This window comes from Hymenobacter sp., assembly GCF_035709525.1.
GTDB lineage: Bacteria > Bacteroidota > Bacteroidia > Cytophagales > Hymenobacteraceae > Hymenobacter.
In genome coordinates this window covers 1-52,025 of the sequence record NZ_DASTEP010000010.1, presented here as the reverse complement: position 1 = coordinate 52,025, position 52,025 = coordinate 1, and the positions used below count along the sequence as shown (strand labels likewise).

The window sequence follows — 52,025 nt, the reverse complement described above, 5'->3', positions numbered from 1 at the left end:
TTTTTCTTCTTCACCGGCGGCGCGATGAAGGCCACCGCACTCTTCCCTAGGTCCTTCGACGTAGCCACCGCAATGCCGCGCTGGTCGGCTTTGTTCACGGCGCAGTAGTAGTGGTACACCACGCCTTTGTATTTCAGCACGAAGGACTTATGGGCAAACAGCTCATCGTAAGGCTCGGAGGGCTCTACCAGGTTGGCCCCCGCCCAGTCGGTCCAGTGGGTGAGGTCGTAGGAGCAGGCGAAGCGGTTCACGGCGCCCTTCACGCCGGGGTAGAAGGCCCCGAAGTAGAACATCACCCACAGCCCGTTATCCATCTTTTGTAAGTAAGCATCGCCCGTGATGCCGGTGTGGTGGTTGAGCACGGGGTTGCGCAGGTAGCGCGTCCAGTGCGTCATGTCGTCGCTTACGGCCATGCCAATGCGCTCGGCCCCGCGCTTGGCGTTGAGGCTGTCGCCGTTGGCGTTGTAGTACATCACGAAGGGATGGCCGGTGAGGCGGGCCTTATCCCAGGTCACCGAGCTTTTGTAAATGGTGTGGTTTTCCCACCAGCGCACGTCTTTGTCATCGGGGCGCAGCACGGGCCTAGGTAGGCGCTGCCAGGCGGGCAGGGTAGTGGGGTCTTTAGCTGTGGAGGCGAGGCTGATGGAAAGCAGGCCCTTCTCATACCCCCGCGAGTTGCCGCCGAAGTACGACAGCCAGTACTTGCCCTGGTAAGGCTGCCACTCGTAGCTGCCACCCCACTTGGGGTCTTGCAGGGCCACGTAACCGGCTTTCTGGTTGGTATCCCAGTCAGTTGAATCGGTGAAAGACAGGATTTTGCCCTTGGTCTGCCAGTTCAGCAAGTCCTTGCTCTGGGCCAGCCAGGTTTCGTAGCCGCGCCCGTCGAAGATGATGTAGGTCATCCACCACTGCCCATTTTTGCGGAACACGCTGGGGCAGTCCATCTTCTTCTTGTTGTCGTCCGTCACGAGCACCAGGCCGTACTTGTGGGGCGTCTTTACTTCCTCGTACACCCGCTGCATCTCAGCGGCGGGCACTTCTTTAGGTAGCGCTTTCTGCGCCCAGGCCGGCTGGCCAAGGCTACTGATTAGCAAGAGGAGAGGAAGTTTGATTTTCATGCAATTACAAGGTTGAATCAACCTCAAAATGGTAAGTGCCCGAGCCTGCCTTCACCCGCACCCGCCCCTCCGCAAAGCCCAGCACCTGTAGCTCCGGGTGCTGCGCCAGCGGCTGGCCGCCCTCCGTAAGGCGTGCCGAAGCGGCGGCCGGCAGGTACACGGTAGCCGTGGTATTGGCCGGAATGGTCACCGTCAACCTAAAGGACTTGCCCGCCTTTTTCCAGTCGCTCACAATCAGCCCGTAGGGCGAGCGGTGCGTGGCGCGGGCGCTGGTGACGTCGCCCACCGGCTCGGGCCGAATGTCGATTCTGTCGAAAGCCACCGACCCGGCCGCCGGCCGGATGCCCCCTAGGCCGCCGTACAGCCACTCCTGCAAGTGGCCCAGCATCAAGTGGTTGTTTGATACCGTGGGCAGGGCCGCCCACGACTCGGTGAGGGCCGTGGCGCCCTGGGCCAGTTGGTAGCCGTAGCCCGGCACGTCGCTGCGGCTATTCATAGCAAAAATGACGTCGGAGCGGCCGGCGTCTTCCAGCACGCGCAGCACGTAGCGGTAGCCAATGTCGCCGGCCGTCAGCGCGTTGCCGCGGCTGCGAATGTCCTGCACCAGGTTGTCGAGCACGGCCGCCTGGTCGGCGGGTGCTACCAGGCCCATGTACAGCGCCATGGCATTGGCCGCCTGGCTGCCAGTGGCGTACTGCTTGGTCTGGGGGTTGAAGAACTTCGCGTTGAAGGCCGTTTTGACGTCCGCGCCCAGCTTCTCGTAGGCCGTAGCGTCGGCGGCGTGGCCTAGCAAGCGGGCTATCTGGGCCAGGAGGGTGAGGTCATAGTAATAAGTAGCCGTGGCGGTTACGCCCATCGGCGTTTGCTGCGAGGTGCCCGGCGGCTTGGGCCCTAGGTCGTACCAATCGCCCAGCCCTTTGCTGTTGATGTGGTGGACTGCCTGCGTGCCGAGGTAGGCCACGTAGCGCTGCATCATGGGGTAGCTGCTGGCCAGCGTCTGCCGGTCGCCGTACCACTGGTAAAGGTACCAGGGCAGGATGATGCTGGCGCTGCCCCACTCCGGTGAGTCGCGGAAGATGTCGCCGCCCCATTCAAACTTCACGTACTCGGGTGCGATTTCGGGTACCAGGCCCTCGGCTAGCTGCGAGGCCTGCATGTCCTGAGTGGTCTTGCGGCCGAGGGTGGCAATGTCGTAGCGGTAGCGCACCGACGCGCCCATCAGGTGCGTTTCCTCTAGCCAGCCCAGCTTTTCGCGGTGCGGGCAGTCGGTAAATACGCTGGCCAGGTTGCTCTTAACAGACCAGTCAATCAGCGTGTGCGTGCGGTTGAGCAAGTCGTTGGAGCACGAAAACTCGCCCACCTGCGCCGCCGCATTGCGCGTGTGCAGGGCCGTGAGGCGCAGTATCTCGGGTTGGCTTTGGGCGTTGGGCTGGCCGGTGGGCACGCCGCCCGTCACCTGCGCGTAGCGGAAGCCGTAGTAGCTGAAGCGCGGCCGCCACGTCTCCACGCCGTTGCCCTTCAGCACGTAGGTAAAGTAGAAGCCTTTGCCGCTGTGCTTCTGCGTAATTGTCTTGTCGGCCGCCAGCAGCTCGGCCGGCGCGATGCGCACGGTGTCGCCGCGGTGGCCGCGCACCTGTAGCTCCACGATGCCCGAGGCGTTTTGGCCAAAGTCATACACCCACTTGCCGGGCTGCGGCTGGGTGGTACTTTGGGCGTTGAAAGCGTCAAAAACCCGCAGCGGCTCCTGCTGCTGCGCTACCAGCTCGGCCGGCCCATCGACGGTGATAACGGGCCGCCATATTTGCGCGTCGAAGCCGGCCGTGGCCCAGTTGGCCGGCTCCAGCGTGGCGTTGTAGTCCTCGCCCCCGTAGATGCTGCTGAAGGTGATGGGGCCGGCCGTGGTTTGCCACGATTGGTCGCTCACCACGTTTTCGTGCGAGCCATCGGCGTAGTCCAGCGCCAGCCGGCAAATCAGCTTCGGGTAGCCAAAGGCCGACTTGAGCTTGCGGTAGCGCTCCTTCACGGGCGGCACGTAGTAGAAGCCGTTGCCGAGCAGCACGCCCAGCGCGTTGGCCCCACTTTTCACCTGCTTCGTCACGTCAAACGCCACGTATTGCGCCTGTTTATCGTACTTCGTCCAGCCGGGGTCGAGGAAGTGGTCGCCCACTTTCTGGCCATTTAACACGGCCTCAAACTGCCCCAGCCCGCTGATGAATAGCGTAGCTTTAATGGGCTGTTTTTTAGCCGCAAATCGCTTGCGCAGCAGGGGTAGCACGTTGGTGCCGGTGTAGGCGTCTTTTTTGCCATCCACGGGCAGCACGTTTATGCGGTCGGCGGGTAGCTGCTCGTAGGCTATCCAGGCCGCGCCCTTCCAGTCGGTAGGGGAGAACAGGCCCGTCTGCCACTCGGCCGGGGTGCTCCAGGCCGATTCGCCGCCCTGGTTGTCCCAGGTTTTTACCTTCCAATAATACGTTTGAGCGGGCTGCAAAGCCCGGCCCGCGTAGCTCACCTGAATGGAAGCGCCCGACGAGACTTTGCCCGAATCCCAGACGTTGCCCCGGCTCTGGTCGAGGCTTTGGCGGCTGTCGGCCACCAGCACCTGGTAGGCGGTCTGGCGCACGTTGCGGCGGGCCGATTGCAGCTCCCAGCTCAGGGCGGGCGTGCTGGTTTGCACAGCCAGCGGGTGCGGCTGGTATTCGCAGCGCAACTGGCTTACTCGCAGGCTTTGCGCCGCGCTAGGCCGGGGCAGCAGCCCCAGGCAAAAAGCAGCTAAAAGCGCACGAAAAACCATCAGGAAAGGCCAGTGAGTGGGATGAGGGCTACAAAGATTCGCGTTGTGCCCCGCCGGCTTGTCCCGCCTTTTGGCATCTTCTTATAGCATATTAGCATAGCCGGCCGGTTTGGCCACGTTATTAATGCTAGTTTTGGCCAATCGCCTCCGGCCGCGCGCTTTGCGCGCCGGCGGCTGCCCCGGAACTCTCGTGGCCGCCGGATGGGCCTTGGTGCGCCGGGCTGCGCTGCCGCCCGGCTCGAAAAAGCCAAACCGGGAGCCCGCGTCGTTTCTTTGCGAGAAAAACCGCGCCGCCCGGCTCACCTCATCCGTCGGCTCTCTTTCCGTTCCCTTGAAAAACCTGTTCCCAACTGCCGCGCTGCTGGCCGCGCTCGGCCTCGCCGCCTGCGACTCCAAAACCGCCACCACCGGCGAAGCTCGCACCGCCCCCTCGGCCGAAGCCGCTGCGGCCCTCACTACCCCCGAAGCCGCGCCCACCTCCGGCGCGGCCGCCGTGGCCACCGACGAGGCCAATGCCGCCCCCGCGCCCGACCCCAGCACCATCCCGGCCGCCAAGGTCAACGACGTGGCCGCCATCCTGGCCCGCCCGCAGGTGCCCATTTTGTGCTACCACCAGATTCGCGACTGGACTGCCCGCGACTCGCGCAGCGCCAAGGATGACATCGTGCCCATCGCCACCTTCCGGGCCCAGATAAAGATGCTCGCCGACTCGGGCTACCACACCATCCTGCCCGACCAGCTCTACGCCTACCTCACCACCGGGGCCAAGCTGCCAAGCAAGCCCCTGATGCTCACCTTCGACGATACCGACCTCGACCAGTTCACCATCGCCCGCCCCGAGCTCGAAAAGTACGGCTTCAAGGGCGTGTACTTCGTGATGACGGTGAGCCTGGGCCGCCCGCACTACATGAGCAAAGACCAGGTGAAACAGCTTTCGGAAGAAGGCAACCAAATCGGCTCGCACACCTGGGACCACCACCGCGTCACCAAGTACACCGAGCAGGACTGGGTAACGCAGGTCGATAAATCGACCAAAACTCTGGAAGAGCTCACCGGCAAGAAAATCAAGTACTTTGCCTACCCCTACGGCCTCTGGAACCCCGCCGCCTTCCCCGAGCTCAAAAAGCGCGGCTTCGTGGCCGCCTTCTCGCTCTCCGAAAAGCGCGACCAGAACGACCCGCTCTTCACCGTGCGCCGCATGATTGCCAGTGGCTACTGGGGGCCGAATGCGCTGTATAAGAATATGGTGCTGAGCTTTTAAGGCTCACTTGCAAGCTGTAAATCGTTGGTCATGCTGAGCGCAGCGAAGCATCTCGCGTGGCGCAGTAACTTCTATCGTGGATGGTTAGTTACCCAAGCGAGATGCTTCGCTGCGCTCAGCATGACCAACGATTTATCACAATCTAGCAACTATTTATGGACGAATTCATGCAAGCCGCCATCGCCGAAGCCCGCCTGGGCCGGCAGCAGGGCGGCATCCCCATCGGCTCGGTGCTCGTGCGCGCCGGCCAGCTCGTGTCGCGCGGGCACAACAAGCGCGTGCAGGAGCTCGACCCCATCGCCCACGGCGAAATGGACGCCCTACGCAACGCCGGCCGCCAGCGCACCTACCGCGATACGGTGCTCTATACTACGCTGATGCCCTGTTACATGTGCGCCGGCACCATCGTGCAGTTCAAGATTCCGAAGGTAATAGTAGGCGAGGCCCGCACCTTCGGCGAATCGCGCGAGTTTCTGGAAAGCCACGGCGTGGAAGTCGTCATTCTGGACTCCGAAGAGTGCGTGCAGATGATGCAGGAGTTCATCGAGGCCGAGCCCACGCTCTGGAACGAGGACATTATGGAGCTGTAAAAGCAGGCGCTGGGTGGCTGTCTTAGCCACGTAGCGGCGTAGCAGCACCATGATAAGTGCAGTCGCCATCCTGCCGGATTGAAGCGTTTGTTGAAGCGCTTTAATCCGGCAGGATGGCGGCTGCACTTATTTTAAAGCTTTTGCTGACTGCGGATAGTGCGGGCAACTACCCACCAGACCCCGCGAAAATAACCGGCCCGCGCAACCGGCCGCCTCAGCCGGTGTCTATGGCTTTCAGCAATCCTCTTTTCCTTTCCAACCTGTCCGGCTTTTCATGCAAAAACATTTCCTCGCCCTGGCTGCCGCCGGCCTGCTGGCCACCCCGGCCCTGGCCCAAAACGCAACCCCAATCCCCGAAAAGCTCGATGCCGCCGCCCTGGCCAAAATAAAGGACGAAGGCCTGAACCGCTCGAAGGTGATGGAAACCGCCTTTTACCTCACCGACGTGTGCGGCCCGCGCCTGGCCGGCTCCGAGGGCCTGGCCCGTGCCAACGCCTGGACCAAAAAGCGCCTCACCGACTACGGCCTCGCCAATGCCAACGTGGAAGCCTGGGGCGACTTCGGCCGCGGCTGGGACATCGACAAAAGCTACGTGGCCATGACCGCGCCCTACTACCACGCTATGATAGGCGTGCCCAAGGCCTGGACGCCCAGCACCCCCGGCGCGCTGCGCAAGCAGGTGGTAGTAGTAAAAGCCACCACCGAAGCCGACCTCGACAAATACAAAGGCCAGCTGCGCGATAAAATCGTGCTGCTGCCCGTGGCCACGCCGCCCACGCCCAATTTCGAGCCCGACGCCAAGCGCCTCACCGCCGAGGACTTGCAGAAGCTGGCCGACGCGCCCGCCGCTACGCCCAACGCCGCCGCCAACCGCCCCGCCGACCCCGCGATGGCCGAGCGCATGGCTACCCTACGCGCCCAGCGCGAGCTGCGTACCAAGGTCAGCGCCATGTTATTAGCCGAGGGCGCGGCCGCCGTGCTCAGCCCCGGTCGGGGTACCGATGGCACGGTGTTCACCACCAACGGCGCGCCCTACGCCGCCGATGCCAAGCCGGTACTACCCGAACTGGAAATGAGCAGCGAAGACCAGCTGCGCCTCATTCGGCTGGCCGAGGCCGGCATTCCGGTGGAGATTGAAATGGAAACCAAAACTCGGTTCCAAACCCAGGATTTGAAAGGCTACAACGTGGTGGCCGAAATACCGGGCACCGACAAGAAGCTGAAAAGTGAGGTAGTGATGCTCGGCGGCCACCTCGACTCGTGGCACTCGGCCACCGGGGCCACCGACAACGCGGCCGGCGTGGCCGTGATGATGGAGGCCGTCCGCATCCTGAAAGCCAGCGGCCTGAAGCCGCGCCGCACCATCCGCATTGCGCTGTGGGGAGAGGAGGAGCAGGGCCTGCACGGCTCGCGCAACTACGTCAAAAACCACTTTGCCGACCCCGCCACCATGCTCCTCAAGCCCGACCACGAGAAGCTGAGCGCCTACTTCAACCTCGACAACGGGGCCGGCAAAATCCGCGGCATCTACGCCCAGGGCAACGAGGCGGTGAAGCCCATATTCACCGCCTGGCTCCAGCCGTTTGCCGAGATGGGTGCTACCACCGTCACCTCGCGCAACACCGGCAGCACCGACCACGTGGCCTTCGACGCGGTGGGCTTGCCCGGCTTCCAGTTCATTCAGGATGGGCTCGATTACTTTGCCCGCACCCACCACTCCAACCAGGACACCTACGACCGCCTCGTGGCCGACGACCTCAAACAGGCCTCGGTAGTAGTCGCCTCTTTCGTGTACAACGCCGCCATGCGCGACCAAAAGCTGCCCCGCAAGCCGCTGCCGGCCCCAGTGAAGCCGCAGTAACCGGCGTTGGTTTTAACAGAAAAGCGCCCCGCTGAGCCTGGCTCAGCGGGGCGCTTTTCGTTTGTCATTGCGCGCGCAGCGAAGCCGAAGCAATCGCATCTGTTCCGGCGCGCTATCCGGGTGCGATTGCTTCGCTGCGCGCGCAATGGCAAACAGTTTTGTGATAATAATAACTAGGTCAAGCGGTCAAGCAGCTACTACCGCCCCGCCCTGGGCCGAAGCGGCAGCCTGAAATCCGGCCGGCGTTCGGTGGCCCGCTGCTTAGCCGCCGCTTCCTGGGCGGCCTGCTGCTGCTGGGTGAGGTGAGAATAGGAAAATTCTGCTTTCGCTACATCAACCTGCACCGTGAGCTGGGCGGTGTGCTCGGTGTGGCTTTCGCGCAGGTAGTCGGCTACTATTTGGTGAAAGCGCTCGCCAAACTCCCAGAAGAAAAGTGTGCCCCCGTCGGGTTTTTCGCCCGAAAAGCTGAGGTAGCTGCCCGGCGTGCTCACGTCGAGGCGGCCGTGGTGGCAGCGCGCCTCACGCAGGCGCTGGTAAAGAAGCTGATTGAGCGCAAGCTGCGCGGCAGAAAAAGTGAGCATAATACAAATAGGACACGCCGAATAAACTAGCGGGGTAGCGTATGGGTAGCTAAACGGGACGATAACGCAACAACGCAAAATCTCGTCTGTACATTCCCCGCAATTGTACTTCGCCCTTATGCCCGCTCCCAGCATCGGCCAACCCCTGCGCCGCGTCGACGGCCGCCTCAAAGTAACCGGGCAGGCCCGCTACGCCGCCGAGCATGCCGTGCCGGGCTGCGTGCACGGCGTGCTGGTAGTCAGCGCTATTGCGGCCGGCCGCATTGCGCACCTCGATACCCAGGCCGCTGCTCGCGCGCCGGGCGTGCTGGCTATCGTGTCGCATTTGAACGCGCCCCGCGTGCCTGGCTACGAAAACCCCCAGCCCGACAAGCGGGTGGAGGGTCAGCAGCTGCGCGTGTTTTTCGACGATAAAATTCACTACAGCAACCAGCCCGTGGCGCTGGCCATCGCCACTACCCTCGAGCAAGCGCAGCACGCCGCCGCGCTCGTGCGCGTGCAGTACGCGCCGGCCGCCCCGCAAACGGACATTGAAAAGAACCTGTCCCGCAGCTACACGCCCAAGAAAAGCGAAAACTACTCCCGCGGCCAGCCCCAGGCCTATAAAACGGCCCCCGTGCAGGTAGCCCACGAGTACCAGACGCCCGTGCAGGTGCACAACCCGATGGAAATGCACGCCGCCATCGCCGAGTGGCACGGCAACCAGCTGACGGTCTGGAATAAAACCCAGGCCCCCACGCTGGCCCAGCAGGACTTGATGCAGCTCTGGAACCTGCCCAAAGAAGCCGTGCAGGTGCATTCGCCGTTCGTGGGCGGGGCGTTTGGGGGCGCCTCGCGCATCTGGCCGCCCGAGATGGCGGCCATTTTGGGGGCCAAGGTGGTAGGCCGCCCGGTGAAGGTGCTTAATGAGCGCGGGCACGAGTTTAACATGGTGGGCTACCGGCCGCGCGGGGTGCAGCGCGTGGCGCTGGGTGCTGCGGCCGATGGCACGCTGGTGGGCGTGTCGCACCAGGTTTTCGGGGCTACCTCGCGCTACGAAGAGTTTACCGAGCGCACGCTGCACCCCACCAAATCGGGCTACCGCTGCCCCAACGCCGAGCTCACCTACCAGCTCGTGCCCCTCGACCTGAGCACGCCCTGCTGGACGCGCGGCCCCGGCGAAACCACCGGCTCCTTCGCCCTGGAGTCGGCGATGGACGAGTTGGCGTATGCCTTGAAGATGGACCCACTGGCGCTGCGTATCAAGAATTTTGCCGAGGTAGACCCCAACGGTGACCGCCCCTGGAGCACCAACTACCTGCGCGAGTGCTACGAGCGCGGGGCCGCGAAATTTGGTTGGAATCAGCGCAAGCTCGCGCCCGCTGCCACCCGAGAGGGCGACTGGCTGGTGGGCCAGGGCATGGCCATGGGCATCTACAAAGCCGTGCGGGCCAAGGCCAGCGCCCGCGCCCGCCGCCTGCCCGATGGTACCTTAGTAGTGCAAAGCGCTACCGCCGACGTAGGCCCCGGCACCGCCACCGTGATGACCCAAATCGCCGCCGATGCCTTCGGCATTGCCCCCGAAAAGGTGCGCTTTGAGCTCGGCGACGCGGCCCTGCCACCCGCGCCCGGCCAGTTTGGCTCGCACACGGTGGCCTCGGTAGGGGCGGCGGTGCACGCAGCTTGTACCGCCCTGCGCCAGCAGCTGGCTGATAACCCCGCCGCACCCGCTGAGGTAGTGCGCGAAGCGCCCGAGGTGCCCGAGAAAGGGGAGAAGTCGGGTAAGTCGTTTGCCGCCCACTTCGTGGAGGTGCGCGTGCACGCCCACACCGGCGAGGTGCGCGTAGCCCGCGTAGTGTCGGCCATCGACGCGGGTCGCATCATCAACCCCAAAACCGCCCAAAGCCAGGTGTACGGCGCCATTACCTGGGGCCTCGGCCTGGCCCTGATGGAAGACGCCGTGCTCGACCACCGCTTCGGCCGCATCACCAACGCCGACCTGGCCAACTACCACGTGCCGGTGCAGGCCGATATTCCGCCCGCCATCGACGTGCTGTTCATCGATAAGCCCGACACCTACCTCGACCCGATGGGCGCCAAAGGCCTGGGCGAAATCGGCATCGTGGGCTTCTGCGCCGCCATTGCCAATGCCGTATATCACGCCACCGGCAAGCGCGTGCGCGAACTGCCGATTACGCCGGATAAGATGTTGTGAGCTAGTGATTAATGCTAGAATTAACGGCCAGATTTCCAGTGATTCCGGCAGCTTAGAAAAAAGTCTTTTACTTCCGACCCGCTGCCATCTATATAAACCTTGAATTGAGTACTGTCATTCCTTGTGACAGTTACAAAAGGAATTGTGAAATCGCCTGGTGGATGAGTTGTTAAATTAATGTGGGCAATGTCTTGGTAGTAAGCAAAGCTTGTTTGCTTATTACCTCTATGAAGCCAATAGTTTGCAATGCGTTTGGTTGTGTAAAAATTTCCAGCTCCTTTTATTCCCTGATGATTGGAATAAAGTTGATAAATTTTCTCATTGGCATCTAGCAAACCAAGCTTTCTTATTTGTTCAAGCTCTTTAGTTGATAGTTGGTCACCCCGATAAATCTTATTGCAAGAAGATATTACACAGGGAAGCAACACACAAGCTAGGCTGATAAAGTCGCGCAGTTTCATAGCCTTACCCCAGCTTCTCCTTAAACAGCCGCAGCGTGCGTTCCCAGGCCAGCTTGGCGGCCTCGGCATTGTAGCGGGCGGGCGATGTGTCGTTGTTGAAGGCGTGGTTTACACCTTCGTACACAAACAGCTCGTAGGGCGTGTGGGCGGCTTTCAAAGCCGCTTCGTAGGCCGGGATGCCGGCGTTGATGCGCTGGTCGAGGCCGCCGTAGTGCAGCATGACGTTGGCCTTGATTTGAGGCACCTCTTCGGCCTTGGGCTGCTGGCCGTAATAGGCCACGGCGGCGTTGAGGGCGGGGTCGTGCACTGCCAACTGGTTGGCCAGGCCGCCGCCCCAGCAGAAGCCCACGCAGCCGGTGCGGCCGTTGCAGTCGGGCCGGGCGCGCAGGTAGGTGAGGGCGGCGAGGTAGTTGTGCAGGTTTTTAACCGGGTCGAGCTGCCCGATGAGCGTGCGGCCCTGGTCTTCGTCGGCCGGCGTGCCGCCCACCACGCTCAGCGCATCCACGCCCAGCGCGAGGTAGCCGGCCTGCGCCACCCGTCGCGTCACGTCCTTGATGTGCGGCGTGAGGCCCCGGTTTTCGTGGATGACAACCACCGCGCCGCGCTTTTTCTTGCCTTTGGGGTGCACCAGGTAGCCGCTTACGGTGGCCCCGTCGCCGGGCCAGGTTACAGTTTCCTCGACCAGGTTTTCGGCCAGTGGTTGCACAGTGGTGGCGTGGGCGTAGCTGGGCTCCAGCACGCTCAGGGCGGTGGTGGCCAGCGCGGCGCTGCCGGCCAGCTTCAGTAGGCGGTCGAGGAAGTCCTTGCGCGAGAGCGGGCGGTGGGTGTACTCGTCGAAGAGATTGATAATGCGCTGGTCCATCGGGCGGGGTGAGGGTGGAGGATGCAAGGTAGGGTGCGAGGGGCGGCTCACCCGTGGGAACCTCACCCCCCGGCCCCCTCTCCAAAAAAGAGGGGGAGCCTGACGCCTAGCAACGTCCGACTGCGGTCGGCTCCCCCTCTTTTTTGGAGAGGGGGCCGGGGGGTGAGGTTCACGCGCGCAGCCGTTGGAAGTAAGCCGCCGACCGCCGCAGCCGGCTTCCGTACCAGCTGAACAATTCCCCATCGACCAACTGAATTTCCGCCGTCGGGCAAAGCATCTGAAACTCCGCCAAGTGCTTGTCCTGAAACGGATACGGCTCAGAAGACAAAAATATACGTTCCGGCGCAGCCGCGGCCAACTGCTCGGGCGTCACTTCCGGGTAGCGCCCGAGGTGGGCGAACACGTTGCGGAAGCCCGCCCGCCGCAGCATATCGTCAATAAAAGTGCCGCTGGCCGCCGCCATGTACGGCTTGCGCCAGATGAAATAAGCGACTGAAACCGGCGGCTCCGGCGCAGCCAGGGCAGCGAAGGAAGCAGCTATTTCGTCGGCTACTTGCTCCGCTTTTTCCTCGGCCCCTGTGATAAAACCAACCCGGCGAATCATATCCAGCGCTTGCGGCAAGTCGCTGATGTCGCTCAGCCACACCGGGTAGTGCGCCGCTAACTGCTCGATGCCGGTTTGGTAGTTTTCTTCCTTGTTACCAATGATTAAATCGGGCTTCAAGGCCGTTATTTTATCAAAATCAAAATTCTTCGTGCCGCCGATTACCGTAGCCGCTTGGCGGGCTTCGGGCGGGTGAATACAGAATTTGGTAACGCCCACTACCCGCTCGCCCAAACCTAAATCGAACAGCAATTCGGTTTGGGAAGGTACTAGTGACACAATGCGCTGCGGCGGAAACAAAATTGCCACGCGCCGCCCTAATTGGTCAATCACTGATTTTTCGGATTTTAGCGGATTACACGGATTTTGTAGGTGCCTGTTTTCGGTCATGATTTTTAAAGTAAGCAAAACGGCCGCTCTACTGAGCGGCCGTTACTTTGTAATTCAGCTTTTACAACGTGCAGCTTATCGGCTACAAAATCCGTGAAATCCGCTAAAATCCGTGCTAATCAGTGATTAGCTGAAGTACCGGAAATCGTGCCCGTCCTCGATGCGCAGCAGCGTTTCGTAAATCAAGTTAATTACGTTCTGCACGTCGTCCTTATGCACCGTCTCTACGGTAGTGTGCATGTACTTGAGAGGCAGCGAGATGAGTGCCGATGCCACGCCCGCGCCCGAGTAGGCAAAGGCGTCGGTGTCGGTGCCGGTGGCGCGGGTGGCGGCGGCGCGCTGGAACGGAATATCCGCCTCCTTGGCCGTGGTGAGGATGAGGTCGCGCAGGTTGTTCTGCACGGCGGGGCCGTAGGTGATAACCGGGCCTTTGCCGCAGCTGATGTCGCCGGCCGTTTTCTTTTCGTACATCGGCGACTGGCTGTCGTGGGTCACGTCGGTGATGATGGCCACGTCGGGGTTGATGCGGTGGGCTATCATTTCGGCCCCGCGCAGGCCGATTTCCTCCTGCACGGCGTTCACGATGTAAAGGCCGAAGGGTAGCGAGCGGTTGTTTTCCTTGAGCATGCGGGCTACCTCGGCCACCATGAAGCCGCCCACGCGGTTGTCGAGGGCGCGGCCCACGTAGTACTTGTCGTTGAGGACCGTAAACTCGTCCTCAAACGTGACGACCGAGCCCACGTGCACGCCCATTTCGGCTACCTCGTCGGCCGACGAGGCGCCGCAGTCCAGGAAAATGGTTTCGATGGTGGGCGCTTTGTCCTGCTCCACCTTGCGCACGTGGATGGCGGGCCAGCCGAAAACGGCCTTCACAATGCCCTTGTCGCCAAAGATATTGACCCGCTTACTGGGCGCTACCAGGGCATCGGAGCCGCCATTGCGGCGCAAATACAGGTAGCCTTCTTTGGTGATGTAATTCACGAAATACGAGATTTCGTCGGCGTGCGCCTCGATGACGACTTTGTACTTCGCCTCGGGGTTGATGACGCCCACCACGGTGCCGTAGGTGTCTACGAAGTAGCTGTCGATGTACGGTTTAATGTAGTCCAGCCACAGCTTTTGGCCTTCTTTTTCGAAGCCGGTAGGCGAGGGATTATTGAGGTATTTTTCGAGAAAAGCAAACGACTCGGGACGCATAGGGAACAGTAAGAAAGATTAGTTTATCAAGGGATGAAGCCGAGCGATAAACAAGGCAACGCATAAGCAGCAACTGCCGGCAATTAGTAAGAAACGGCTGACTTTAAGTGGTGCAGTATCAGGCATCAGATTGGTCCACTGGTCACTGCCCTCCACAATTAGCGAAAAGATGACCAAGACAACCGCCAGCAGCCTCAGCACCCAGCGGCCTGCTTCGAAGCGGAGAAGCAGACCAGCAGTTACGCCGATAATTCCCAAGGCTAGGAAAATGTTGTCTACTAGTTGCCAGCCGTCCATCGCTAGTTACAGCGGAATGTTGCCGTGCTTTTTGCGCGGCAGCGTATCTACCTTGTTTTCGAGCATCTTAAACGCACGAATCAGCTTCTGCCTGGTTTGCGAGGGCAGGATGACCTCATCGACAAAGCCGCGGTGGGCGGCGCGGTAGGGAGTGGCAAATTTCTGCTGGTACTCGTCTACCTTTTCTTGCAGCTTGGCTTCGGAGTCTTCGGCCTGGGCGATTTCGCGCTTGAAAATGATTTCGGCCGCGCCCTTGGCACCCATTACCGCGATTTCGGCGGTGGGCCAGGCGTAGTTGAGGTCGGCCCCGATGTGCTTGGAGTTCATCACGTCATACGCGCCGCCGTAGGCTTTGCGGGTGATGACGGTGATGCGCGGCACGGTGGCTTCGCAGAAGGCGTAGAGCAGCTTGGCGCCGTTGGTGATGATGCCGCGCCACTCCTGGTCGGTGCCGGGCAGGAAGCCGGGCACGTCTTCGAGCACGAGCAGCGGGATGTTGAATGAGTCGCAGAAGCGCACGAAGCGGGCGGCTTTGGTGCTGGCATTGATGTCGAGCACGCCCGCCAGCACGGCCGGCTGGTTGCCCACGATGCCGATGCTGCGGCCCGCGAGCCGCGCAAAGCCCACCACGATGTTCTCGGCAAAGTTCTGGTGCACCTCCATAAAGGAGTCAGCATCAATCAGACCCTCAATCACTTCGCGGATGTCGTAGGGCTGGTTGGCGTTGTCGGGAATAAGGGTGTCGAGCGCGGGGCGGCTTTCGTCGCCCTGCTGCTGGTAGGGCTGGGCGGGGGCGGTTTCCTCGCAGTTCTGGGGCATGTAGCTCAAGAGTTGCTTGAGCTGCTGAATGCACACGACCTCGTTGGCGGCGGTGAAGTGCGTGACGCCGCTCTTGGCCGAGTGGGTGCTGGCCCCGCCGAGCTCCTCGCTGGTCACGTTTTCGTGGGTCACGGTCTTCACCACGTTGGGGCCGGTCACGAACATATAGCTCGTGTTTTCGACCATCAAGATGAAGTCCGTGATGGCCGGCGAGTACACCGCGCCGCCCGCGCACGGCCCCATGATGGCCGACAGTTGCGGCACCACGCCCGAGGCCAACGTATTCTTATAGAAGATGTCGGCGTAGCCGCCGAGGCTCACCACGCCTTCCTGAATGCGGGCCCCGCCCGAGTCGTTGAGGCCAATAACGGGCGCGCCGTTTTTCGTGGCCAGGTCCATGATTTTGACGATTTTCTCGGCGTGCGTCTCGCTCAGCGAGCCGCCGAAGACCGTGAAATCCTGCGAGAAAACGTACACCAGGCGGCCGTGCACGGTGCCGTAGCCGGTCACTACGCCGTCGCCGAGGTAGTACTCTTTGTCGAGGCCAAAGTCTTTGGAGCGGTGCATCACAAACTTGCCGATTTCCTCAAACGAGCCCTCATCGAGCAGCAGGTCAAGGCGTTCGCGGGCGGTGAGCTTGCCCTTTTTGTGCTGGGCCTCGATGCGGGCCTGGCCGCCGCCGAGCAGGGCTTCCTGGTTTTTGGCGGCGAGTAGTTCGGTTTTGGAGGGGGTGGGCGTGGCGGCGTGGGAATCGGCCATGGGGGCAGGGCGGGGAGAGTAAGTAACGGGGGCTTAAAGCCCAAAGATAGGCCGCAGTAGCACCAAGCTCCAGCTCGGTGAAGCATTGGGCAGCACCCAAACGAAGCGGACGCTTCACCAAGCTGGAGCTTGGTGTTACTCCCAGCCCAAATCGGCGTTGATGGGCGGCGTGGGGTCGAGCGAGCGCCACAAGTACTTGCAGGCCAGCGTGCGGTAGGGCCGCCACGGCTCGGCCAAAACGAGCATCCGTTTGTGCAGCGCCCGGCCGGTTTCTTCCAGCCCGTAGAGCTTGCGCATGGCATTCTGAATGCCCAAATCGCCCTCGCTGAACACGTCGGGCTGGTCGAGGGCAAACATCTGGAGCATCTGGGCGGTCCAGCGGCCCACGCCTTTTATGGCGGTGAGGTGGGCCGTGAAGGCTTCCTCGTCGAGCTGGCTCAGGTGGTCGTAGTCGAGCAGGCCGCGCTCCTGGTAGTCGGCAATGGCCTTGAGGTAGCCGATTTTCTGGCGCGAAAGGCCGGCTTCGCGCAGCTCGTCTTCTTCGAGGCGCAGCACCTCGCGGGGCTCGGGGTAGCCATCGGGCCGGAACAGGGCGGTGAAGCGCCGCCAGATGGCGGCGGCCGCCTTGGTTGAAATCTGCTGGCTCACGATGGCGCGCAGCAAAGCCAGGTACAAATCTTCGTGGGCGGCGGGGCGCACCGGGGCGGTTATTTTGGCAATGGCCTGGGCCAGAATCGGGTCGGCCTGGGTGAGGTGGGCGAGGCCGGCGGCGTGCCAGTGGGGCTCGGTGGCGGGGGGTAAAATAGCGGGCATGGGGCGGTTTTAGTCGATGTCTTCGGCGTGCGTAGCTACTTCAACAACTTCGAGCACCGTGCCGGTTTCACTGAGGCGCAGGCCGGTGAGGCAGCGCCCGAATACGGCCCCCATATCGAGGTAAATGGCATTAGCCACCGCGTCGAAGCGCAGCTTGCCGTCGGTGGTGGGGGTGTGGCCCACCACTTGCAGCGGGCCGGTATTGAGCAGCGGGCTGCGCCGCCACAGCACCCCATCGGGGTTGTTGGGGTCGAAGGGGGCTAGCTCGTCGGCAAAGCCAGCGTGCGAAAAAACCACGTGCTCGTTGTCCCAAAACAGCGGCCGGCGGCTGAGCCAGGCGGCGTGCGGGGCCAGCCAGGTGCGGTGCCGCTGGTACTGGTGCAGGGTGCCCTGGCCACCCCAGCCGAGCCAGCTCTTATAGGGGCCGTCGGGACCGAGGTGCTCGGCCATGCCCCAGTCGTGGTTGCCTTGCAAAAAAACGGTTCGGTTGGGAAAATCCTGGCTGAGCTGGCGGCACAGCTCCACGGTTTCGGGCGAGTAGTTGCCGCGGTCCACGAGGTCGCCGAGCTGCACCAGCCGCTCGCCCGGCTGCCAGTGCGTGAGGAGCTCCTGAAACGTGTGCAGGCAGCCGTGGATGTCGGCGATGACGAAGAAATTCATAGCTGCCCTTTAAGTTAATACGTGACTTACTCGCGCGGGGCCGCTGGCCCGGCCACCCCCAGCCAGCGCACCAGTGGCCCAATGGTGAGCCCTTGCCCGATGATGGAAAACACGACAATTACGTAGGTAATGCCCACCAACAGCTCGCGGGGCGCTTCGGCCGGCAAGCTCAGCGCCATCGCTACCGAGAGCCCACCGCGCAGGCCGCCCCAGGTCAGCACCGGCACGCTGCGGTGCGAGGGCGTAAACAACCCGCTGCCCCGCAGCAGCCCCAGCGGCAGCGCCACGGCCAGCAGCCGCGCCAGCAGCACCACCGCCACGGCCGCCACGCCCGCCCCGATGATGCGCCCCGTAATGGGCAGCACCAGCGCTTCCAGCCCCACCAGCACGAAGAGCAGGGCGTTGAGCACCTCGTCAATCAATTCCCAAAACTTGTCTACGTAGTCTTGCGACAGCTCGGAGGTAGTGCCGCCCTGGCGGCTGAAATGGCCCACCAGCAGCCCAGCCACCACCATCGCCAGCGGTCCCGAGGTGTGCAGCTGCGCGGCCAGCGCCGTGCCGCCCGCCACTAGGGCCAGCGTCAGCAGCACTTCCACTTGGTAGTTATCAACGGAGCGCAGCAGCCACGCCGCGCCCAAACCAAAAACGGCCCCCAGGGCCACGCCGCCCACAGCCTCCTGGGCAAATACGGTGAGCGCGTGGCTTACCGTGACCTCCTTCGGGCCAAGCAAGGCTACTTCCAGCAGCACCACGAAGAGCACCACGCCCACGCCGTCATTGAAGAGCGACTCGCCCACTATCTTGGTTTCCAGGTCTTTGTCGATGTTGGCCTTGGTGAGGATACTGAGCACCGCCACCGGGTCGGTGGGCGAGATGAGTGCCCCAAACAGCAGGCAGTACACCAGCGGCGTAGGCAGCCCCAGCCACGGTAGTAGCACGTACATTGCCCCGCCCACCAGCGCTACGCTCAAGGGCGTGCCGATGAGGGCCAGAATGCCCACCGACCAGCGCAGCTTACCTAGCCGCCGGGTATCGACGTGGATGGAGCCGGCGAAGAGCAGAAACCCCAGCATCACCTGCATCACGAGGGCGCTGAAATCGATGCTGCCCACCACGCGGGCCAATGCCAGCACCGGGGCCACGCCCAGCCGGGCCAGGCCCACCAGCGCCAGCGAGGTCAGTAGCCCCAGCACCATCAGACCGATGGCGGGCGGCATTTTCAGGAAGCGGTGATTGAGGTAAGCAAAGGCGGCGGCCAGGACGAGGAGTAGCGCAAGGGCATTGTATAAGGGCATCTTGGGCGGTTTTAGGTTTGTGTTTATTCAGTTGCGTCTGTCATGCTGAGCGCAGCGAAGCATCTCTATTGGGTAACTAACTTCCGATGCTCTGCAACGCAGCGATAGAGATGCTTCGCTGCGCTCAGCATGACAAGCGTAACTTAGCCAGCTAGCCCGGCCACTACTTGCGCCACGCGCTCGGTCATGGCGTCGTCCACGTCGAGGTGCGTCACGAAGCGCACCCAACTGCCGCCGAAGCCGCTGGCCCGGATGCCCTGCGCCTCCAGCCGGCTCAGGAAGTCAGCCACGGTCAGGCGGCTTTCATCGAGGCGGAAAAGCAGCAGGTTGGTTTCGGCCGCCAGTATTTCGGCCACGTAGGGGAGAGGGCGCAGCGCCTCGGCCAAGCGGGCGGCGCGACGGTGGTCGTCGGCCAGGCGGTCTATATTGTTATCAAGAGCAAAAAGCCCGGCCGCCGCCAAATAGCCCGCCTGCCGCCAGCCGCCGCCGAACAGCTTGCGCAGCCGCTTGCACTTCTGAATAAAAGAGGCCGAGCCAAGCAGCACCGAGCCCACCGGCGCGCCGAGGCCTTTAGAAAGGCACACCGAAATAGAGTCGAACAGCCGGCCGTAGTCCTGGCTACGCTGCCCGGTAGCCACGAGCGCATTGAAAATGCGCGCCCCATCAAGGTGCAGCGCCAGGCCGTTTTTTTGGGTGAGGGCGGCTATTTCTTCTAAATCGGCCCAGGCGTAGCAGCTGCCACCGCCCCTGTTGTGGGTATTTTCGAGGCAAATTAGGCTGGTGGTGGGATAGTGTACGTTGCCCACGGGCCGAATGGCGGCTGCAATCTGGGCGGCCGCGAGGCGGCCCCGCTCGCCGGGTAGCAACGCCACCGAGGCGCGGGCGTGGTGCATGATGCCGCCCACTTCCCAGAGGTAGACGTGGGCCGTGGCTTCGCAAATAACCTCCGAAACTGGGGCGCAGTGCGCCATGATGGCCAGCTGATTAGTCATGGTGCCCGAGGGGCAAAACAGGCCGGCTTCCAAGCCGAAGCGGGCGGCAAGCTCGGTTTCGAGGCGGTGCACGGTGGGGTCTTCGTCGTACACGTCGTCGCCGACTTCGGCGGCGTGCATGGCGGCCAGCATGGCCGGCGTGGGGCGCGTCACGGTGTCGGAGCGCAAGTCGATAATTTGGTGCATAGTGCTTGGTGCCTAGTGCTTAGAGTCTATAGGTTAGGGCTTGGTGGCTAGTAATTTGAGCTGCCGTAGAAACGCGCTGATAAATTACTTTTTCCCAGGCACCAGGCACTAAGCACTAAGCACGAAGCTAAAAGGTTTGGAATTCCAAAATTAGCCCCTTATTTTTGCACCTCATTTGCCAGAACTACCCCGAAATCCTCATTTCCCCGGAAATCATGTCCGTTACCCGTCTGAAGCGCAAGCACCGCAAAAACATTGCCCGTGCCAACAATGAAACGCGCAAAATCAAAAACTTGCTGCGTACGCCCGTGCTGAAAAACGTGGACCTGGACGAGCTGAAATCGCGCTTTGCTCAGTCGGCCCCCGCTACGGAGGCTGGCGAAAAAAAAAAGCCTAGCGTAAAGGAAGAGGGATTGCTCGATAAGGTAGCGCACGCGGCTTCGGCCGCTGCCGACAAGGTAAAGCAAGTTGCCACCGACGCCGCTGATGCCGTAGCGCACAACAGCGTAGTGGAAAAGGCCACCGCCGCCGTGCAGGAAGCCGCCCACAACCTCGTGGAAGGCGCCAAGCACGTGTTGCACCCGGAAACTACTGAGCCCACCAGCCAGAACGCCGCCCAAGTCAACCAAACCGGCACCGAAGGCTTCGACGAAGCCGAGGCCGTGACCAAGCCCGTCAACGAAGACGGCCAGGAAGGCGAGCACCCCAAACCCGAAATTCACCTCTAAGCCAGCCCACGGGTTAAGCCTAGCAAATTAAAAAAGGCCGCCGCTCTTACCAAAGAGTGGCGGCCTTTTTTGTGCAGTTTTATGTTTGCGCGTGAGCAAGTAGCGCGGACTTTTAGTCCGCGAGTAGGCACATGCCAAGTAGCACAAAAGATGAAGCGGGCGGTGGGCTTTTCCTTCGGCGAGCGATAGCAGCCGACGAACAGCCGGCAGCCCGCTTTGGGTGTTCGTCGCATAGTGCTGCCATCGCCTCGCGAACTGAAAGTCCGCGCTACGCTACCGCCCGCGCTCGCTGGGCAGCAGGGCGCGCGGGCCGAGCTCCACGGCCTGCATGTCCATTACCTGGCCTTTGTCGATGCCGAAGCGTAGCAGCGTGCGTACCTTATGAAAGCCGTGGCGGCCGGCCGCACCGGGGTTGAGGTGCAACAGGCGCAGCTTGGGGTCGGGGGCCACACGCAGGATGTGCGAGTGCCCGCTGATGAACAGGCCGGGGCGTGCCTGGGTCAGCAGTTGCCGGGCCTCGGGGGTGTAGCGGCCGGGGTAGCCGCCGATGTGCGTCATCACGACCCGCAAGCCCTCTACTTTAAAATCCTGCACCAGCGGCTCGGTGCTACGAATTTCGGGGCCGTCGATATTGCCGTACACGCCCCGGAATACCGGGGCCAAGCCCGCCAGCCCCATCACGACCTCGGCCGAGCCAAAATCGCCGGCGTGCCAGATTTCATCGGTGCCTTGCAGGTGGTGGATGATGCGGTCGTCGAGGTAGCCGTGGGTATCCGAAAGCAAGCCAATTCGCGTCATAGGCCACAAAGATGCAGCCGGGCGGTTGAGCTTGGGCCAAAAACCGGGCGGCGTGTATCTTGCAGCGCCGCCCGCCGTATGGCAGGGGCCCCCAACCGGCTACCGCCGGTTTTCGCTTTTCAATCCCGACTCTTTCCCGATGAACGTTTTCATCAACGACGTACCGCTGATAATTAAAAAGCTCAGCGAGAAGGTCTACAAGCATAAGTACGACCTCATTCTGGAGGCTACCGACGAATTCACCAGCAAAGACCTGGTGGGCGACGTGCTCGTGCGCGACGCCTCCGCCGCCTTCCTCGACCGCCTGCTGCGGCTCATGGAAGTTAAAAAATTAAAAAAGCTCGACTCGCTCACGCTGCTGGTGCGAAAAAAGAAGAATCTCATCCTGCACCTCAAAGACCAGTTCAAGATAGCTAAGGCCGCCGGTGGCCTGGTAGTGAAGGAAGGCCAGGTGCTAATGATTTATCGCTTAGGCAAATGGGACCTGCCCAAGGGTAAGCTCAACCGCGATGAGGACGTGGCGCTCGGGGCCATCCGCGAGGTAGAGGAGGAGTGCAACATCAAGGTCGAGCTGGGCGAAGAGCTGCCCAGCACCTGGCATTCCTACGCCTACAAGGGTAATAAAATGTTAAAGAAAACCAGCTGGTACGTGATGAAGTGCCTCGACGACTCGGTGATGCGCCCGCAAACCGAGGAGTACATCGAGGAGGTGCGCTGGATGTCGCCGCACGATGCCCTGGCCCGCCTCGAAGAGTCGTATGCCTCCATTGCGCTGGTAGTGCGCCACTACCTGAGCGAAATGGCCGGCAAGCCCGCCAAAACGGCGGCCGCCGACTAATGGGCGGGGCAGGCAGGCGGCCGGGTGGGCCGCGCCGGTGGGCGGCCGCGCTCGGGGCCGGTGGGCTGCTGGCCGCCTGCTCGGGCGCGCACGAGCCCCGCCACGTGGCCAGCGCCGGTAGCGTGCCGGTGCAGGTGGCTCCCACGGCCAACGTGCCGGCGTTGCTGGGCGTGTCCATCGATGGCCTGCGCCAGCGCCTGGGGGCTACGTGGCCGGTGCCCGCCGCCGTGGCCGAGGCCCTGCCCGAGTCGCGGCTGACCCTGGCTGACTCGGCCACGGCCTTCCGCACGGGGGGGCTCACGCTGGTGGCCAACTACGACGCCCGCTCGCGCCAGGTGCGCGACCTGCTGCTGCTGGGCCACCACGAAGACAGCCTCATGGGCCGCGCCCACCTGCGCCCCAACGCGCCCAACTACCTGGTAATGCCGGTTTTCTACGCCGGCAACACCTTCCGGCTGCTGGGCGTGCGGGTGATACCCACCAAGTAACCGCCGTAGAAAACGCCATTCTGAAACGCCCTGCTGGCCGCCGCGCCAGCGGGGCGTTTTGCTGGGCCGACTGGCGCGGCGCGGCCGCAGGCGCGGCATTTCCCAAAGTTTCCTTAGCTTTACCCCTTCTGGTTTCGGCCCAGAAATTTGGCTATCGTAGTTCCACCCACTTCTTTTCTTCATGCAACCAGCCACCGCCCTGCGCGAGCAGCCCTCCCAAGAATTTGCCACCAAGCACCCGCCGGGCCTCTACCTGCTTTTTCTCACCGAAATGTGGGAGCGCTTCAGCTACTACGGCATGCGCGGCCTGCTCACGCTGTACCTCACCAAGGCGGCGATAGCGGGCGGCCTCGGCATCCCGGAAGCGGCGGGCACGCTCATCTACGGCTATTTCACGGGGTTTGTGTATTTCACGCCCATCATTGGGGGCTGGCTGGCCGATAAGTACCTCGGGCAGCGCCGGGCTATTCTCATTGGGGGCGTTACGATGGCCATTGGGCAGTTTTTGCTCTTTATGCAGCCGGCGCTGTCCACCGAGGGCGCGTTTTTTGGCTTGCCCTGGCCCACGGCGGCTGGTCTGCTGCTCATCATCCTGGGTAATGGCTTCTTCAAGCCCAATATTTCGACCATCGTAGGCAAGCTCTACAAGCAAGGCGACCCGCTGCGCGACGCCGCGTTTACCATTTTCTACATGGGCATCAACGTGGGGGCGTTTCTGGCCCCGCTGGTGTGCGGCTACCTGGCCGAAAACCTGTTTGCCGTGCGGCACCTCGACCCCGCTACCCAGCAGATGGTAGTCGACCACTACGGCTTCCGCTACGGCTTTTTGGCGGCGGGCACGGGTATGATACTGGGTCAGATTCTTTTTAACGTATTTGGCAACAAGTACTTGGGTTCGGTAGGTATGCAGCCCGAGGGCAAGGGTGATTCGCCCGAAGCCAAGGCGGCCAAGGCCCCGCTCACCAAGGAGGAAACCGACCGCATGGCAGTGATTTTTGTTATCACGCTGTTCGTGGTTTTCTTCTGGGCGGGCTTCGAGCAGGCCGGCTCGTCGCTTACGCTGTACACCGATAAGTACATCAACCGCGAAGTAGCGGGCTTCCTGATTCCCACTTCGTGGTTTCAGTCGGTAAATGCGGGCTTCATCGTGCTGCTAGGGGCCCCGGTGGCCGCCCTGTGGGTGAGCTTGGGCCGCAAGGGCAAGGACCTGAACATCCCCGTCAAAATGGGCCTGGGGATGGTCCTGCTCGGCGTGGGCTTCCTGTTTATGGTGGGGGCTGCGCTCCAGCGCGGCGGCGACGTGGCCGACCAAACCATCAAAGCGAGCATCCTGTGGCTGCTAGCTACGTATTTCTTCCACACGGTCGGCGAGCTGTGCTTGTCGCCCGTGGGCCTTTCCATGGTATCGCGCCTCTCGCCGCCGGCCCTCACGGCCATGCTTATGGGCGTGTGGTTTTTAGCGCCCTTCGTAGCCCAAATCGCGGGCGGCTACATCGCGGCCTACGTCGAAACGCTGGGGGCGCTCAAGGTGTTCGGCCTCATTGCGGCCTTCGTTATCGTAGCGGGCCTGCTGCTTATCGCCATCTCGCGCAAGCTTTTTGCGATGATGCACGGCCGGGGCTAGTCTTCCTCACTCCAAATAAAAAAAGCGCCGCTGATTAGTCAGCGGCGCTTTTTTGTGGGGTATAATGAAACTGTCTAGAAAGTCTAAATCCGTCATGCTGAGCGAAGCGCAGCGTAGTCGAAGCATCTCTATCGGTGAATTAACCTTCTACGCTTAGCAACGAGGCGGTAGAGATGCTTCGGCTCCGCTTCGCTCAGCATGACATACGCCCCCATGCCTTTCAAAAAGAGAAGCCCCGCCGCACCAAGTGCAACGGGGCTTCCCACTAAAAAACAACTCAAAACGAACCAGAGCCAACAGTCAGCCTGCGCAGCAGGCGTATCCGTTAAATCCTACAAATCCGTTTGAATCTGCGGTCTACATCATGCCGCCCATGCCACCCATACCGCCCATGCCACCATCACCGTGGCCAGCGCCCGACTCCTTAGGCTCGGGCTCGTCCGAAATCACAGCCTCCGTCGTCAGCAGCAAGCCGGCGATAGAAGCAGCGTTTTCGAGGGCCAGGCGGGTTACCTTGGTGGGGTCGATGATACCAGCGGCCACCAGGTTTTCGTAGCGGTCCTCGCGGGCGTTATAGCCGAAGTCACCTTTGCCGTCGCGCACTTTCTGCACCACTACCGAGCCTTCGCCGCCAGCGTTGGCCACGATGGTGCGCAGGGGAGCCTCCAGGGCCGTGCGGATGATGTTCACGCCGGTGCGCTCGTCACCGTTCAGGGTTTCGATGGCTTCGAGCGAGTCGAGGGCGCGCACCAAGGCCACGCCACCGCCGGGCACCACGCCTTCCTCAACGGCGGCGCGGGTAGCGTGCAGGGCATCGTCTACGCGGTCTTTCTTCTCCTTCATTTCCACTTCGGTGCTAGCGCCGATGTAAAGAATGGCCACGCCGCCCGACAGTTTGGCGAGGCGCTCTTGCAGCTTCTCCTTGTCGTAGTCCGAGGTAGTGGTTTCCATCTGGGCCTTAATCTGGCCTACGCGGGCCGTGATGGCGTCTTTCGAGCCTTTGCCGTTGACGATGGTCGAGTTGTCTTTGTCGATGATGACTTTTTCGGCCTGACCCAGGTAGTCCAGGGTCGCGTTTTCGAGCTTGTAGCCCTGCTCTTCGCTGATGACGGTACCGCCCGTGAGGGTGGCGATGTCTTCGAGCATGGCCTTGCGGCGGTCGCCGAAGCCGGGAGCCTTCACGGCCGCGATTTTCAGCGAGCCGCGCAGCTTGTTCACTACCAGCGTAGCCAGGGCTTCGCCGTCAACGTCTTCCGAGATGATAACCAGGGGCTTACCAGTCTGGAGAACCTGCTCCAGCACGGGCAGCAGCTCCTTCATGGTGCTCACCTTCTTGTCGTAGATAAGCACGTAGGGGTTGTCGAACTCAACCTCCATTTTCTCGGGGTTGGTCACGAAGTAGGGCGAGAGGTAACCGCGGTCGAACTGCATGCCTTCTACCGTCTTCACTTCGGTTTCGGTGCCGCGGGCTTCTTCTACCGTGATAACACCCTCTTTACCAACCTTATCCATGGCGTCGGCAATCATCTTGCCGATTTCCGCGTCGTTGTTGGCCGAAATCGTACCTACCTGGGCGATTTCCGAGTTGTTCTCGATTTTCTTCGACTGCGACTTCAGGTTGGCAACCACGGCCTGTACGGCCTTGTCGATGCCGCGCTTGAGGTCCATCGGGTTAGCGCCGGCGGCCACGTTTTTCGAGCCGGCCGTGTAGATGGCCTGGGCCAGTACGGTAGCCGTGGTGGTGCCGTCGCCAGCCTGGTCGGCCGTTTTCGAAGCCACTTCCTTCACGAGCTGGGCGCCCATGTTCTCGATGGGGTCGCGCAGCTCGATTTCCTTGGCTACGGTTACGCCGTCCTTGGTGATGCTCGGCGCGCCGAACTTCTTGTCGATGATAACGTTGCGGCCTTTCGGGCCGAGGGTTACCTTAACGGCGTTCGCCAGCTTGTTGACGCCAGCTTGCAGCTTCGAGCGGCCGTCGACGTCAAATTGAATGTTCTTAGCCATTTGGGTGGTTAAGTGAGGGAGTTATAGAATGTTACGTAAGGTGGCTTAGAGAACGGCCAGAATGTCCTTCTCCTGCATGATGAGGTAGTCCTCGCCATCCAAAGTGATTTCGGTGCCAGTCCACTTGCCGTACAGCACTTGGTCGCCTACCGATACTTCGGGCTTGATAACGGTGCCGTTGTCGGCCGTTTTGCCAGCGCCTACTGCTACTACTTCGCCGCGCTGGGGTTTTTCCTTGGCGGTGTCGGGGATGATGATGCCAGACTTGGTGGTAGCTTCGGCGGCGGCGGCTTTCACGACTACGCGGTCGGCCAGCGGTTTAATGCTCAGTGCCATTGGTTGAATGGTGGGTGTGTGATGTTTTGGAAAACGGAAAACTAGGTATCCTGCGGCGGCAGTTGACACGAAACATGCCAAGCGCCCAAACCTGACAGAATGCGCGGCTACAAGCGGCGGATTGGCAGAAATGTTTAGGTAATGCTCCTGAAACCGGCCGTTGTGGCTTATGAAATAACCGCCTGCGTGTTCCTCCATTCCAGCAAAAAAGCCAGTGGCTGCCCCCGTAAAGGAGGCAGCCACTGGCTTTTTTAAAAGAGCTATCGGCGTAGCTCAGAAATTACTGGGGGGTAGCAGGCGCGGTAGCCGGAGCAGTTGCGCCAGGCGCGGGGGCCGGCGAAGCGGGCAGCTTCACCTGCTGGGCGCGCTGCTGGTTGATGCTGCGGGCGGGGCCTTCGCTGCCGCTAATCATGTGGGTGCCCAGTGAAAGCACAATCAGGGCGATGGCAAAGCCCCAGGTGAGCTTTTCGAGCAGGTCGCCGGTGCGCTTCACGCCCATGAGGTTGGCCGCGCCGCCCGCGCCAAACTGGCTGCTGATGCCGCCGCCTTTGGGGTTTTGGGCCAGCACTACCAGGGCCAGCAACAGGCACACAATCAGAATGAGAACAACTAAAGCAACAAGCATGAGAAGAGTAAAGGCTACGTCTGTGGGCGCAAAGATTCAATTTGGGCTGCAAAGTACGCCATTTTTTCCGGCTGTTTCACCATCAGGCGCTCATAAATTGCAATAGCGCGCTCGGGCTTGCCCTGGCGGGCCAGGATTTTGGCCAGATTCTCGGAGGCCAGGTCGGGCACGGTGCGGGTGCTGGGGCCCGAAAGGTCGGGCTGCTCCTCAGCTTCCGCATCGGGCAGGGGCGGGGCGGGGCGGCGGCGCGGCGCGGCCTGCGCACCACGGCGCAAAAAGCTGTTTATCAAGTCACTCGCTACAGGCGCGGCAGCCGGTTCCTGCTGAGCCTGGAGGTGCGTGAGCAGCAGCGCATCAGGGGCAAAAAACTCGCCGGCGGGCGGCAGCGGCGTGCTGGGTAGCAGCGCCGCCGGCCCCATCGTGAGGCTGTAGGTTTCGGCCAGCGGGCTTTGCAGGCAAAAGCCCAGGCGGCTGCCCTCGCCAGGCGCGTAGCCTACGTCGGCTACCCCGGCAAAGGCCGGCAGCGTCATTTTGGCGGGGGCCGCCGTGCCCGCTGGGGCAGGTGCCGGGTCGTTAGCATCTGCTTCAAGCTCAGCTAGCTCGGGTAGCTGGTAGGCAATAATGGTCGCCGGCTCGGCATCGGCCAAGCCAAATTCCTGCCGGGCCGCCGCTGCCTCGGCGGGCGGGCGAATGGGCGGGGCCTGCGCGGGCAGTTCGTCGTCGGGGGCAGTTTCTGCCTCCGGAGTAGCGGCCTTATCTACCTGCTCGCCCTCGTTGGTGCCGCGTGAGCTGGCGTTTTCCACCTCCGGGGTAGCGGCCGCATCCGAGGCATTGGTCGGTGCCGCCGATTCCTGAGTGTCCGTCGGGGCGTCGGGTTGCACGGGTGCCGCCAGCATCGTTTCCTCAGCAACAGGCTCAGTTGTCTCGGGCTGCGTGGCAATGTCTGTTTCGACCAGCGTCCCAACCGGGGCGGTAGTTTGCGCGCTTGCGGTTGGCACCGCCGCACTGAGTTCGGCGGCGGGCGCGGGGGCACTTGTGGTAGCGGGCTCTGTGGTGGCTGCCACGGGCTCGGCCTGCACCGGCTCTCCCTGCGCGGCGGCCGGTGTCAACTCAATGAGTTGGCGCAGCAGGGCGCGGTCGGCGGCGTAGGTGGCCGCGCGGCGCAGGCGCTGGCCAGCCAGCATCGAGCCTTGGTCGTGGGCCGCTTTGGCCAGTAGCAGGTGCGCCGTTTGGCAGTACGGGAAGGCCTGGGCCAGTTGCTCAAGCTCGCGCACGTCGGCCCCGGTGAGGGTGGCCGGATGAGCAAGCAGCTGGAGCAGAGTGGAGCGGGTCATTCCTGAAAAAATAGCTTTGGGGGCTGCAAAGGTGCAGCCTGCGCCGGCAAGTAAGCAGCACAGGCCGGCAAAACCAGTCAATAGTTGAAGCGCGGAAACGGGAAAGTTTGCCCGCGCTCGCGCCGGTCACGGCCGCTAACTACCAGTTGGCGACAGATTTATTGAACATGTCGCTGATGATGTTGCGCGTGATGTTGCGCACCGCGCTTTGGTCGTTGTTAACGGCAGCAATGTCCTGGGTAGACGCAAAATCGCCCTGGCTCTGAAACGTCTGCTCAAAGTCCTGCTTCGAGTCTTTGGTGTTGGTAAAGCGCAGCTGCACCTGAATAGTGAGGCGGTTGGCCCCGGCCTGGCTTACAGCCCCCACCTGCTGAATGGCGGCCGGCGCGTAGTCGTAGGCCACGATGCTGCCCTCAAACTGCAAGTCGCCGTCGCGGGGCACGAGCTTCAGCGTGGTGTTGCGCTGAAAGTAGTCTTTCAAGTCTTCCGTAAAGCGCTGGCTCAGCGAAGCCGGCGCGTTGGGCGCGCTGCTGGGAAACGTCTGAATGGAAATCGTCTTAACGGAAGGGTCGATGTTGGTGCCGTTGAAGGAGTAGATGCCGCACCCGCTCAGTAGGGTAGCCAGAGGCAGCGCAGCCAGCAACCGCATCACTTGCCGCCGTTTACTATTGTATTGTTTACAAGTAGGAACGGCGCTAAACTGATTCCAGGTCATACTGCTTAAGCTTGCGGTAAAGGGTGCGCTCCGAAATACCCAGGTCCTGGGCGGCGTATTTACGTTTGTTGTGATGCTTCTTTAACGCCTTCAGAATCATCTCTTTCTCGATGGCGTCCAAAGAAAGAGTTTCTTCTTCAGTTTCGTGCGAAATGTCCTCGGTGTGCATGTCTTCCTCCTCGTCGCTGTACGCGGTTGGGGAAGCTACTTCCACGCGCAGAGGTGAGGCGGGCAGTAGGTAGCCGTTGTTTTCGCCTGCGACGTCAGGGCCTGCGTAAGGGGCAGGCTCGTTTAAGTTTGTAAACAAATGGCTGTTTTGGCGCAGCAGCTCCTGGGCATCGGCGGCGGGGCGGGTACCCGTGCCGCTGGCTAGCTCCAGCACTACTTTTTTGAGGTCGGTCATGTCGCGGCGCATGTCGAACAACAGCCGATACAGGATATCGCGCTCGGAGTAAGAGCCGAAGCCGCCCGCCGCGTCGCCCGCGCCGTGCCCCGGCAGCAGGGCCGGCAGCTGCGAGGTTTGGGCGGCGGGCAGGTAGGTAGTCAGGCGCTGGGCATCGACCTCGCGGTCGAGTTCCAATACGGAGATTTGCTCGGCCAAATTCTTGAGCTGGCGAATGTTGCCGGGAAAGCGAAACCTGTTGAGCAGCCGCACCGCGTCGGGCGTGAGCGTGATGGGCTTGACGCGGTGCTTCTCCGAGAAGTCGGCCGTGAACTTGCGAAATAGCAGGTAGATGTCGTCGCCCCGGTCGCGTAGCGGCGGCACCGTAATGGGCACTGTATTGAGACGGTAGTACAAGTCCTCGCGGAACTTGCCGGCCTGCACGCGGTCGAGTAGGTTTACATTTGTAGCGGCAACTACCCGCACGTCGGTTTTCTGGACCTTGCTGCTGCCTACGCGAATAAATTCGCCATTCTCGAGCACGCGCAGCAGGCGAGCCTGCGTGCCCAGCGGCATTTCGGCTATCTCATCCAGGAAAATAGTGCCGCTGTCCGTTACTTCAAAGTAGCCTTTACGGGCCTCGTTGGCGCCCGTAAACGCGCCCTTCTCGTGCCCAAAAAGCTCCGAGTCAATCGTGCCCTCCGGAATAGCTCCGCAGTTGATGGCGATGAACTGCCCGTGCTTGCGCGGCGAAAGCGCGTGGATAATCTTGGAAAACGACTCTTTGCCCGACCCGCTTTCGCCGGTGATGAGCACCGTCATGTCGGTGGGCGCGACTTGCGCCGCCACCTGGATGGCGTAGTTCAGCGCCGGCGCGTTGCCGATGATGCCAAAGCGCTGCTTGATGGATTGTATCTCTTGATTTGTCATTGGCTAGGCCAAGCCTAACCGGCTCAGTCCGCAGAGGTTATTTCTTAGGATAGTTCATGCGCCACAGCAGGCGAACAACCAGAAAGGCGAGGAAGCCGCCAATCAGCAACTGAACAGCTTGCCAGGCCAGTAAGCCGTTTGTAGGATTATCCATGTGTGTCAGAGGCAAAGTGGCATTAGACGGCCTCGCCCAATAGCGCCCCGCCGGTCGTGCTCGTTACAAACACCTCAACGTAATCGCCCTTCTGGAAATTACCCTTCGGGAAAATAACGACCTGATTCTGGCTGTTGCGGCCGCTGAGGTGCTCCTGCGAGCGCTTCGAGAAGTTTTCAACCAGCACCTTGTGCACTCGGCCTACCATGCGGGCGTAGCGGGCACGGGCGTGCAGCTGCTGCCGGTCGATGATTTCCTGCAAGCGGCGCTTCTTGGTTTCCAGCGGAATATCGTCTTCGAGCTTGCGGGCGGCCAGCGTGCCGGGGCGCTCCGAGTAGAAGAAGTTGTAGCCCATATCGTACTGCGCGAAATCAATGAGGCTCAGCGTATCCTGGTGCTCCTCCTCGGTTTCGGAGCAGAAGCCGGCAATCATGTCGGTCGAGATGGCGCAGTCGTCGCCCAGGATGCGGCGGATGGCCTGCACCCGCTCCTCGTACCAGGGGCGGTCATAAGTGCGGTTCATCAGCTCCAATACCCGCGAGTTGCCGCTCTGGGCGGGCAGGTGGATGTATTTACAAATGTTTTCGTGTCGCGCCATCGTGTGCAGCACCTCGTCGGTGATGTCCTTGGGGTGCGAGGTCGAGAAGCGCACCCGCAATGCGGGGCTGATGAGCGCCACGCGCTCGAGCAACTGCGCAAAGTTGACGCGCTCGGTACCGTCTTCGCTGGCCCACTTGTAGGAGTCCACGTTCTGGCCCAGTAGCGTAACCTCTTTGTAGCCAGCGGCTACCAGGGCGGTAGCCTCCTGCACGATGCTGTGGGCGTCGCGGCTGCGCTCGCGCCCGCGGGTGAAGGGCACCACGCAAAACGAGCACATGTTGTCGCAGCCGCGCATGATGCTGATGAAGGCCGTGATACCGTTCGAATTCAGGCGCACCGGCGTGATGTCGGCGTAGGTTTCCTCGCGGCTCAGCAGCACGTTTACCGCCTTTTGCCCGCCATCGACCTGGCTGATGAGCTGCGGCAAGTCGCGGTAGGCGTCGGGGCCGACCACGAGGTCCACGATTTTTTCTTCTTCTAAAAACTTGCTTTTCAGGCGCTCGGCCATGCAGCCGAGCACGCCCACCAGCATACCGGGCTTGCGCTTTTTGTGCGAGTTGATTTGCTTGAGGCGCATGCGCACGGTTTGCTCGGCCTTCTCACGGATGGAGCAGGTGTTGAGTAGCACGAGGTCGGCCCCGGCGAGGTCGTCGGTGGTATCGAACCCCTCATCGGCCAGGATGCTGGACACGATTTCGGAGTCGGAGAAATTCATCTGGCAGCCGTAGCTCTCGATATACAGCTTGCGGGCGCGGCCGGTGCGGGTGGCGGCGCTCACGCGCACGTCGGCGGGCAGAGCCTCGGCCACGGGCGCTTTATCGAGAAAATCTAAGGTAATGAGCGGTTGAGACATAGCAGGCAAATAGCCCGAAGCGAAAAGCCGGGCGAATAACAAAGATACAAAATAGGGCCGGGAAATGACAGAATGACAGTTTATCAATGAGCAATTATCAGTTTGGCTGATGTCCGCTACGCAACTGCCAGACGAGCTGATAATTGCTCATTGCTCATTGATACTGGTCGAAAGCGCTTGCAGTACGCCCTGCGCTTTCAACAAACACTCCTGATATTCGTGCTCGGGCACCGAGTCGTAGGTGATGGCCGAGCCCACTTGCAGGCTGAGGTAACCGGTATCGGCGCGGTATTGAAGGCTGCGAATCACGACGTTAAACTCAAAGTCGCCATCGGGCCAGGCAAAGCCGAAGCTGCCGCTGTAGAGGCCGCGCCGGCTGCGCTCGTACTGCTCGATGAGCTGCATGGCGCGGATTTTAGGTGCGCCCGTCATGGAGCCCATCGGGAAGGTGGCGCGTAGGATGTCGGGTAGGCTTACGCCCGGCCGTAGCTCGGCCGCCACGGTCGAAATCAGCTGCCACACGTGCCGAAAGCCGTAGGTGCCAAACAGCTCGGGCACGCGCACGGTGCCCGGCTGGGCCACGCGGGCGAGGTCGTTGCGCACGAGGTCCACTATCATCAGGTTTTCGGCGCGCTCTTTTTCGTCGTGCAGCAAGGCCAGGCGCTGCTGCTCGTCTTCGGCCGGGGTAGGGCCGCGCCGCCGCGTGCCTTTAATGGGCTGCGACGTGATAAGCTGTTGCCGGCCAGCGATAAACTGCTCGGGCGAGGCGCACAGCAGGTAGTGGTCGTGGTGGCGCAAAAAGCCCGCGTAGGGCGCGGGCGAGGCCGCGTTGAGCTGCCGAAAGGCGGCTACCGGGTCGAGCGCTACGTTTTCGGCGTAGAACTCCTGGCACAGGTTCAACTCGTATACTTCGCCATTTAAAATGTCCTCGCGCACGGCCTCTACGGCTGCCAGGTAGTCGGCGCGCGGCATGCGGGCTTGCAGCGGCGGCACGGCTGCCAGGGCGGCAGTGGGCACCTCGGTGGCCAGAATAGCCGCCAGCACGCCGGCCGGGCGGCCGTGTAGCACTACGGCATCGGCCTGCCAGTGCAGCCAGGTTTCGGGCTGAAAGAAATGCAGCGCCGGCCAGGCCAGGCCCGCAAAATTGCGGCTGTGCAGCGCCTCAATCTCATTCTTAACATCATACGTCACAAAGCCGCAGTATGGCCCCGGCTGCCCTGGCTCAGCATCAAGGTAGGCAGCCAACTCGGCCAGCGAAGCCGGCGCTGCCGGCGTGGCTGAGGCCACGGCCAGCAGCCGGCTAAAGGTGCCAGGGGCTGATTTTTGTAAATCATTGTGCTCATAATAAGCACAGTGCGGAAACTGCGCCGCCCACTGCAAGGCGCGGGCGCAAAAATCGGCGGGAAGGTCGGAAAGCGGAATGCGAAGCATGGAAGCTACAACTGGCGCAGAGCCAGCTTGGCTTTTTGGTCGGTGCTGTTTTTATACTCGTGTTTAGGATACGCCACGGCCCGCTCAAAATACGCCTTGGCCGCCGCCCGCTGCCCGGCCGCCTGGGCCAGGTAGCCGAGCTGCAAGGCCGCCTGCGGCGCAAAGTAGTACGCGGGCTCGCCGAGGGCCGCCGAGCGGCGCAGCGTGCGTAGGTAGTCGGCGCGGGCCGAGTCGAGCCGGCCGAGGCCCTGCCACACGCGGGCGCGGCGGTAGGGCGCTTCGAGCTGGTCGCGCACGGGCGTGGCGGCGCTGGGCCGAAACTGCTGCAAGGTGCTCAGCGCCTGCACGTAGTAGCCGCCATCGGTTTGCAGGCGGGCGCGGGTGAGGATGGCATTGAGCGGCTGCGCATCGTGGTAAAAGCGCTGGGCGTAGATGTCTTCCTCAATGGTAAGCGGACCGGCCAGATTGATTTGCTGGCGGTAGCGCTCGCAGGTGGCGGCCGGTGCGCCACCCAGCCAGGCAGCCAGGTAGAGCTTAAAGGCCGCGTCCTTGCGGTAGTAGTCGCCCCGATACTCGCGCAAAAACTGCTGGTTCTCGGCCAGCGAGGCGGCGTACTCACCCTTATACAATAGCAAGTCGCCGGCCAGGTGATGCACAAAGCCGAGCGGGTAGTACGCTGGCCCGGTGGGCCGGGCGCGGTAGGCAGCCAGTGCCTCGTCGCCGTGGTGCTGGCGCTTGTTGAGGCTGACGACCAAGTAGCTGAAAAGTAAGTTGTCGGGCTGTTCGCGGGCCAGGCGGTTGGCTAGCGCCAGGCTTTCGGTGCCCTGCTTATAATACGACTCCCGAATAAGCGCCAGCAAAATCTGGCTTTCGGTCTGAAAATCATTTGGCTGCGTAGCAGCCTGCCCCAGGTTGCGCAGGCCTTCCTCCACGCTGCCGCGCAGCCCCAGCAGCCGCAAAAACCAGTGGTAGCCCTCGGGCAGCGAGCCGACGCCGAACTGGCACAAGCCCAGCGTCTTGCGGGCCGGTACAAACGCCGGGTAGCGCGTGGCCACGGCCTGCATCAGCCCGGCGGTGCGGCGCAGGTTCCAGGCGCCGCGCACCTCGTGGTGAAAGCCGATTTGGGCCAGCGCCTGGTGCAGGCTGATTTCGGCCTGGGCGTAGTTGCGCAGGGCGCTGGCGGGTTGCTTTTCGAGCGCGGCCAGCCGGGCGTCGTGGGCGGCCAGGGTGGCGTCGTAGCGGCTGGCGTCCTGGCTCACGATGAGCTCTACGAAGTCGGCGCAGTCGGCCACCAGCAGCGTGCCGGGCGCGGTAGTGGGCTCGCTGGCAAGTAGTTGGCGGCAGGTGCTGACTTTCAGCTTCAGCAGTTCGGCGTAGGCGCGGCGGGCGGTGGGAGAGAGGGTTTCTAGTTTTTGGTCTCTGGTTTCTGGTTCGGCGGGTGGTAGGCTTTGGTAGGAATTTGACCGCAGAGGGGCGCAGAAGAGCACGCAGAGGAGCGCAGAAGCTCCGATGGCCTTCTGCGTCCTTCTGCGATTTCTTCTGCGTCCCTCCGCGGTGAAAAACATAGCCGAAAATAAAAAAAGGAACGACCGCAGCCGTTCCTTTTTCTTAGGCAAAAGCCAAATTACTAAGCAGCTACGGCCTTGCCTTCCACGTCGGCCAGGATGCGGCCGCAGTGCTCGCACACGATGATTTTCTTGTGCGAGATGATGTCGGCCTGGCGCTGCGGGGGCACCGTGTTGAAGCAGCCGCCGCAGGCGTCGCGGCGCACGAGCACCACGGCGAGGCGGTTGCGCATGTTGCCGCGGATGCGGTCGTAGGCCGTCAGCAGGCGGGGCTCTACGGGCTGAGTGGCAGTTTCGCGCTCGGCCACGAGGGTTTTCTCTTCGGCCTCGTTTTCGGCCACGATGGTGTCGAGCTCGCTTTTCTTGGTGTCGAGGTCCTTGCGGCGCTCGTCGAGGCGCTGGCGCGTCACGTTGGCCTCGGTGTTTTTCTGCTCAATATGATACTGAGCTTCTTTGATTTTCTTGTCGGAAATCTGAATTTCCAGGCGCTGGAGCTCTACTTCTTTGGCAATGGCCTCGTACTCACGGTTGTTGCGCACGTTGGTTTGCTGCTCTTCGTAGCGCTTGATGAGGCCTTCGGCCTCTTTGGTGGCGGCTTTGCGCTGCTTAATCTGGTCGTTGAGGCCGCTGATTTCGTCGTCGAAGCGCTTTACGCGGGCTTCGTAGCCGGCAATCTCGTCTTCCAGGTCGCGGACTTCCTCGGGCAGGTCGCCGCGCACGCGCCGAATCTCATCGAGCTGCGAATCAATGCGTTGCAGGTTGAGCAGCGCTTCGAGCTTGGCGGAAACGGGCGCATCGGCCGGGTTAACCACGGCGGCGGAGTTAGCAGTCATATTGAACGGGATTCGTGGGAGTTTCAGCGAATAAGACCGCAAAAGTACGACCGAACGCCGCCAGCAGCAAATCGCGGAAGATTTCACCGGTGTACTGCTCGCTCTCAAAATGGCCCACGTCGCAGAGCATGAGCCGGCCCTCGGGCGCGAAAAACTCGTGGTATTTCACGTCGCCGGTTACGTAAGCGTCGGCCCCGCTGCCCACCGCCGCGCCGGTCAAGAAACTGCCCGCGCCGCCGCACAGCGCCACTTTTTTGATGTCTTGGTCAAAGGCCGTGTGCTTCACTACCGGCACGCCCAGCGCCTGCTTGAGCAGGGCGCGAAAATCGGCCGGGCGCAGCGCCTCGGGCAGCTCGCCCACCATGCCCGCGCCCACGTCTTGGTGCTGGTTTTCGAGCTTTACGAGTTCGTAGGCCACTTCCTCGTAGGGGTGCGCCTGGCGCAGGGCCGCTAGCACGGCCTCCTGGCGGTGCAGCGGCAGCAGTACTTCGAGCTTGATTTCGGCCACGGTCTGAGGGCTATAATCGTCGCCAATAGCGGGCTGAGCTCCTGGCAGCGCCGTAAAGGTGCCGGTGCCGGGCGTTTGGAAACTGCAACCCGAATAGTTGCCAATCTGGCCGGCCCCCGCACAGTATAAGGCGTGTAACACGCGGTTAGCCAAGTTATTGGCCTGGTCTTCGGGCCGGTTTGGTACGTAGGTGCTGAGGCGGCCCAGGGTGCCGGTTTTGGGGGCCAGAATGCGCAGGTTCATCAGCCCCAGCTTCTCGGCCAGCTTGGCGTTTACGCCCTGGCGCACGTGGTCGAGGTTGGTGTGGGCGGCGTAGATGGCCACGTCGGCCTTGAGGGCGGCCATGATGGTTTGCTCGACCAAGCCCTTGCCGGTGAGGCGCTTGAGCGGCCGGAAGATAACCGGGTGGTGGCACAGCACCACGTTGCAGCCGCGCCGCACGGCCTCGGCCACCACGGCGGGCGTGCAGTCGAGGGCCAGCAGCACGCCCGTGATGTCGGCGCTCGGCAGGCCGCATTGCAGGCCGGCGTTGTCGTAGCTTTCCTGGTAGGCGAGGGGCGCGGCGGCTTCGAGCAGGCGCGCTAGGTCTTGAACGGTGGGCACGGGGAAATAGAGTTAGAGTATATAGCCAGAATAAACTGTGTATTTTAAACACTTTATTCTGCGGGTTACGTACATTTGCCTCAGAAACAAAGGCCGCACCTCGCGGCACGGCCTTTGCAACCTAGTTACTCCAATGAGTAGCAGCAGTAAGCGCGCCGCCGCCCATTAAGATAGCCCCGATGAGCCACTTAACTAGCTCAGGGGGCATCCGGAGCCGGACTTTAAAGTCAAACTCCTGCTTCGCCTTTTTACTTTCCATTTTCTCGAATGAAGTAAAGGGTTCTGCGAAAACCCCCACACTTCTCGAAGCCCTGGCTGCTACCAACAGCCGGGGCTTCTCTTTTTCAGAGTAGCCGTTGGCTGGGGGATGTACCAAACGCGAGTTGCGGGCAAAGGTAACAGGCGCTACGCCGAGCGGCTAGGGCAGCAGCCCGCCCAGCACCTCCACGTAGTGCGCCACGTTTTCGGTCATAAAGCGGCGGCGGTACTGCATCAGAAAGCGCGGGTGGTCAAGGACTTCGATGCGGTCGAAGAGGCCCAGCTCATCGTTGAGCCGGCGCAGGAATTCGCCGTTGCGGCGGCCCAGGCTCACGGCCACGTCGCGGCGCAGATTTAGCTGCTCGGCCTGCTGGGTGAGGGAGAGGCGCATGTCGGGCCACAGGGCTTTGATGATAGCCGGGGCATCGTAGTAGTTGTAGTTTTTGCCGCCGTGCGTGAGCTCCAGCGGGTACACCGAGCTTAGGAAAAAGTGCTCGTAGAATGGCACGGGGCCGCCGAGCTCGGCAATGAACTGGTACACGAACTCGCTCGACAGCTCGCGGCGCTGCTTGGGCAGGCTGTGGCCGATGCCGCAGATGTCGGTCAGCGCCACCGGGTCGGTGAACGCTACGCCGGTGCGCCCGCCGCCAAAGCGGCCGGGGTTGATGCCGAAGATGCCCACCCTGGGAGCCGTGCCCCGGTAGTACTTCTGGGCAAACGCCGTGAGAATGGCGGCCACGGCTGGGTCTTGAAACGAGCTGCGAACCTCGACCGCACCCGGCAGCGGGGCGGCGGGCAGCGGGAAATCACGGAGTAAATGCAGCAGGCGGGTGGCGAAATAAGGCATTATAGTTTGGAAGGTAACGTGGGGCATGGGTACGCAGGAAGGCCGAAAATGGCTGACCTTTGTGCTTCATGCGCCCAAGCACCAAAAGCAAAGACTTAGGTACCATTTTACTACTACCGCTCGCCTGGCTCTATGCGGCCGTGCTGGCGGTGCGCAACTGGCTCTACGACCACGGCTGGAAAAAATCCGCGCCCGGCTGGGTGCCGCTCATCGGGGTGGGCAACCTGCGGGTGGGCGGCACCGGCAAGACGCCCCACGTAGCCTGGGTAGTCGAAGAGCTGCTGCGCCAGGGCCAGCGGCCAGCCATCCTGAGCCGGGGCTACGGCCGCCAGACCCAAGGCCCGCGCCTGGCCGCGCCCACCGACTCGGCCGCTACCGTGGGCGACGAGCCGTGGCAGTACTACCAGCAGTTTGCCGACTTGGGCGTGCCCGTGGCCGTGGCCGAAAACCGCCAACTCGGCCTTGACCTTTTGCACCAGTACCACCCCGAGCTCACGACCGTAGTGCTCGACGATGCCTACCAGCACCGCCGCGTGCGCCCGGCGCTCAACATCCTGCTCACCGAGCTGGCGCGGCCCTTCTACCACGACCACGTGCTGCCCGCCGGCCGCCTGCGCGAAACCCGCGCCGGGGCAGCCCGCGCCGATGTCGTTATCGTTACGAAGTGCCCGCCCGACTTATCGCCCGAGGAACAGGCCCAGGTTACGGCCCAGGTGCGGCGCTACGCCCGGCCCGAAGTGCCCGTTTTATTTTCGGCCTACGACTACGCCGCGCCCCGGCCGCTCACGGCCGTCGCGGTGGCCGCCAGTCCGCCCCAAGCCGGCCAGTCGGCGCTGCTGCTCACGGGCATCGCGCAGCCGGGGCCGCTGCGCGAACACTTTCTGGCAGCCGGGTTTCAACTGGCGGCGGAGGTGGTTTTTCCCGACCACCACGCCTTTTCGCCGGCCGACCTGGCGGCGGTGCGGGCGCGCTGGCAAGCTGGGCAGCCTATTTTTACCACCGAAAAGGACGCTACTCGCCTGCTGGCCCCGGCCCTGGCCGACGCCCTGGCGGGCCTGCCCGTGTACACGATTCCGGTGCGCGTGGCGTTGCTGGGCACCGGCGCGGCGCAGCTACGCCAGCTGCTGCCGGGGCCGGGTGCCGCCCGCCCGGTAATTTTATAAGTTCAGGCCGGCGCCCCAGGCGGGCGGCGGTTTCTATCGAAGTGTTGCTACCCCGCATGTTTGTTACGAAAAAGGTCGCTGGCCGCTGGTTTTTGTTAGGGTTGGGAATGCTGGCCGGGCCGCGCCTCAGCCGCGCCCAGATTGTCGACGACTCGACCAAGGTGCTCTACGGCCCCAAAACCACCCGTGTCATCTACGAAGCTGATTTGCAGCTCGATTCTACGCGCGGTGCGGTCATCGATACCTCGCTGGTGCGCTGGTCGCAGTCACGGTTTTGGTACCACGACAGCACGTTTCACCAGGATTTGGGTGCGGTGGGCACGGCCGCGCGGCCGCTGCTCTACTGCCCCAACCTGGCGCTGGGCGCGCGCCTGGGGCGCAATGTTTTCGACCGCTATGCGCGCGAGGGCAGCCGGGTGCCGTTCTACGACAGCCGCTCGCCCTACTCCTTCGTGCGCTACATCCAGAGCTCGGTGGGCGAGCAGGTGTTCGAAATCAGCTATAGCCGCTCGCTCAAGAAAAACTTTAGCATCGGGGCCAGCTACGAGCGCATCGCGTCTAACAAAATACTGGGCACTACTACCAGCGAGGGGCTGGTCGAGCACAACGCGGCTACCTTTTTTGCCCGCTACCAAACCGACGACGAGCGCTACCACCTGCTGGTGAGCCTCGTGAACACCCGCCACCGGGCGGTGGAGCAGGGCGGCATCCGGCCGCTAACTACTGAGCTATACGCCAGTGATTTATTTAACTACGACCGCCAGCAGGTCAACCTGAGCTACGCCGTCAACATCGACGACCGCGACGAGCTGCGGCTGTTTCACTCGTACCGGCTGCTGGGGCGCGGCGTCACGGCCTACCACATTTTCGACGCGCGGCGGCAGTACAACGGCTACACCGACGACCTGGCCCGCAGCAACGCGGCCGGCGTGCCCGACCGGGCTTTTTACCCGGCCACGCTGCGCAACCTCGCCCTCACGGCCGACCGCGTGACGTACCGGCAGGTGGAAAATACCGTGGGCCTGCTCGGGCGCACCGACCGCATCGAGTACAACTTGTACGCCCGCAGCCGCATTGCCGCGCTGCGCGAAGAGCCTACGCCCACCGGCACGGCCGGCGCGCCGGCCAGCCAGCCGCTGGGCCCGCTAAGCGAAAACTACAACCAGGTGTTTTTCGGGGGCAACGCGGCCTTCAACTACCGCACCATCTACGCGGTGGAGGTGGCCGGCGAGTACAAGCCCCTGGGCTACAACCTGCTGGGCGAGTACTGGCTGCGCGGGCGCATCCGCACGGGGCCGCTCTCGGCCGAGGTGCTCACCTCGTCGGTAGCGCCCGACCTCACGCAGCAGCACTTCGTGGGCAATCACGAGCAGTGGGACTACACGCAAAACAAGTTCTCCAACACCCTGGCCAACCAACTGGCGGTGCGCTTGCAGCAGCGCTTGCCTTTCCTGGCCGACCACACGCTGGAAGCTAGCGCCACGGCCGCCTACCTTACCAACCTGCTATACTACAATCATTTACCCTTTCTGAATAAGTTGGACGGGCCGGCGCAGCTTTCGGGTACCAAGCAGCTGTTCATTGGCTTTGCGCGGCACCGCTTCCGGGTGGGCAAGGTGTTTTTCGACAACCAGGCTACCTATACCGTGGGGGCCGACAGCACCAACGAGGCCATTCGCATTCCGGCGCTCGTGGCGCAGTCGCGGGTGTATTACCAAACCTACGTGTTCAAAAAGGCGCTGCTGGGGCAAGTGGGGGCCGAGGTGTACTACCAGACCCGCTACCGGGGCTACGCTTACAGCCCGAGCACCCAGCAGTTTTTCGTGCAGGACTACTTCACCATTCGCGACTACGCGGTGGCCAGCGCCTTCCTGACGGCCGATATCAAGGCCGCCACCATCTTCGTAAAAATAGCTTACCTCAACCAGGGCCTCGACCCGGGCGGCTACTTTACTACCCCGTTCTACACCGGCTACCCGCGCCGCTTGCAGTTTGGCGTGCGTTGGCGCTTTTTCTCGTAGCGCCTTGTTAGGGGCGCAAGTGGTTGCTACCCGGCTTTGTCAGTTGAATATGAAAGAAAAAACTATCCTCAAGCTCAAGCTCAACTCCGACCCGCGCTGGGCGGACCTGGCCAGCAAAAACCTCGAAGAAATCCTGGTTGACCACGCCTACTGCGAGCAGAAGGCGGCCAGCACCGGCATCTCGCTCATCGTGCACTACCCCGAAAAGGAGCGCCTGGTTGACGAGCTCACCGCCCTCGTGGCCGAGGAGTGGGAGCACTTCGACCGGGTAGTAAAAGAGCTGAGAAAGCGAGGGCTGCCGCTGGGCCGCCCCCGGCGCGACGAGTACGTGGTGCAGCTGATGGCGCACGTGCGCAAGGGCGGCCCCCGCGAGCGCCAGCTCATGGACCAGCTCCTGGTGTCGTCGCTCATCGAGGCACGCAGCTGCGAGCGCTTCAAGCTGCTGTGGCTGCATTTGCAGGACCGCGACCCCGAGCTCAGCCAGTTTTACTACGAGCTCATGGCCAGCGAGGCCGGCCACTTCGTGAGCTACGTGGACCTGGCCAAGGAATACTGCGACCCGGTGGAGGTCGATGCCCGCTTGCAGGAACTACTCAAAATTGAGGGTGAAATCGTGACGAGCCTGCCCGTGCGCAACGACCGGATGCACTAGGACCTAGCTGTCATGCTGAGCGCAGCGAAGCATCTCGCGTGGCGCAGTAACCCTTTGCGTATTGATTACTGCGCCACGCGAGATGCTTCGCTGTGCTCAGCATGACCAACGATTTTCAAGATGTCCGCTACTAAACTAGAAATTCCTAACCTCGCCGCCCTGCCCGCCGCCGCCGCCGCGCTCGCCACCGCCATTGCCGAAAGCGGCCACTCGGTGGTGGCCTTCGAGGGCGAAATGGGCGCGGGCAAAACTACCCTTATCCGCGCGCTGGGCGCGGTGCTGGGCGTGGCCGACGACGTGAGCAGCCCGACCTTCGCGCTGGTGAACGAGTACCGCGACGGGCGCGGGCGGCCGGTGTACCATTTTGACTTTTACCGGGTCGATTCTGAAGAAGAAGCCGCCCGGCTGGGCGCGGCCGAGTACTTCGATTCGGGGTATCTTTGCTTGGTAGAGTGGCCTGCCCGCGTGGCGGGCTTATTGCCCGCCGCCCATTTGCAAGTCAACCTGACCGTAACCGGCCCGCAAACCAGAGAGTTGTCAATTAGTAATTAACAATGAGCAGTGAGCAATCAACAATGATGAGGCAAGACCACCAACTGCTCATGGTTCATTGTTAATTGCGCATTAGAAAAGATATGGCCGAACAGCTACCCCCCGGCTTTGGCGCGCTGGCCACCAGCCGCGCTTACTTCACCCAGGAGTCGATGCTGGCCGTGGAAACGCGCAAGCGCAAGCTCTTCATCGGCCTGCCCAAGGAGTCGCTGCTCCAGGAAAACCGCCTGGGCCTCACGCCCGAAGCCGTGCTGCACCTCGTAAACGAGGGCCATGAGGTGATGCTCGAAAGCGGGGCCGGCGAGCCCAGCAAGTACGCCGACCACGACTACTCGGAGGCGGGCGCTACCATCGCCTACTCGACCGAGGAGGTCTACAAGGCCGACATCATTCTGAAAGTAGCCCCGCCCACGCTCGACGAAATCGAGCTCATGCGCCCCGGCCAAACGCTGATTTCGGCCCTGCAAATGGGCACCATGACGCCCGAGTTCATCAATGCCCTGGCCCGCAAAAAGGTCAACGCCATCGGCTTTGAGCTGATAAAAGACCCCAGCGGGGCGCGGCCGGTGGTGCGCGCCATGAGCGAAATCGCGGGCTCGACCGTGATGCTGGTGGCCGCCGAGTACCTGGCCCGCTCCAACGAGGGCAAGGGCATCATCTTAGGCGGCATCACGGGCGTGCCGCCTTCGCAGGTCGTTATTCTGGGGGCGGGCACGGTGGCCGAGTACGCGGCCCGCGCCGCCATCGGGCTGGGGGCTGAGGTTAAGGTGTTTGACAACCACCTCTATAAGCTGCGCCGCCTCAAGCACAACCTGGGTACCCAGCTCTACACCAGTACCCTCGACACCTTCGCCCTGGGCCAGCAGATTCGGCGGGCCGACGTGGTCATCGGCGCGCTCACGGTGGAGGAGGGGCGCATCCCCTTCATGGTGCCCGAAAACATGGTGGCCAGCATGGCGCCCGGCTCCATCATCATCGACATCAGCATCGACCAGGGCGGCTGCTTCGAGACGAGCGAGCTCACCAGCCACAGCAAGCCGGTCTTCCGCAAGTACGACGTGGTGCACTACTGCGTGCCCAACATTGCCTCGCGGGTGCCCCGCACCGCCACCAACGCGCTGAGCAACATCTTCACGCCCATCTTGCAGGAAATCAGCCAGCAAGGCGGTATCAACGAGGCGCTTTTCACCAACGAGCACTTCCGCTCGGGCGTGTACATCTACAAGGGCTCGCTCACGAATGCGGCCATTGCCAAGAAGTTCAACATGCGCTACAAGGAGCTGGGACTGCTGATTGCGGTGCGGAATTGAGGTAGGTAGAAGCAGGCGGCGCGAGCCTCGGTGAATAAGAGAATTCGAAGGCCCCGATGGGAGTCTGTTGCGCTAGTGCAACAAACTCCCACCGGGGCTTTTGGTGCCTTACCGCATTGTGCGCAGCCGGTAGCGCGCCCGAACGGCGGGGCTAATAGCTTGATTTTTAATAGGGATGCTGCTATGTTGGCGGCAATTTAATCGTCATTAACCACAACCTGAGGCTGGCCCGGCCGTTCATGTTTGCAGTCACTATCACTGATTCAAGGGCTTATATGAAAAAGGAAGATATCATCTTCGGCGATTGGCAGCGCTGGTTGTTTGGGGAGGCGCCGCCCTCCTTCGTGGGCGAAACGGCGGTGCGCGCCTTGCTCATTTTCACGTTTATGCTGCTGATAATGCGCCTGATGGGCCGCCGCATGAAAGGCCAGATGTCGGTGACCGAGCTGGCCGTGGTGCTGACGCTGGGCGCCGTGATAGCCGGCCCCATGCAGATACCCACGGCCGGGCTGCTGCCCAGCTTTGTGGTGCTGGTGGCGCTGCTCTTTATGCACCGCTTCACCAACTGGCTGGCCTACAAATCGCGCCCCATGGAGCTGGTGCAACAGGGCGACGCGGCGGTGCTGGTGCGCGATGGCCTGCTCGACCTGCCCGCCATGCAGCGGCAGGGCCTCTCGCAGGAGCAGCTTTTTGGCCAGCTGCGCAACCAGAACATCGCCCAGCTCGGCGAGCTGCGCCGGGTGTATTTTGAAGCCAACGGCCGCCTCAGCCTCTACAAGCTGCCCGAGCCCCAGCCCGGCCTGAGCGTGCTGCCGCGCGAAGATGCGCCGCCCGCCGCTATCAGCGGCCCCGCCCAGCACAAGCAGGTGTGCGCCACCTGCGGCCAGGTAGCCGCCCCCACCGACCACGCGGGCGGCCGCTGCCTGCGCTGCGAAAGCCAGAACTGGGTGCCCGCCTCGCTGGTGAAAACCGGGAAAGAGGGCGAGGAGTAGGCGCCCGCAGCTGTTGCCCCCGAAGCCAGCAGAGGCCCGGCTGGCCAAGCGCCTTGGTGCGCTTTTTACAAAAGAAAACTTACGGTGCCGGCTTCTTTCAAGAGTAGGAAGCCAGCTGAGCGGCGGCCGTGCCTCACGGGCTGGCCGCTGACTGGGTACGACCCTTATTTTCAAGCTTTAAAACAATTGCCTTATGCCCCCGCCGCCCCCTCCCCAGCTAACTGATTACCTGCGCATACTGATGGGCGAAGTGCCCTGGAGCTTTTTGCTCGAATGCGCCCTGCGCCTGGTGGCCATGTACCTGCTGCTGCTCACGGGCCTGCGCCTGATGGGCAAGCGCCAGGCCGGCCAAATCAGCCGTACCGAGCTGGCCGGCCTGGTGTCGATGGCCGTCAGCATCGGTATTCCGCTGCTCTCGCCCGACCGCGGCCTGCTCGCGCCCGTGGCCATCGTGGCCACCGTGGTGGTGCTGCACCGCTTCGTGACGCGCTGGGCCGCCCGCCGCCCCGCCGTGGAGCAGCTGCTGCAAGGCAACGTGACGACGGTAGTGAAAGACGGCGTGCTGCAACTGCCCGTGATGGAGCGGGTAGTGCTCTCGCGCGAGCGGCTGTTTGCCCAGCTGCGCGGCGATAGCCTCGAGCACCTGGGCCAGGTGCGCCGCCTATACATGGAAGCCAACGGCACCTTTAGCCTGGTAGAGGAAGACGAGCCCCGGCCGGGCCTGTCCATCGTGCCGCACTGGGACGAGGACTTCTGCAACGTGCAGCCCGTAGTGGCGGGCAAGCTGGCCTGCCAGGCCTGCGGCCAGGTAGTAGACGCCGCGCCCGCCCCCACCCAAAACTGCCCGCATTGCGGCGCCCACGAGTGGAAACCCGCGGTAGAAGCCATAAAATAGCGGCCGCCGCCCCGTGGCAGTAGCGCTGCTGAGGGTGGGCCAGATAGGCAGCCCGAACGGCGGGGCTTAGCTGGAAACAGGCCGGCGCGGAACCAGCCTAAGCCGTAACCCATTGATTAAGGGCGTAGTACACCTAGTAATAATCAGGGGCGCAAGCCCGCTGATACCGGGCCCCGGCCGGGGCCCGCCTGTGCCACGAAAGCCCAACTGAATGAACCAACTAGCCACGAACGTAGAAATATGGGGGGGCGTGGAGTGCACCTGCCGCCGCGTAGGCGACGCCTACTCCGACCAGCTGGCGCGCAACGGCCACCGCACCCGCCTCAGCGACCTCGACCGCTTTGCCGACCTTGGCCTGCGCACCCTGCGCTACCCCGTGCTGTGGGAAACCGTGGCTCCCGATAGCCTCGACCACCCCGACTGGACCTGGCCCGATGAGCGCCTGGCCCGCCTGCGCGCGCTCGAAATCGAGCCCATCGTGGGGCTGGTGCACCACGGCAGCGGCCCGCGCTACACCGCCCTCGACCAGCCCACCTTTGCCCCCGGCCTGGCCCGCTACGCCCGGCTGGTGGCCGAGCGCTACCCCTGGGTCAAGTACTACACCCCCGTAAACGAGCCGCTGACCACGGCGCGCTTCAGCGGCCTCTACGGCTTCTGGTACCCGCACGGGCACGACGACCGCACGTTTGTGCGGTTGCTGCTCAATCAATTGCAAGCCACCAAGCTGGCCATGCTGGCCATCCGGGAAGTAAACCCCGAGGCCCAGCTGGTGCAAACCGAAGACCTGGGCCAGGCCCACGGCACGCCGGGCATGAGCGCGCAGGTCGAGTTTGAAAACCACCGCCGCTGGCTGACCTTCGACCTCTTGGGCGGGCGCGTGACGCCCGCGCATCCGCTCTGGGGCTACCTGCGGGGCAACGGCATTGCCGAAGCCGAATTGCAGGACTTTATCGACCAGCCGCTGCCGCCCGACGTGCTGGGCATCAACAACTACGTAACCAGTGAGCGCCACCTCGACGAGCGCGTGGAGCTGTACCCGGGCCTGCCCGCCATCAGCGGGCAGTGCCACGAGGCCTACATCGATACCGAAGCCGTGCGCGTGGCCGGCGTAGAAGTCAAGGGCCTCGAAAACCTGCTGCGCGAAACCTGGGCGCGCTACGATATTCCGCTGGCCATTACGGAGGCGCACCTGGGCTGCACCCGCGAAGAGCAGCTGCGCTGGCTGCACCAAACCTGGGCGGCCGCCAACCGCCTGCGGGCCGAGGGCGTGGCGCTGCGCGGCCTCACGGTGTGGTCGCTGCTGGGGGCCTTCGACTGGGACAGCCTGCTGACGCAGGACGTGGGCCATTACGAGCCGGGCGTGTTCGACGTGCGCGGCGGCGAGCCCCGGCCCACGGCCCTGCACCACATGGTGCGCAGCCTCATCCAGAAGGGGCACTACGCCCACCCCGTGCTGGCCGGCCCTGGCTGGTGGCAGCGCGACCTGCGGTTTTACTGGCCCGCCGAGGCGGCCTAGGATTACTGCTGCTTGCTAACTGGCTGTCCGTCAGACCGAGCGGAGCATCTCTACCGCTTCGTTGCTAACGGTAGGAATTACTCTGCGAAAGAGATGCTCCGACTACACTCCGCTGCGCTCAGCATGATGAGTAGTTAGCAGTCAAAAAATCAGCTACTTACTTATTCCTTCCCCTTTATACCATGCCAATTACGCAACCCCTACTGATTACGGGCGCTACCGGCACGCTGGGCCGGGCCTTTGCGAAGGTGTGCCACATTCGCGGGCTGCACGCGGTAGTGCTCGACCGCGCCGCGCTCGATATTGCCGACGCAACTTCCGTGCGGGCGGCGCTCGACCTGCACCAGCCCTGGGCCGTGGTTAACGCGGCCGGCTACGTGCGCGTCGACGACGCCGAAACCGACCAGGAGCGCTGCTACCGCGAAAATACCACCGGCCCGCGCCTGCTGGCCGAGGCCTGCGCTGCCCAGCGCCTGCAACTGCTCACCTTCTCATCGGACCTGGTATTTGAGGGCAGCCACCACGCGCCTTACCAGGAAGATGCCGTGGCCGCGCCGCTCAATGTATATGGCCGCAGCAAGCTGCTGGCCGAGCAGGCCGTGCTGGCCTGCCTGCCCACCGCGCTGGTAGTGCGCACCAGCGCCTTTTTCAGCGCCTGGGACGAGCACAATTTCGTGCACCACGCCCTCGCCGCCGCCCGCCGGGGCGAGCTGTTTGAGGCGGCCGACGACCTGCTTATCTCGCCCACCTACGTGCCTGACCTCGTCAATACCAGCCTCGACTTGCTGCTCGACGGCGCGCACGGCCTCTGGCACCTCGCCAACCAGGGCACCTACACCTGGGCCGAGCTGGCCCGCCTGGCATTGCGCCTGGCCGGCCTCGACGAGGCCGGCGTGGTGCCGCGCCCGGCCGCCAGCTTCGGCTGGGCCGCCGAGCGCCCGCGCTACAGCGTGTTAGGCAGCGCGCACGGGGCCATTTTGCCGAGCGTGGAAAGCGGCCTGCGCCGGCATTTGGAAGACGAGCGGCTGCTGCAAGCCGAAAGCGAAACGGCGATTTTGGTAGAGTAAAACTGCTAAACTGCCGCCGCTGGCCGCAGTTTAGCGCGCAGCGCGTAACTGCTGGCCGCCAAACGAGGGCAGTCTCCAGACTACCGGATTAGACGCTTGTGAAGGCGCACTATTCCGGCAGTCTGGAGACTGCCCTCGTTTTGGTGGCTGGCAGTCGCGCCGCTGCGCGGCTAAGACTGCCGCCAGCGCGCCAGCGCGGCTTAGCCTACCTCTTCCATTATTTTTTCCACCCAGCCCTTGCCCCATTCTTCGAGTTCCTGCGCGGTCCACAGCTGCGGGTAGAAAATGCGGCGCTGAAACTTGGGAGGCAGGTACTTGCGCCAGTTGGTGCCGCCGGTGGCGGGCACGTCGCTGGGGTCGCGCTGGAGGTAGCGCACGGCCGACTTGTAGTGCATCAGCGGCCAGTTCACATTCACATTCACGTCGAGCTGCTTGAGGGCGCGCAGCAGGCGCGGGTGCCGGCGGTCGGCCTCGGGCAGGCGCTGCACCACGGCCCAGGCGTTGCGGTGCTGGAAGTGGCGGGCGTGGGCCACCAGCTGGCCGGTGTACTTGCGCTCAAATTCAGTCAAGGTCAGCGCTTTGGCCCCGGTTTCTTCCACCGTAGCGCCGGCCTGCCAGTAGATGCAGCCCATAAATTCCTCGTGGGTGGGCGCGTCGCCGAGCAGGCGGCGCTTTTCTTCGGGCACCAGGTTTTCGAGGGCCGTGCTGGCGATTTCGATAAAGCGGTACTGCACGCTCTGAAAGCCCGAGGCGGGCATCAAACTCATCCTGAATTGCAGAAACTGCTGCTTGTCCATGCCGTCCACCATCACGTCGAACGACGTTATCAGCGCCTCGAAGTAGCGGTTCACGCGGCCCAGGCGCAGCAGCACGTCGGCCAGCGTGGGCGCTTGTAATTCGCCCAGCTGCTCGTACTCGCGCAAACAGAGCTTGAAGTACAACTCCGTGATTTGGTGGTAGATGATGAAGATTTCCTCGTCCGGAAACTTCGTGAGCGGGCGTTGCAGGCTCAGCAGCGTATCGAGTTCGATGTAGTCCCAGTAGTTGATGTAGTCGGCGTGGTAGAGCCCTTCGAGGTAGCCGGCCAAATCCTGGCCATCGGCGGCGTAGCGCGCCTGCAAGCGCCGCAGCTGCGCCAGCACGGCGGGCGAAAATTCTTCGGAAGCGGGATGCGGCGTAGTAGAATCAGACATAAGCAGTAGGAGGGTGGCCGCCGCAAATATCGGCCCGCCGGCCCGCCCTCCCGCGCCGGACGGGCGGCGCGCCCTACTTTTGAATGAGTTTTGAGTGATGAGTTCTGAGTTTTGAGTTTGCGGCAAGCAATTCAAGCCCAGTTTATTTCAACTCAAAACTCAGAACTCTTAACTCTTAACTCCAAAGGTGGCCGAGAAATCCAGCATTTTTGATATGATAGGGCCGGTGATGATAGGCCCGAGCTCGTCGCACACGGCCGGCGTGGTGCGCATTGCGCGGGCGGCCATCCGCATTTTGGGCGCGCTGCCCACCGAGGCCGTCATCACGTTCTACAACTCGTTTGCCCGCACCTACGAGGGCCACGGCTCGGACCGCGCCATTGTGGCCGGGCTGCTGGGATACGCCACTGACGATGAGCGCATTCGCACGGCCTTCGACCACGCCGCCGAAGCCGGGTTTCGCTACACCTTCCAGAGCGTGGGCAACGCCTCGACGTTGCACCCTAATACGATAAAGCTCAACCTGACTGGCCCCGACGGGCACCGCGTGGAGGTGGTGGGCCAGAGCCGGGGCGGCGGCGTCATTCGCATCGTGGAGGTCGATGGCTTCGGCTGCGACTTTTCGGGCAGCCTGCACACGCTTATTATTGATGCCGACGACGTGCCGGGCTCCATTGCCTTTATCGCCTCCGTCATTGCCCACGACGACTGCAACATCGCCACCATGTTTGTGTCGCGCAAGGGCAAAAACGAGGCCGCCCGCCAGTTTATCGAAATCGACAGCCCCATCAGTGACATCACGCTGGCTTACCTGCGGCAGCTGCGCTGGGTACACCGCCTCACCTACATCCCGACGCTGGAGTAGCGCGCCGGCGTGTAATGCCCGGCCCCGGCGTGCGATGCACGCGGCCGGGGCCGCCCGCCCCAAAAATATTGGGTGGCCGGGCGCGTTGGGGTATCCGCGTTGCTTCTCATTTTTGTGCCCACCTTTCCTTTCCGCATGACTGCAAAAACTACCTGCCTACCCGCCGCCCTGGGGCTGGCCGCGCTGCTGGCCGCCCAGCCGCTCGCGGCCCAAACGGCCCCGCAGCCCGCCCGCCCGGCCACCGCGCCCGGCGCGGCGCTGGGCACGCCGGCTGCCGCTGCCACCGGCCCCTGGAGCCTCCAGCGGGCCGTGGACTACGCCTTGGAGCACAACCTGAACGTGCGCCTCAGCCAGCTGCAAGCCCAGAGCAACGCCCAGTTGCTACGCCAAAGCAAGGCCGCCCTGCTGCCCACCGCCAACGCCAACGCCTCCCAAAACTGGCAGTTTGGCACTAGCGTCAACCCGCTTACGTTTGAGTTTCAAAGCCAGACGGTGCGGGCCAACAACTTCTCGGCGGCCTCGCAGGTGATTCTGTTTCAAGGCTTTCAGCTGCGCAATACCATCAAGCGCAACGAGCTCGACTACCAGGCCAGCATAGCCGACATCGAAAAGGCGCGCAACGATTTGAGCCTCAACGTAGCCGGGCAATTCTTGCAGCTGGTGCTGGCCCAAGAGCTGGTACGCGCCAACCAGACGCGCGTGGCCAGCGACCAGGAGCAAATAGCGCGCACCAAGCTGCTGCTGAAAGCCGGCAGCATCCCCGAAAGCACGCTGCTCGACAGCCAGAGCCAGCTCGCCACCGACGAGCTGAATGTGATAACGGCCCAAAATCAGGCCGATTTGGCCCGGCTGGCGCTGCTGCAACTGCTGAACATCGACCCGGCCACGGCCCAGGGCTTCGAGGTGGAAGTGCCCAATCTGCCCGACCCCGACGAGGAAGCGCCCTACGTTATCGACCTCAACCAGACGTACCAGGACGCCGCCGCCCGCCTGCCCGAAATCAAGGCGGCCGAGCTGCGCGTAGTCAGCGCCCGGCGCAGCCTCGACATCGCGCGCGGCGGCTACTACCCGCGCTTTGCCCTCACGGGCTCGCTGTTTACGGGCTATTCGTCGTCGGCTGTGTCGCGGGTGCTCACGGGTACGTCGAGCGGGTCCAGCTTCCCGCTCAACGTATTGGATGCCAATGGCAATCCCGTGCCGGGTACTACGGGCTTCACCGTGCAGCTGCCCGGCCAGCCCACGTATGACGCGCTGCCGGTGCGCTTTTTCGACCAGCTGAGCAACAACTACGGTAAGTCGATTCAGTTCGGGCTTAGCATTCCCATTCTCAATGGCTTGCAGGTACGCACGGCCGTGCAGCGCGCCATCATCAACGAGCAGGCGCAAAGCGTGCGCGCCGAGCAGGCCCGCCTCACCTTGCGCCAGAGCATCGAGCAGGCCTACGCCGACGCCCGCGCCGCCCAGCGCCAGTACGCCGCCGCCAGCCGCCAGGTCGAGGCCCTCACGCTCACGCAGCGCAACTCGGAAATCCGCTTCAACAACGGGCTGCTCAGCGGCACTGAGTTCAATATCTCCAAAAACAACCTCAACTTCGCCGTTTCCAACCGCATCCAG

46 protein-coding genes are annotated in these 52,025 nt (G+C 62.6%); 19 read left to right on the top strand and 27 right to left on the bottom strand.

All coding sequences use genetic code 11. The annotated features are described in order from the left end of the window. Together VFO93_RS00945 and VFO93_RS00940 are read right to left on the bottom strand one after the other, a co-directional pair. On the bottom strand, nt 1–1,118 hold a 1,118-nt coding region (locus VFO93_RS00945; protein WP_325132426.1), incomplete at its 3' end, for a glycosylase. Between the two features lie 4 nt (nt 1,119–1,122). Next, complete coding sequence (locus VFO93_RS00940; protein WP_325132425.1) at nt 1,123–3,909, bottom strand: family 78 glycoside hydrolase catalytic domain; 2,787 nt, start codon at nt 3,907–3,909, stop codon at nt 1,123–1,125. 331 nt (nt 3,910–4,240) lie between these two features. Between VFO93_RS00940 and VFO93_RS00935 the strand changes: the two genes are divergently transcribed. From VFO93_RS00935 to VFO93_RS00925, 3 genes are all read left to right on the top strand, one after another. Then, entirely contained in the window at nt 4,241–5,170 is a 930-nt protein-coding gene (locus tag VFO93_RS00935) for a polysaccharide deacetylase family protein (RefSeq protein ID WP_325132424.1), read from the top strand. A gap of 155 nt (nt 5,171–5,325) precedes the next feature. Continuing rightward, a complete protein-coding gene (locus tag VFO93_RS00930; protein ID WP_325132423.1) occupies nt 5,326–5,760 on the top strand; it encodes a nucleoside deaminase in 435 nt (144 codons plus the stop codon). Between the two features lie 274 nt (nt 5,761–6,034). Further along, complete coding sequence (locus VFO93_RS00925) at nt 6,035–7,621, top strand: M28 family metallopeptidase (RefSeq protein ID WP_325132422.1); 1,587 nt, start codon at nt 6,035–6,037, stop codon at nt 7,619–7,621. A 197-nt stretch (nt 7,622–7,818) separates the two neighbouring features. Here the strand turns inward: VFO93_RS00925 and VFO93_RS00920 are convergent, their stop codons facing one another. Further along, entirely contained in the window at nt 7,819–8,202 is a 384-nt protein-coding gene (locus VFO93_RS00920) for a hypothetical protein (protein ID WP_325132421.1), read from the bottom strand. A gap of 118 nt (nt 8,203–8,320) precedes the next feature. Here VFO93_RS00920 and VFO93_RS00915 point away from each other — a divergent pair, with 118 nt between their 5' ends. Further along, a complete protein-coding gene (locus VFO93_RS00915) occupies nt 8,321–10,396 on the top strand; it encodes a xanthine dehydrogenase family protein molybdopterin-binding subunit (RefSeq protein WP_325132420.1) in 2,076 nt (691 codons plus the stop codon). A 20-nt stretch (nt 10,397–10,416) separates the two neighbouring features. On the opposite strand, the gene VFO93_RS00910 is transcribed toward VFO93_RS00915, so the two are convergent. From VFO93_RS00910 to VFO93_RS00865, 10 genes are all read right to left on the bottom strand, one after another. Then, nucleotides 10,417–10,857 carry a hypothetical protein gene (locus tag VFO93_RS00910; protein WP_325132419.1) on the bottom strand — a complete coding sequence of 147 codons (441 nt, stop codon included), beginning with the start codon at nt 10,855–10,857 and terminating at the stop codon, nt 10,417–10,419. Between the two features lie 4 nt (nt 10,858–10,861). Beyond that, entirely contained in the window at nt 10,862–11,719 is an 858-nt protein-coding gene (locus tag VFO93_RS00905) for a dienelactone hydrolase family protein (protein ID WP_325132418.1), read from the bottom strand. Nucleotides 11,720–11,888: 169 nt separating this feature from the next. Then, nucleotides 11,889–12,656 carry a helical backbone metal receptor gene (locus VFO93_RS00900; protein ID WP_325132417.1) on the bottom strand — a complete coding sequence of 256 codons (768 nt, stop codon included), beginning with the start codon at nt 12,654–12,656 and terminating at the stop codon, nt 11,889–11,891. Between the two features lie 183 nt (nt 12,657–12,839). Then, complete coding sequence (locus VFO93_RS00895) at nt 12,840–13,910, bottom strand: M42 family metallopeptidase (protein ID WP_325132416.1); 1,071 nt, start codon at nt 13,908–13,910, stop codon at nt 12,840–12,842. Nucleotides 13,911–13,928: 18 nt separating this feature from the next. After that, nucleotides 13,929–14,207 carry a hypothetical protein gene (locus tag VFO93_RS00890; RefSeq protein ID WP_325132415.1) on the bottom strand — a complete coding sequence of 93 codons (279 nt, stop codon included), beginning with the start codon at nt 14,205–14,207 and terminating at the stop codon, nt 13,929–13,931. Nucleotides 14,208–14,213: 6 nt separating this feature from the next. After that, nucleotides 14,214–15,785, bottom strand: coding sequence for an acyl-CoA carboxylase subunit beta (locus tag VFO93_RS00885; protein WP_325132414.1), 1,572 nt, complete (start codon nt 15,783–15,785; stop codon nt 14,214–14,216). Between the two features lie 135 nt (nt 15,786–15,920). Then, entirely contained in the window at nt 15,921–16,598 is a 678-nt protein-coding gene (locus VFO93_RS00880; RefSeq protein WP_325132413.1) for a DNA-3-methyladenine glycosylase 2 family protein, read from the bottom strand. A gap of 9 nt (nt 16,599–16,607) precedes the next feature. Continuing rightward, a complete protein-coding gene (locus VFO93_RS00875) occupies nt 16,608–17,258 on the bottom strand; it encodes a metallophosphoesterase (RefSeq protein ID WP_325132412.1) in 651 nt (216 codons plus the stop codon). A gap of 26 nt (nt 17,259–17,284) precedes the next feature. Next, on the bottom strand, nt 17,285–18,553 hold the full coding sequence (locus VFO93_RS00870; protein WP_325132411.1) for a sodium:proton antiporter: 1,269 nt from the start codon (nt 18,551–18,553) through the stop codon (nt 17,285–17,287). 143 nt (nt 18,554–18,696) lie between these two features. Beyond that, entirely contained in the window at nt 18,697–19,731 is a 1,035-nt protein-coding gene (locus VFO93_RS00865) for a GntG family PLP-dependent aldolase (RefSeq protein WP_325132410.1), read from the bottom strand. Between the two features lie 215 nt (nt 19,732–19,946). Between VFO93_RS00865 and VFO93_RS00860 the strand changes: the two genes are divergently transcribed. Beyond that, nucleotides 19,947–20,459, top strand: a complete 513-nt coding sequence (locus VFO93_RS00860; protein WP_325132409.1) for a hypothetical protein — start codon at nt 19,947–19,949, stop codon at nt 20,457–20,459. A 273-nt stretch (nt 20,460–20,732) separates the two neighbouring features. On the opposite strand, the gene VFO93_RS00855 is transcribed toward VFO93_RS00860, so the two are convergent. Continuing rightward, nucleotides 20,733–21,257 carry a metallophosphoesterase family protein gene (locus tag VFO93_RS00855; RefSeq protein WP_325132408.1) on the bottom strand — a complete coding sequence of 175 codons (525 nt, stop codon included), beginning with the start codon at nt 21,255–21,257 and terminating at the stop codon, nt 20,733–20,735. A 139-nt stretch (nt 21,258–21,396) separates the two neighbouring features. On the opposite strand from VFO93_RS00855, the gene VFO93_RS00850 reads away from it, so the two are divergent. The 3 genes from VFO93_RS00850 to VFO93_RS00840 all read left to right on the top strand — a co-directional run bounded on the left by VFO93_RS00850 (nt 21,397) and on the right by VFO93_RS00840 (nt 24,207). Beyond that, nucleotides 21,397–22,095, top strand: a complete 699-nt coding sequence (locus VFO93_RS00850; protein ID WP_325132407.1) for an NUDIX hydrolase — start codon at nt 21,397–21,399, stop codon at nt 22,093–22,095. Continuing rightward, on the top strand, nt 22,095–22,583 hold the full coding sequence (locus tag VFO93_RS00845; RefSeq protein ID WP_325132406.1) for a hypothetical protein: 489 nt from the start codon (nt 22,095–22,097) through the stop codon (nt 22,581–22,583). Before VFO93_RS00850 ends, VFO93_RS00845 begins: the two co-directional genes overlap by 1 nt. Before the next feature lie 181 nt (nt 22,584–22,764). Beyond that, on the top strand, nt 22,765–24,207 hold the full coding sequence (locus VFO93_RS00840; RefSeq protein ID WP_325132405.1) for a peptide MFS transporter: 1,443 nt from the start codon (nt 22,765–22,767) through the stop codon (nt 24,205–24,207). Nucleotides 24,208–24,564: 357 nt separating this feature from the next. Here VFO93_RS00840 and groL read toward each other — a convergent pair whose 3' ends face one another. The 12 genes from groL to VFO93_RS00780 all read right to left on the bottom strand — a co-directional run bounded on the left by groL (nt 24,565) and on the right by VFO93_RS00780 (nt 38,185). Next, nucleotides 24,565–26,211: a chaperonin GroEL gene (gene groL / locus VFO93_RS00835; RefSeq protein WP_325132404.1), complete on the bottom strand. Its 1,647-nt coding sequence runs from the start codon at nt 26,209–26,211 to the stop codon at nt 24,565–24,567. A 45-nt stretch (nt 26,212–26,256) separates the two neighbouring features. Continuing rightward, nucleotides 26,257–26,547, bottom strand: coding sequence for a co-chaperone GroES (gene groES, locus VFO93_RS00830; protein ID WP_325132403.1), 291 nt, complete (start codon nt 26,545–26,547; stop codon nt 26,257–26,259). Nucleotides 26,548–26,827: 280 nt separating this feature from the next. After that, entirely contained in the window at nt 26,828–27,172 is a 345-nt protein-coding gene (secG, locus tag VFO93_RS00825; protein ID WP_325132402.1) for a preprotein translocase subunit SecG, read from the bottom strand. Between the two features lie 14 nt (nt 27,173–27,186). Further along, complete coding sequence (locus VFO93_RS00820) at nt 27,187–28,506, bottom strand: hypothetical protein (protein ID WP_325132401.1); 1,320 nt, start codon at nt 28,504–28,506, stop codon at nt 27,187–27,189. 139 nt (nt 28,507–28,645) lie between these two features. Further along, nucleotides 28,646–29,155: an LptE family protein gene (locus tag VFO93_RS00815; protein ID WP_325132400.1), complete on the bottom strand. Its 510-nt coding sequence runs from the start codon at nt 29,153–29,155 to the stop codon at nt 28,646–28,648. A gap of 46 nt (nt 29,156–29,201) precedes the next feature. Continuing rightward, entirely contained in the window at nt 29,202–30,533 is a 1,332-nt protein-coding gene (locus tag VFO93_RS00810) for a sigma-54 dependent transcriptional regulator (protein WP_325132399.1), read from the bottom strand. A 176-nt stretch (nt 30,534–30,709) separates the two neighbouring features. Then, nucleotides 30,710–32,140, bottom strand: coding sequence for a tRNA (N6-isopentenyl adenosine(37)-C2)-methylthiotransferase MiaB (gene miaB, locus VFO93_RS00805; protein ID WP_325132398.1), 1,431 nt, complete (start codon nt 32,138–32,140; stop codon nt 30,710–30,712). A 147-nt stretch (nt 32,141–32,287) separates the two neighbouring features. Further along, nucleotides 32,288–33,571 carry an anthranilate synthase component I family protein gene (locus tag VFO93_RS00800; protein WP_325132397.1) on the bottom strand — a complete coding sequence of 428 codons (1,284 nt, stop codon included), beginning with the start codon at nt 33,569–33,571 and terminating at the stop codon, nt 32,288–32,290. A gap of 5 nt (nt 33,572–33,576) precedes the next feature. After that, complete coding sequence (locus VFO93_RS00795; RefSeq protein WP_325132396.1) at nt 33,577–35,058, bottom strand: hypothetical protein; 1,482 nt, start codon at nt 35,056–35,058, stop codon at nt 33,577–33,579. A 140-nt stretch (nt 35,059–35,198) separates the two neighbouring features. Beyond that, nucleotides 35,199–35,969: a zinc ribbon domain-containing protein gene (locus tag VFO93_RS00790; RefSeq protein ID WP_325132395.1), complete on the bottom strand. Its 771-nt coding sequence runs from the start codon at nt 35,967–35,969 to the stop codon at nt 35,199–35,201. Beyond that, the gene (locus VFO93_RS00785; RefSeq protein ID WP_325132394.1) at nt 35,959–37,080 is read right to left on the bottom strand and encodes a Nif3-like dinuclear metal center hexameric protein; all 1,122 of its coding nucleotides are present in this window, start codon (nt 37,078–37,080) and stop codon (nt 35,959–35,961) included. The genes VFO93_RS00790 and VFO93_RS00785 overlap by 11 nt, the downstream gene beginning before the upstream one ends. 418 nt (nt 37,081–37,498) lie before the next feature. Continuing rightward, complete coding sequence (locus VFO93_RS00780) at nt 37,499–38,185, bottom strand: uracil-DNA glycosylase family protein (RefSeq protein ID WP_325132393.1); 687 nt, start codon at nt 38,183–38,185, stop codon at nt 37,499–37,501. Nucleotides 38,186–38,253: 68 nt separating this feature from the next. Here VFO93_RS00780 and lpxK point away from each other — a divergent pair, with 68 nt between their 5' ends. From lpxK to VFO93_RS00735, 9 genes are all read left to right on the top strand, one after another. Continuing rightward, on the top strand, nt 38,254–39,348 hold the full coding sequence (lpxK, locus tag VFO93_RS00775) for a tetraacyldisaccharide 4'-kinase (protein ID WP_325132392.1): 1,095 nt from the start codon (nt 38,254–38,256) through the stop codon (nt 39,346–39,348). A 56-nt stretch (nt 39,349–39,404) separates the two neighbouring features. Beyond that, a complete protein-coding gene (locus VFO93_RS00770; protein ID WP_325132391.1) occupies nt 39,405–41,369 on the top strand; it encodes a putative porin in 1,965 nt (654 codons plus the stop codon). Between the two features lie 49 nt (nt 41,370–41,418). After that, nucleotides 41,419–42,021, top strand: coding sequence for a tRNA-(ms[2]io[6]A)-hydroxylase (locus VFO93_RS00765; protein ID WP_325132390.1), 603 nt, complete (start codon nt 41,419–41,421; stop codon nt 42,019–42,021). A gap of 120 nt (nt 42,022–42,141) precedes the next feature. Then, nucleotides 42,142–42,573, top strand: a complete 432-nt coding sequence (tsaE, locus tag VFO93_RS00760) for a tRNA (adenosine(37)-N6)-threonylcarbamoyltransferase complex ATPase subunit type 1 TsaE (RefSeq protein ID WP_325132389.1) — start codon at nt 42,142–42,144, stop codon at nt 42,571–42,573. A gap of 83 nt (nt 42,574–42,656) precedes the next feature. Beyond that, a complete protein-coding gene (locus VFO93_RS00755; protein ID WP_325132388.1) occupies nt 42,657–43,883 on the top strand; it encodes an alanine dehydrogenase in 1,227 nt (408 codons plus the stop codon). Nucleotides 43,884–44,158: 275 nt separating this feature from the next. Further along, nucleotides 44,159–44,875 carry a DUF421 domain-containing protein gene (locus VFO93_RS00750; protein WP_325132387.1) on the top strand — a complete coding sequence of 239 codons (717 nt, stop codon included), beginning with the start codon at nt 44,159–44,161 and terminating at the stop codon, nt 44,873–44,875. Between the two features lie 193 nt (nt 44,876–45,068). Then, complete coding sequence (locus VFO93_RS00745; protein WP_325132386.1) at nt 45,069–45,770, top strand: DUF421 domain-containing protein; 702 nt, start codon at nt 45,069–45,071, stop codon at nt 45,768–45,770. 211 nt (nt 45,771–45,981) lie between these two features. Next, nucleotides 45,982–47,286, top strand: coding sequence for a family 1 glycosylhydrolase (locus VFO93_RS00740; RefSeq protein ID WP_325132385.1), 1,305 nt, complete (start codon nt 45,982–45,984; stop codon nt 47,284–47,286). A gap of 182 nt (nt 47,287–47,468) precedes the next feature. Beyond that, nucleotides 47,469–48,353 carry an SDR family oxidoreductase gene (locus VFO93_RS00735; RefSeq protein ID WP_325132384.1) on the top strand — a complete coding sequence of 295 codons (885 nt, stop codon included), beginning with the start codon at nt 47,469–47,471 and terminating at the stop codon, nt 48,351–48,353. A 200-nt stretch (nt 48,354–48,553) separates the two neighbouring features. Here the strand turns inward: VFO93_RS00735 and VFO93_RS00730 are convergent, their stop codons facing one another. Next, on the bottom strand, nt 48,554–49,546 hold the full coding sequence (locus VFO93_RS00730; RefSeq protein ID WP_325132383.1) for a tryptophan 2,3-dioxygenase family protein: 993 nt from the start codon (nt 49,544–49,546) through the stop codon (nt 48,554–48,556). A gap of 187 nt (nt 49,547–49,733) precedes the next feature. On the opposite strand from VFO93_RS00730, the gene sdaAB reads away from it, so the two are divergent. Then, nucleotides 49,734–50,411: an L-serine ammonia-lyase, iron-sulfur-dependent subunit beta gene (sdaAB, locus tag VFO93_RS00725; RefSeq protein WP_325132382.1), complete on the top strand. Its 678-nt coding sequence runs from the start codon at nt 49,734–49,736 to the stop codon at nt 50,409–50,411. Nucleotides 50,412–50,546: 135 nt separating this feature from the next. Continuing rightward, nucleotides 50,547–52,025: TolC family protein (locus tag VFO93_RS00720; RefSeq protein ID WP_325132381.1), on the top strand; the 1,479-nt coding region annotated here is incomplete at its 3' end.

Coding starts and splice junctions, on each gene's coding strand:
- VFO93_RS00940 (WP_325132425.1), bottom strand. CDS start 3,909: ATGGTTTTTCGTGCGCTTTTAGCTGCTTTTTGCCTGGGGCTGCTGCCC.
- VFO93_RS00930 (WP_325132423.1), top strand. CDS start 5,326: ATGGACGAATTCATGCAAGCCGCCATCGCCGAAGCCCGCCTGGGCCGG.
- VFO93_RS00925 (WP_325132422.1), top strand. CDS start 6,035: ATGCAAAAACATTTCCTCGCCCTGGCTGCCGCCGGCCTGCTGGCCACC.
- VFO93_RS00920 (WP_325132421.1), bottom strand. CDS start 8,202: ATGCTCACTTTTTCTGCCGCGCAGCTTGCGCTCAATCAGCTTCTTTAC.
- VFO93_RS00915 (WP_325132420.1), top strand. CDS start 8,321: ATGCCCGCTCCCAGCATCGGCCAACCCCTGCGCCGCGTCGACGGCCGC.
- VFO93_RS00910 (WP_325132419.1), bottom strand. CDS start 10,857: ATGAAACTGCGCGACTTTATCAGCCTAGCTTGTGTGTTGCTTCCCTGT.
- VFO93_RS00905 (WP_325132418.1), bottom strand. CDS start 11,719: ATGGACCAGCGCATTATCAATCTCTTCGACGAGTACACCCACCGCCCG.
- VFO93_RS00895 (WP_325132416.1), bottom strand. CDS start 13,910: ATGCGTCCCGAGTCGTTTGCTTTTCTCGAAAAATACCTCAATAATCCC.
- VFO93_RS00890 (WP_325132415.1), bottom strand. CDS start 14,207: ATGGACGGCTGGCAACTAGTAGACAACATTTTCCTAGCCTTGGGAATT.
- VFO93_RS00885 (WP_325132414.1), bottom strand. CDS start 15,785: ATGGCCGATTCCCACGCCGCCACGCCCACCCCCTCCAAAACCGAACTA.
- VFO93_RS00880 (WP_325132413.1), bottom strand. CDS start 16,598: ATGCCCGCTATTTTACCCCCCGCCACCGAGCCCCACTGGCACGCCGCC.
- VFO93_RS00875 (WP_325132412.1), bottom strand. CDS start 17,258: ATGAATTTCTTCGTCATCGCCGACATCCACGGCTGCCTGCACACGTTT.
- VFO93_RS00870 (WP_325132411.1), bottom strand. CDS start 18,553: ATGCCCTTATACAATGCCCTTGCGCTACTCCTCGTCCTGGCCGCCGCC.
- VFO93_RS00865 (WP_325132410.1), bottom strand. CDS start 19,731: ATGCACCAAATTATCGACTTGCGCTCCGACACCGTGACGCGCCCCACG.
- VFO93_RS00860 (WP_325132409.1), top strand. CDS start 19,947: ATGTCCGTTACCCGTCTGAAGCGCAAGCACCGCAAAAACATTGCCCGT.
- VFO93_RS00855 (WP_325132408.1), bottom strand. CDS start 21,257: ATGACGCGAATTGGCTTGCTTTCGGATACCCACGGCTACCTCGACGAC.
- VFO93_RS00850 (WP_325132407.1), top strand. CDS start 21,397: ATGAACGTTTTCATCAACGACGTACCGCTGATAATTAAAAAGCTCAGC.
- VFO93_RS00845 (WP_325132406.1), top strand. CDS start 22,095: ATGGGCGGGGCAGGCAGGCGGCCGGGTGGGCCGCGCCGGTGGGCGGCC.
- VFO93_RS00840 (WP_325132405.1), top strand. CDS start 22,765: ATGCAACCAGCCACCGCCCTGCGCGAGCAGCCCTCCCAAGAATTTGCC.
- groL (WP_325132404.1), bottom strand. CDS start 26,211: ATGGCTAAGAACATTCAATTTGACGTCGACGGCCGCTCGAAGCTGCAA.
- groES (WP_325132403.1), bottom strand. CDS start 26,547: ATGGCACTGAGCATTAAACCGCTGGCCGACCGCGTAGTCGTGAAAGCC.
- secG (WP_325132402.1), bottom strand. CDS start 27,172: ATGCTTGTTGCTTTAGTTGTTCTCATTCTGATTGTGTGCCTGTTGCTG.
- VFO93_RS00820 (WP_325132401.1), bottom strand. CDS start 28,506: ATGACCCGCTCCACTCTGCTCCAGCTGCTTGCTCATCCGGCCACCCTC.
- VFO93_RS00815 (WP_325132400.1), bottom strand. CDS start 29,155: ATGCGGTTGCTGGCTGCGCTGCCTCTGGCTACCCTACTGAGCGGGTGC.
- VFO93_RS00810 (WP_325132399.1), bottom strand. CDS start 30,533: ATGACAAATCAAGAGATACAATCCATCAAGCAGCGCTTTGGCATCATC.
- miaB (WP_325132398.1), bottom strand. CDS start 32,140: ATGTCTCAACCGCTCATTACCTTAGATTTTCTCGATAAAGCGCCCGTG.
- VFO93_RS00800 (WP_325132397.1), bottom strand. CDS start 33,571: ATGCTTCGCATTCCGCTTTCCGACCTTCCCGCCGATTTTTGCGCCCGC.
- VFO93_RS00790 (WP_325132395.1), bottom strand. CDS start 35,969: ATGACTGCTAACTCCGCCGCCGTGGTTAACCCGGCCGATGCGCCCGTT.
- VFO93_RS00780 (WP_325132393.1), bottom strand. CDS start 38,185: ATGCCTTATTTCGCCACCCGCCTGCTGCATTTACTCCGTGATTTCCCG.
- lpxK (WP_325132392.1), top strand. CDS start 38,254: ATGCGCCCAAGCACCAAAAGCAAAGACTTAGGTACCATTTTACTACTA.
- VFO93_RS00770 (WP_325132391.1), top strand. CDS start 39,405: ATGTTTGTTACGAAAAAGGTCGCTGGCCGCTGGTTTTTGTTAGGGTTG.
- VFO93_RS00765 (WP_325132390.1), top strand. CDS start 41,419: ATGAAAGAAAAAACTATCCTCAAGCTCAAGCTCAACTCCGACCCGCGC.
- tsaE (WP_325132389.1), top strand. CDS start 42,142: ATGTCCGCTACTAAACTAGAAATTCCTAACCTCGCCGCCCTGCCCGCC.
- VFO93_RS00755 (WP_325132388.1), top strand. CDS start 42,657: ATGGCCGAACAGCTACCCCCCGGCTTTGGCGCGCTGGCCACCAGCCGC.
- VFO93_RS00750 (WP_325132387.1), top strand. CDS start 44,159: ATGAAAAAGGAAGATATCATCTTCGGCGATTGGCAGCGCTGGTTGTTT.
- VFO93_RS00745 (WP_325132386.1), top strand. CDS start 45,069: ATGCCCCCGCCGCCCCCTCCCCAGCTAACTGATTACCTGCGCATACTG.
- VFO93_RS00740 (WP_325132385.1), top strand. CDS start 45,982: ATGAACCAACTAGCCACGAACGTAGAAATATGGGGGGGCGTGGAGTGC.
- VFO93_RS00735 (WP_325132384.1), top strand. CDS start 47,469: ATGCCAATTACGCAACCCCTACTGATTACGGGCGCTACCGGCACGCTG.
- VFO93_RS00730 (WP_325132383.1), bottom strand. CDS start 49,546: ATGTCTGATTCTACTACGCCGCATCCCGCTTCCGAAGAATTTTCGCCC.